Below are 46,413 nucleotides of genomic sequence, written 5' to 3'. Positions count from 1 at the left end.
TGCCTGTTCGTTCAGGTCTGCAAGATATGTCCACAATTCTCCGGTCAGTATCAATGTGTTCAATCTGGCTGGGTGGACTTCTCTCAAATATTCCCGGTGCATCCGTCCATACTTTCCGATGGGGCGGTGTTCTTCCGGCAGTTTCAAATCTGGGATGTAGTAATCTCCGACAAGGATATAATCAATTCCGTTTTCCGTTATTCTTGGTTTTAATTCGCTCATGTTCCTTACCTCCTGTGGAAGCAGGCTCGTCTGGTACTAACTCAATTACATCAGTAATCTCACAATTCAGCGTTTCGCAGATATGGGCTAATGTGTCCATACTGATGTGCTTTCCCTCTTTGCTCATGTTGGCAATCATATTTGTTGTCATACCGGCGGCAAGCCTTAAAGCTTCCTTGCGGGTCCCCGTCGATCAGAAGCACTTTCTTTCCGGCCTGTGCCAGACCTATTCCCAAGTTCGCACAGGTTGTTGTTTTGCCAACGCCGCCTTTCTGGTTGGCGATGGCGATGATTTGTGTGTTCATGACTTCACCTCATTTCTGATTGTTGCTGTTGTTTCTGGAAATAGAAAAAGCCGCCACTTCAAAATCATAAAGTGACGGCCCTTTCTAATGCCGGAATCTCTGAAACAAAAAAGCACCCAGCTATTTGTTACTGAGTGCCTGCATTAGAATCGTATTTAATTGTTCATATTTGGTCAGATTATGCCAAACCCTCCAGCGAAAAATCCAGTGTCTGAGAGTGCCAAAATCACCCTCAAAAATACCCCCGGAATTGCTCTCTGGTTGTCCTATTTTTTAACCACTAAGGCCGTTTTTTGACCCCATTTTTGCCAGTTGTCCTATATTTAACCACTAAAAATTGGGTGAAAAAGCTCTCGTTTGGTCAAATGAGGTCAAACTTTTGTCACCCGTTTAGGTATAAGAAAACCCCGGAAAGCCTTGATTTTCCGGGGTTTTTGAACCATTTTGATATAGTCTGAGCAGTCGATTATCGTTTACTGAACTGCGGAGCACGACGAGCTGCTTTGAGACCGTATTTCTTTCTTTCCTTCATACGAGGGTCTCTGGTAAGGAATCCAGCCTTCTTCAGAACGGGTCTGAAATCACCGTCTACCTGAAGCAGAGCTCTGGAAATACCGTGTCTGATCGCACCAGCCTGGCCGGTGTATCCGCCACCGCGAACGTTAACCAGAACGTCGAACTTCTCAGCAGTCTCAGTAGCTGCCAGAGGCTGACGAACGATAACCTTCAGAGTCTCCAGACCGAAGTACTCATCAATGCTTCTCTTATTGATTGTAATATTACCATTACCGGGTACTAAATATACTCTGGCGATGGATTTCTTTCTTCTACCGGTTCCGTAGTATCTTTCTGTTTTAGCCATGATTTATTTTCCTCCTCTCAGTCCTTTAGAATGTCAGTACTTCAGGCTTCTGAGCTTCATGCTTGTGCTCAGGTCCTGCATATACGTGAAGTTTGGTGAACATCTGTCTTCCTAAAGGTCCCTTGGGAAGCATGCCCTTAACTGCAAGCTCGATTACCTGCTCAGGCTTCTTTTCTAATTTTTCTCTCAGAGTAGCTTCTTTTAAGCCACCAACGTAATCGGAATGATGATAATATACCTTCTGGTCCATCTTCTTACCGGTTACTTTGATCTTCTCAGCATTGATAACGATAACGTTGTCACCGCAGTCGATGTGGGGAGTGAAGATAGGCTTATTCTTGCCTCTCAGCACTTTAGCAACCTCAGATGCCAGACGGCCTAAGGTCATGTCAGTAGCGTCTACTACATACCATTTTCTATCGATTGTAGCTGGACTAGCCATAAATGTTTTCATTATGTTCCCTCCATATTACTTTCGCCGATTCCTGATCGACTTTTTCAGTGTCCTGGTCTGATAGTAATCTGCAGATGTCCGGCTACATTTTACTTCTTCCCAAAACGGTTGAATACTTTATCTCAATGCTTCGTCGGGGCTTTGACTCAGCATATTGAAACACTGTCACAGTCATATATTATATGGCACCAATCAATTAGTGTCAAGATAATTTTAAAACTTTTTACAGTTCAGCCATAGAACGACCGCATCAACGATTAGATACTGCACCCAAAGCGCTTTTTTTGACATTCTATGAACCAGATGCCTATATATGAGCTAAGTTAGTGACGCAGTGACGGAAAACACAATAACCCGGCATTGCGGATGACGGTCACAGGAACTCGTATTTCATCAGCGTCAGTCCATGGGCCGGTGCGGTAGGTCCCGCTGCACTGCGGTCTTTTGCCTCGAGGATCGTGAAAATATCCATGGGGTCCCGCTTACCCTGTCCGATATCTAACAGGGTTCCGGCAATGATCCTCACCATATTATATAAGAAGCCATTACCACACACACGGATCACCAGATCATTTTCTCCCTGCTCTTCCACTTCCACGGAATAGATGGTACGCACGGTGGATTCTACCTGGGCACCGGTCTGGCAGAAGCTTTTGAAATCATGTTCTCCCTCCAGATAAGCCGCAGCTTCCTGCATCCGGCTCACATCCAGTTCATGATAGGTGAACAGCGAATACAGCCGTTTCACCGGCATGGGAAATTCTGCCCGGTAGATCCGGTACTCATAAGTCTTGCGGCTGTCGCATTTCCGGGGATGCCAGTCATTTTCCACCTGTTCGGACTTCTGGATACGGATATCCTCGGGAAGTCTCTGGTTCAATGCGTAGGAGATTTTCTCCGCAGGCATCCGGCTGGTCGTGTCAAACACAGCGATATTCCCCAGTGCATGCACCCCGGAATCTGTCCGGCTGGCACCGATGACCTCAACAGGCTCTCGCAGCAGATCGGTCAGACACCGGTTCAATTCGCTTTCGATGGTAATCCCGTTATTCTGGATCTGCCAACCATGGTAATTCGTTCCGTCGTAGGCCACGGTCAGGCGGACACGCTTTTTCTCTTTTTCCGGCTGCTTTGACAGCTGTTCCATTGTCATTTCCGCTTCCACTGCATTTCACCCGCTTTCTCTCCTGCCACCTGTCTTAGGTTCCCCGGCATTCTTTCCTGTATTTGACGATATACTATCTGTTATGGGCATTATTGTTTTGCAGTAAAAATTTACGGTAAAAAAGGTAACCTTCCTACCACAATGCTGATCACCATATATGCGACAATACAGCCGTAAGCAATGTAATCTCTCTTATGATAGATCAGCGGCTTCATCTTCGTCCTGCCCTCTCCGCCGCGATAGCATCTGGCCTCCATTGCCATGGCAAGGTCGTTGGCTCTGCGGAATGCAGAGATAAACAGCGGTACTAAAAGGGGCACCATTGCCTTGGCGCGTTTGAATAGATTGCCGCTCTCGAAATCCGCACCTCTTGCGATCTGCGCTTTCATGATCTTATCCGTTTCTTCTAATAATATAGGTATAAAACGAAGTGCAATGGACATCATCATGGCCACCTCATGTACGGGCACCTTGAATACTTTTAAGGGTCCCATCATTTTCTCCATACCATCCGTCAGGTTGTTCGGTGTTGTGGTCAGTGTCATCACGGAGGATCCGATAATCAGCAGTGTCAGCCGGACAGCCATGGAAATGGCCATTTTCAGTCCTTCCTGCGTAATGGTCAGCTTCCAGATCGTCACTAACGGTGTTCCCTGTGTCAGAAACAGATTGAATACCACCGTGATCATCATCAGCATGACGATAGTCTTCATTCCTTTTACCATGAACCTGAACGGTACCTTTGACAGCCGGATCACCATCCCCAGAAACAGGGCTGCGATCACGTATCCCGCGTAATTTTTAAAAAAGAACAGTGATATGATAAACAGGAGAGTACCTCCCAGCTTGACTCTGGGATCCATCCTGTGTATCACGGATTCTGTCTGATAATATTGTCCTAATGTAATATCTCTAAGCATATTGCTCCTCACCAGAGTTTCTGCCCGGCTCCTGTCGGGTCAGAACTCGTATCTTCTCTCTGCTCATGCTGCAATTTGAGCATTGCAGTTCAAATCATTACTTCTGATTGTTCTGTTTCCAGACTCTTGCAATTTCTTCCGCAGCCTCTTCGATCGTTGTGGCATCTACATCCACATCCGCTCCCCGTGCTTTCAGCTCATGCATGATGTAGGTGACCTGCGGTGCTGCCAGTCCTACTTCTTCCAATTCTCTGTAATGTTTGAACACTTCTCTCGGAGTATCGTCATACATGACGCTTCCCTTGTTCATCACAATAATGCGGTCTACGTATTCTGCGACATCCTCCATGCTGTGGGATACCAACAGAATGGTAAGTCCTGTCTCTGTCTGCAGCTTTTTGATCTGCTGTAAAATCTCGTCTCTTCCCTTGGGATCCAGCCCGGCAGTGGGCTCATCCAGGATCAGCACTTCCGGCTTCATTGCCAGCACTCCGGCGATCGCCACACGACGCTTCTGTCCACCGGACAGTTCAAAGGGTGATTGATAGAAAAGCTCATCCGGCAGTCCTACTTTTTTCAGAGCATCGTATGCACGAAGTTCCACTTCCTTTTTATCCAGTCCCAGATTCTTCGGTCCGAAACAAACATCGCTGAATACATCAATCTCAAACAGCTGATGCTCCGGATACTGGAACACCAGCCCTACCTTGCTGCGGAGCTTTTTCATATCATAATCCTTGTCGTAGATGTCTTCTCCGTTAAAATAGATATGTCCGTCGGTAGCACGGATCAATCCGTTCATATGCTGCATCAGCGTGGACTTACCGGAACCGGTATGCCCAATGATACCGATGAACTGTCCATCCGGTATCTTCAGGCAGACATCGTTCAGGGCATGAACTGCCAGCGGTGTATCTGCACCGTATACATAATTCACATGATCTAATATGATAGACATTTTTTCGATCCTTTCCCGGGTACTTTCATTCGCTGCCATCCCCGCCACTATTTCCTGTCGGTTTTTCCATAGCCCAGTGCACTGACCAGCTCTTCTCTTGTCAATATGCCATCCGGCAGCGGAATTCCGCGTTTCTGCAATTCATACGATAGCAGCGTTACCTGCGGCACATCCAGCCGTAGCTTTTTCAGCTGCTCCACCTGTGAAAAGATTTCCCGGGGGGTACCCTGCATGGCAATTTTCCCTTCATCCATGACAAATACCTTGTCCGCATGAATGATTTCTTCCATATAATGGGTGATCAGGATCAGCGTAACGCCTTCCACCTGATTCAATCCACGGACTGCACGGATGACTTCCTTACGTCCACTGGGATCCAGCATGGCAGTCGGCTCATCCAATACAATGCATTTGGGATGCATGGCCAGTACTCCGGCAATAGACACTCTCTGCTTCTGCCCACCGGACAGCTTATTCGGGGAATACTTTCGATATTCGTACATACCTACCGCACGTAAACTCTCTTCCACACGCTGCCAGATCTCCTCCGTGGGGATCCCCATGTTCTCCGGACCAAATCCCACATCTTCTTCCACTACCTGTCCTATGATCTGGTTATCCGGATTCTGAAACACCATGCCGGCTGTCTGACGGACCTTCCAGATGTTGTCCTCATCCTTCGTGTCCATGCCATCGACCCAGAGCGTTCCCTCTGTCGGATTTAAGATGGCGTTCATATGCTTTGCCAGAGTAGACTTGCCAGAACCGTTATGTCCGAGGATGGCTATGAACTGTCCCTGCTCTATATCAAGAGAAACATCATTCACTGCTTTGGTGATCCCTTCCACATTTCCCTCTTCATCCCGACGAATATATTCATATACCACATTATCTGCTTTAATGATCTTCATAAATAATCTCCATTCCATATTCGCTTAGTGCCGGAGAATCTGTTATCTTCTGCTTTTGCAAGATATCGCTCCTATTTTACTAGATTATGCACAGATTTACAACACTTAACAGGGAACTGACCTGACTTTTTCAAAATCTCTTGTATGCTTTTCCAAAAACCATTATAGTTATGCTAGTATCATTATGTATCAGAATATATTAGAAACAGAAACGAGGAAAATTTTTATGAATCCGATTGATCGCAATAAAATATGGAAAATGGTGGGAATCCTTGCTCTCATCACGGTGGTGGCCGGTGGTCTGCTACGGGTCTCCCAACATAACTCTTACACTTTGGGAGATTATGCGTCGGACAATCCCACACTGGCCTACCAGACAGCGGAGCCATCTCTTTCTCCCTCTCCTAGCCCGGCACCTGCCATCGACAGTTCTTCCACAGATTCGACAGAAATCCTGCAGGAAGAATCTTCCATGGCGGAAACTACCGTCCTTACCGGTGTTTTCCTGAATGGAGAGCTCATGTCGGACCAGCGGATCACCCTGTCGGAAGGCTTTTATTATGAACCGTTATCCGAAAAATTGCAGAGATACATAACGGGTGTTTCTTATCCAGTTACTGTGGATAACTCTGATAGTTCTTCGGAAACACTGTTGAAATCTGTCGAAATCGGCTATGACGATCTGCGCTATGTACATATAAGGCATTATGATTTTGAAGGAAATCCTGCAGAAGGGGAATTGATCTGTAACAAGGCGATCGCGCAGGACCTGACGGAGATCTTTTATGAACTGTATTGTAATGAATATCAACTGGAAAAAGTCTTATTGATCGATGAGTACAACGGAGACGACACCGCCTCCATGGAGGATAATAATACCTCCTGTTTCAATTATCGTCCGGTAGAAGGGACCTCATCCCTGTCAAAGCATGCCCTGGGATTAGCGATAGACATCAATCCCTTTTACAATCCTTATATTACATACAATAAGGATGGCAGCGAAAGGGTATCTCCTGCAAACGCTTCCGCCTATGCAGACAGAACTGCTTCCTTCCCCTACAAAATTGACGAAAACGATCTGTGCTATCAGTTATTTAAAGAGCATGGCTTCACCTGGGGAGGTCACTGGAACTCCTGCAAGGATTACCAGCACTTCCAGAAGGTGGTGGAGTAAGCCGCTTGTCAGCAATCATTTTCCTGTAATAATCGAGTAGACTGTCTCCTACTCGATTTGTATACTTCGAATACACAAAAAGCGCCTCCGGAAATAAACCAACTCATTTCCGAAAGCGCTATTTTTATGTCTGCTTATAAGTTATGGATTAAACTAATTCCAGAACAACAGTCATAGCTGCGTCACCCTTACGCTGACCGATCTTAACGATTCTGGTGTAACCACCCTTACGGGTAGCATACTTGGGAGCATACTCATCGAAGAGCTTTGCAACCAGGTCAACTTCCTTGGTGTTCTTTTTCTTGCCTGCTGCATCAGCGGGAACCTCAACTACAGGGTTCAGAACCTTCAGCATCTGACGACGTGCATGAGATCTGGTAGGCAGATCCTTCTTGATCTCCTTCTCAACTTCGTCGTATACAGTAACGGTAACACCGTTCTCGATCTTAACCAGCTTGCCATCCTTATCGCGATGGGATTCAGCCAGGACCTTACCGGTCTCCTTGTCAACGATCTGCTTTACACGCTTGCCGTCCTTGTCCTTGCGGGCAACCTTGGTGGTAACTTTAACAGTTTCGAAGTTATCCTTCTCTTTTACTGCAAGAGCGATCAGTCCATCAACGATCTTCTGTACTTCCTTAGCCTTAGCTTCGGTGGTAACGATCTTGCCGTTGTTGATCACTGCAGTTACCTGATTTCTTAATAATGCCTTTCTCTGTGCAGATGTTCTGCCGAGTTTTCTGTACTTTGCCATGATAATTTTCCTTTCTCCATTCATGGTACATCCGGCCATGCACTTTGGACTTACTTACCGAATGCGTTATTTTTTGCCATTTAGAGATAAACCGCATCCGAACACTTTGGGCTTACCGGATACGGAAATCTTACTTTTTATGTTCAGCTGAAATTAGTTCTCATCGCTGGGGTTCAGCTGTAATCCCAGCTCTTTCAGTTTAGCCAGAACTTCTTCCAAAGATTTACGTCCGAGGTTACGAACCTTCATCATATCTTCTGAAGTCTTATTGGTTAACTCTTCTACAGTATTGATACCTGCTCTCTTCAAGCAGTTGTAAGAACGAACGGAAAGCTCCAGCTCGTCAATACTCATCTCCAGAACCTTTTCCTTCTCGTCGTCTTCCTTCTCTACCATAACCTCAGCGGTCTTAGCATTTTCGGACAGGTCGATGAACAGGTTCAGATGCTCGCTGAGCACCTTAGCTGCCAGGCTGACTGCCTCATCAGGAGCCAGGGTTCCGTTGGTGTATACATCCAATGTAAGCTTGTCGAAATCAGTACTCTGACCTACACGGGTATTTTCTACCGTAACGTTAACTCTCTCTACAGGTGTATAGATAGAATCAATGGCAATTACGCCAATTGGTAAATCTTCGTGTTTGTTCTTGTCGGCACTTACGTAACCGCGGCCTCTTGTAATAGTTAACTCCATGTAAAGCTTGGTATCTTTACCGCTCAGAGTTGCGATTACAAGGTCGGGGTTCAGAATTTCAATATCCTGATCACACTGGATATCAGAAGCTCTTACAACACCTTCGCCTTCAAACTCGATATATGCAGTCTTAGCCTCATTGGTCTCGCTGTTGTTCTTGATCGCAAGGCTCTTGATGTTCATGATGATCTCAGATACATCTTCCTTTACGCCGGGAATAGAACTGAACTCATGAAGAACACCTTCAATTTTGATCTGGCTAACTGCAGCACCGGGCAGGGAAGACAGCATGATTCTTCTCAGGGAGTTACCCAGAGTAATACCATAGCCTCTTTCCAGGGGTTTTACTACGAATTTACCATACTTTTTGTCTTCTGAAATCTCGCTAACCTCAATATTAGGTCTTTCAAAATCAAACACTGCCAATACCCTCCTTTGCGAACTTTATATGTTGACATGTTCTTACGAACAATATCCCATGGAATAATATTCCACAGGAAATGTTCATTGGGGTTACATAAAACTTACTTGGAGTACAACTCGACGATAAGCATCTCGTCAACAGGAACATCGATCATCTCTCTGGTAGGCAGATTCTTGATGGTTCCCTTAAAGTTCTCAACATCAGCATCGATCCATTCGGGTACTAATCTTCCAGCAGTAACATCAAGGATATCCTTGTATCTCTGCATGGATTTAGCGCTCTCCTTGATCTCGATAACATCGCCAGCCTTGATCAGGTAAGAAGGAATGTTTACACACTTACCGTTTACAAGTACATGCTTGTGGTCAACGATCTGTCTTGCTTCTCTTCTGGTTCTTGCAAAGCCCATTCTGAACACTACGTTGTCCAGTCTGCTCTCTAACAGGGTCATCAGGTTCTCACCGGTCATGCCCTTCATTCTATCAGCCTTCTCATAGTAGTTACGGAAAGGCTTCTCCAGAACGCCATAGATGAACTTAGCCTTCTGCTTCTCTCTTAACTGAAGTCCGTACTCAGATACCTTTTTGCCTGCTCTTGCAGAGGTTCTGTTAGACTTCTTGTCATAGCCCAGGTAAGAAGGCTCAAGGCCAAGGGCTCTACATCTTTTCAGTACAGGTACGCGATTTACTGCCATTTTTTTATTTTCCCTTCTTTATACTTCGGAAGTGACTTCCGAGGGTTGTTTACAGTGCCGCATTGCGGCACTTTCATCCAACTTGTTCTAATGTTACTTCATTCACTGTTCCGTCTGATGACGAACTCTCACTAAACGCGACGACGCTTAGGAGGACGGCATCCATTGTGAGGTACAGGAGTTACATCACAAATGCTTAAGACATCCAGTCCACTTGCAGACAGAGCTCTGATTGCTGCTTCGCGTCCTGAACCAGGACCCTTTACAAATACGTCAACGGACTTTAATCCGTGAACAAGAGCAGCCTTTGTTGCTGTTTCAGCAGCCATCTGTGCAGCATATGGAGTAGATTTCTTTGAACCTCTAAAACCAAGACCACCGGCACTTGCCCAGCTAAGAGCATTACCTTCAGCATCAGTTAACGTTACGATTGTGTTGTTAAAAGAAGACTGAATATGTGCCTGTCCGCGTTCAACGTTTTTTCTTACACGCTTTTTTGTTACTTTCTTTGCAACTTTTTTAGCCATTTTAAACTAACCTACTTTCTCATTTCCTGGGGATGCTTACATTTGCTTCCCTCTCACAGTTACATTACGATCTTAATTACTTCTTCTTGTTTGCCACCGTGCGCTTAGGTCCCTTACGAGTTCTTGCGTTGGTCTTAGTCTTCTGACCACGAACAGGAAGTCCTTTACGATGACGAATACCACGATAGCAGCCGATTTCCTGAAGTCTCTTGATATTCAGAGCGATTTCTCTTCTCAGATCACCTTCTACCATAACGCCAAGCTTTTCGATAGCTTCACTGATCTTCTTTACCTCATCATCGGTAATATCTCTCACTCTGGTATCAGGATTTACACCTGCTTCTGCTAACAGCTTGTCAGCAGTAGGTCTGCCTATTCCATAGATATAGGTCAAACCGATCTCAATTCGTTTTTCTCTAGGTAAGTCTACACCTGCGATACGAGCCATTTACGTTTCCTCCATTTTCCTGCGTAATCTCTTACGCTTTGCGCAACATTTCTGCGCTCACAACTTTCGTTGTGTGTGCGTACGTTTTGGTCTGTTAATTGTACGCCCAATAGTTACTAATTGATTGGGGCTCTCACCCAATCGGACACGATCCGATCTTTCCACGACGAAGGCGTCTAATTCTTTTCACCGTGGTATCAACAAGTAATCTCCCGTAAGCTCTATCCAAATCTATTATGAAAATTGATGATTATCAATTCAGCCGCACATAATAACTGGACAAGAACTCACATACCTGATCAAATGACGATCAAGCGGTGATTATCCCTGTCTCTGTTTGTGCTTCGGATTCTCACAGATTACTCTGATGCGTCCTTTTCTCTTGATGATTTTGCACTTTTCGCAAATCGGTTTTACTGATGATCTAACTTTCATGTTAAACCCTCCTTTCAAAAAAGACCGTCTTACATTATAGCATGACGGTCTTTCCTTTGCAAGCGTATTATTGCACTTTTTTTAATATTTTTTGACTTTTTTGTTGTTTTTTTGCCTGCTTTACATTCAAAACGATAAAAGTGATAGCCGCAGCCGCTGCAACACTTAAAATTCGGAAGGTAAATCTCGCATGCAATGCTGAATGATGTTGTACTGCAATGATCCAGACGAAGGGAATTGCAGCTATGAGTACTACGGGAACCAGCTGTGCAAATATTTCCTTCCATTTGCCCGTGACGATTATCACCACAAGCATTCCTATCGCTATCGCTGCCAGCACTCCTGCAGCAATTCCAATATAGGCCGGATATTCCTGAAGATTCAGTCCGATGACATAGACCCCCCCGTTCATCCGGGGTCTGCCGCCAATAGCTTCGGTACGGCCGATAATGGACCAGATAGCATCCTTGATCGTACCGGTATGTAATGTCAGATCTGCAATGACCCATTTTGCTGCCCACATTCCGGCATAACCGATTGCCCAGCTTACACTGAAGCCGGTCAGTCTTTTGATATTATTCCACAGGCGATCACTTTCTAATAAGAAGTAACAGCACAGAGGAATTCCCAAAGTAACGATGGGATACGTCAGAAAATCAAAATAAGACGTCAGAATTCCCACGATCAGGAAGAATTCCGGATATTGTCCTTTTTCGTGCAGTCTGTCATGATGTAACAGCATGTATTCCACCGCCAGAAGCGTCAAAATCCAGCACACTGACATGGTCAGTGATACAAGAACCAGCACCGGCTTCATAAACAGGAAACTTCCCAGAGTCACGACTGCGACACCTGCATTTTGCTTTTGGATTGCCGTAACCAGCACCCAGATCATAAGCGCGATCTGCACCGCCAGCTCCAGCCATACCACGTGCTGCCAGGAAAATAACAGTAACAGCGGCTTTAAATATAAAAGATAGCCGTGCCAGTATCTCGCATAAATGTGGAGATACATGTTATTGACGTTCTCATGGGATTCACAGAAGGATTTGAGAGAATCCTCCGGTGTCCATACATCCTCTTCCAGATCATAGTGGTACATCCACATAGCGTGTTCGTAGGCATTTTTGTCCGGCAATCTCTCTATGGCATTCTGCACCATAATAGCATCGGTGTAGGTCTCTCTGTTTTTCCACAGGTACTGCGAAAATGCATCTTCCGGTATCTCGTCTCCGGTCTTCAGCATATCCCCGACACTTTTCTCCACATTCTTTCTCATAGGTCCTACCGGAAGCAAGAATACCAGTACTAACAGTATCGTTCCCACTACCGCACTGACCGCCAGAATGGCAGCAAAGTTACGTATTTTTTTAGCCATAGCTATTTTCTCTCCAGATGGTATTTACTTATCTCTCCAGATGATACGTCCCTTGCTCAGATCGTAGGGAGACAGTTCCAGTGTTACCTTATCTCCGGGAAGGATACGGATGAAGTTCTGACGAAGCTTACCACTGATGGTAGCCAGTACTCTGTGTCCATTTTCCAGTTCTACACGGAACATGGTATTGGGAAGCTTCTCCACAACGGTTCCTTCGATTTCGATTACATCACTTTTAGACATAAATTTCCTCCATAGCTTTCTACTCTTTACTACTTTTACTGCTTTATATTACTTATTACACAGATACGCTTCCAGGGTCTTACAGATTCGTCTGTTGATCTCGTCTTTCTCCCCCGGAAGGTTCTGTTGCATGCTTTGTATCAACGCATCCTCTGCCGAAGAATGTATGATCTGGATATGTTTTTTCTTTTTCTTCTTCGGATGTTCCACACCGCGCAGCCTTCCGTCGCACAGATAGACCCATTCTTCCTCTTCACCGACGATCATGTACAGTCTGTCCTTATCGTGTCCGGCCTTTGAAGTTGCAAATTCTCCTAACATATCAAAATCTTACCTTTCTTCTCCGGGTCTACCGTTATCCGTTCCTTAATACATGGTCAGGATCTCCGGCTCACCGTCTGTGATCAGGATGGTATTCTCATAATGTGCAGACAGGGATCCATCCTCGGTAACTACAGTCCAATCATCGTCCAGCCATGCCACATCCGGTCTTCCGATATTGATCATGGGCTCGATTGCCAGCGTCATACCGGCCTGAAGCTTCAGTCCACGTCTATGCTGTGCGAAGTTGGGAATCTGGGGATCCTCATGTAAGCTGGTACCAATGCCGTGACCTACCAGATCTCTTACGATTCCGTAGCCAAAAGGCCTGATATAGGCATCAATGGCATTGGAGATATCATACAGATGATTGCCTGCCTTTGCCATCTCTATTCCTGCAAAAAAGCTTCCTTTGGTCCTCTCCATCAGAAGTCTTGCCTCCTCACTTACCTGCCCTACCGGGAAAGTACGTGCCATATCGGAATGGTATCCTTTATAAATCAGTCCTGCATCCAGACTTACAATATCACCTTCGTGAAGAATATGATCCTTGTGAGGTATACCATGTACGACTTCATCATTCACGGATACACAGATAGATGCCGGATATCCGTTGTAATTTAAGAAGTTGGGAATGCAGCCATGGGCACGGATCAGTTTTTCTCCCAGGTTATTGATATCCAGAGTGGATACCCCGGGGTGTACTGCCTTCTCCATCTCGCTGAATACATCCGCCAGAATCTTACAAGATTCTCTCATCAACTCAATTTCACGCTGTGATTTGATAGTTACTGCCATTTTATTCACCTTTCTGTTCCGGACCTTACTGCTGCTGATCAGTGATCCGGACTTTTCCTAGCCAAGAATTGCTACGATATCTGCGAATACTTCCTTCATATCCTTGGTGCCGTCTACGGTCTTTAATACATTTTTCTTGGTATAGAATTCGATCAGGGGCTGGGTCTGGTCATGATAAACTTTCAGACGGTTCAGTACGGTCTCAGGCTTATCATCGTCACGCAGTACCAGTTCCTGTCCGCACTTGTCACAGATGCCTTCCTTCTTGGGAGGAATATGCTCAATGTGATAGGTTGCGCCGCAGGACAGGCATGCACGTCTGCCGGACATTCTCTTCACGATATTCTCATCGGGAACATTTACATCGATTGCAAAATCAATGGCATCTCCCAGCTCAGTCAGTGCCTTGTCCAGTACTTCTGCCTGAGGAATGGTTCTGGGGAATCCATCCAGTACATAACCGTTCTTGCAATCATCCTGTGCTACTCTGTCTAAGAGGATCTTAACAGTCAGTTCATCGGGAACCAGCTGTCCCTGATCCATGTATTTCTTTGCTTCCATACCAAGTTCGGTTCCGTTCTTGATATTTGCACGGAAAATATCGCCTGTGGATACATGAGGGATTCCGTACTTTTCAGCGATCATCTTTGCCTGGGTACCTTTACCTGCGCCGGGTGCGCCTAACATGATAATTTTCATCTTTGCTCCTATCTGCCTGTTGCTACAGGCTCTGCTCTTTCTATAGATAAGCTACAAATACAGTCCAACATTTACATTTTAACTTTTATGCGGCTTTTTTGCAATACATTTTCCTATAATACAATAATGCAAAAATAACCGGATGATTACAAACCATCCGGTTACTGTTATGCTACTAATCTTCCAGGAATCCCTTGTAGTTGCGAACGAGCATCTGAGATTCTACCTGCTTCATGGTCTCCAGTACTACGCTTACGATAATAATCAGGCTGGTACCGCCGAAGGATACACTTGCGCCGAACACACCATTAAAGAAATACGGGATCACAGATACAATGATCAGGCCAATCGCACCGATGAATACGATATAATTCAGAATCTTGTTCAGATAATCACTGGTAGGCTTACCAGGTCTGATACCGGGGATGAAACCACCCTGCTTCTTCATGTTATCGGCAATCATCAAAGGATTAAATGTAATGGATGTATAGAAGTATGCAAAAAATACAATCAATACAATGTACAGCAAAAGTCCCAGGGAATAAATCGGCTGACTGGGTTTGCACCAGTAACCGGAATTCAGACCTTTCAGGATCTCTGCCCATACGCCGGTTCCGTTATATCCGATAAAGGAACAGATAATAATGGGGAACTGCATAATGGACTGTGCAAAAATGATGGGAATAACGCCGGAAGTATTTACTTTCAACGGAATATTGGAAGTCTGTCCGCCGACCATCTTTCTGCCCTGCATTTTCTTGGCATACTGTACCGGAATCTTGCGCACACCATCATTTAAGATGATAACCAGTACCACCATGGCAATAATAATTGCGAAGATGATAACTACTGCAAGGATTGCGGTTGCCGGAGCTTTTCCGAATACGAACTGCTCAAACAGGTTGCTCAGGTCTTGAGGCAGTCGGGAAATGATGTTGATCACCAGTACGATGGAAATACCATTTCCGATACCTTTTTCTGTGATTCGTTCACCCACCCACATCAGGAAAGCACTACCAGCGGTAAGTGCTGTGATCGTGGTAATTACATTCAGAGCGTTGAACTCGATCAAGTAGCCCTGTCTGCCAAAACCGATTGCCATTGCTGTGGACTGGATCAGTGCAAGCGCTACGGTAACGTATCTGGTGATGGCAACCATTTTTTTACGGCCGTCTTCACCGTCACGCTGCATTTCTTCCAGCTTTGGAATAGCAATTGTAAGCAGCTGCATGATAATGGAAGATGTAATATAAGGGTTGATGTTCAATGCCAGAATAGACATGTTCAGGAAAGAACCGCCCGTAATGGCATCAAAGAAACTGAACGCACCGCCTGTCTGCTGGGCAAACCATTGAGAAAAGAACTTCGTGTCCACCCCGGGTACGGGAAGCTGTGATCCGATACGGATCACAACTAACATTCCCAGTGTAAAAAGAATCTTCTGTCTGATTTCTTTGATTTTAAATGCGTTTTTCAGTGTTGTAAGCATTACATCACCTCAGCAGTTCCACCAAGAGCCTCGATCTTTTCTTTTGCGGATGCGCTGAAAGCATCTACCTTTACATCAAGCTTTTTGGTAAGTTCTCCGTTTCCAAGGATCTTAACTCCATCTCTGGGGTTCTTAATGATTCCTGCTTCAACCAATGCGTTTACATCAACGGTAGCACCGTTGTCAAAGCACTCCAGAGCACTTACATTGATAGCAACGATTTCCTTAGTGTTTCTGTTAGTGAAACCTCTCTTAGGAATACGTCTGTATAAAGGCATCTGACCACCTTCGAAACCAGGTCTGGGAGCTCCGGAACGAGCCTTCTGTCCCTTATGACCCTTACCTGCGGTCTTGCCATTTCCTGAACCGTGTCCACGGCCTCTTCTAAAATTATCACTGTGTTTGGAACCTTCTGCAGGTCTTAAATTGGATAATTCCATTCCTAACACCTCCTTATCTGATTATGCTTCTTCTACCTTGATCAAATGATTCACCTGACGGATCTGTCCTCTTGTTGCATCATTATCAGGCAGTACTACGGACTTACCGATCTTACGCAGTCCCATAGACTCCACGATTGCTTTATTCTTCGGCACAGCGCCGATGGTGGACTTTACCAGAGTGATCTTTAACTTCTTGTCTGCCATACTCTACTCCTTTCTGTTGGCCCTGTCAACTTAACGGGAAGATCCGGCTTACGCCAGAACTTCCTCAACAGACTTTCCACGATTCTTTGCTACTTCTTCGGGAGCCTTGATCTGGCTTAAACCGGAGATTGTTGCAAGAACAACGTTCTGCTTATTGTTGGAGCCAAGAGACTTGGTACGGATATTCTTGATACCTGCAAGCTCACAAACGACACGAGCGGGACCACCAGCGATGATACCGGTACCGTCGGGAGCCTTCTTCAGTAAAACGTTAGCAGAACCGTACTTACCGATGAAATCATGGGTGATGGAATTGTTCTCATCCAGATTGATCTCTACGATGTGCTTAACAGCGTCTTCCTTACCCTTACGAATAGCTTCGGGAATTTCTACAGCCTTTCCCAGACCAGCGCCTACATGGCCGTTGCCGTCACCAACAACTACCAGTGCGGTGAATCTCATGTTACGACCACCCTTAACGGTCTTGGTTACACGCTTGATGGTAACAACTTTATCATTTAACTCTAACTGGCTTGCATCTATGATTGTGTGTTTCATGGTGTATTCCTCTTTCCTTTCCTAGAATTCCAGGCCAGCTTCTCTGGCTGCATCGGCTAAAGCTGCTACTTTACCCTGATAAATGAAACCGCCACGGTCGAAAACAACTTCTTTGATACCTTTTTCGATTGCTCTCTTTGCGATAACAGTTCCAAGATATGCTGCTGCATCAACGTTATTGGTCTTCTCCAGCTCTGCCTTGATCTCTTTCTCAAGAGTGGATGCAGATACTAAAGTGTTACCAACTGTATCGTCGATAATTTGAGCATACATATGATTATTGCTTCTGAACACTGCAAGACGAGGTCTTTCAGCAGTGCCGCTGAAGCGGTTACGAATTTTCATGTGCTTTTTTGCACGTACTAACTGTCTGGACTCTTTACTAACCATCTTCATACTCTCCTTATCTATTATTTCTTACCAGTCTTACCAACTTTACGTCTGATGGTCTCATCGGCATACTTGATACCCTTGCCCTTATAAGGCTCAGGTCTTCTCTTGTCGCGGATCTCAGCAGCGTACTGGCCAACTTTTTCTTTGTCGATACCCTTAACGATGATCACGTTCTGGCCTTCAACTACAGCTTCAATGCCTTCGGGATCGATCATCTCTACGGGATGAGAGTAACCAAGGTTCAGGGTCAGCTTCTTGCCGGACTTAGCAGCTCTGTAACCAACACCATTTACTTCCAGCTTCTTCTCGAAACCTTCGGTAACACCTACTACCATGTTGTGGATCAGAGTTCTTGTCAGGCCGTGAAGAGACTTCATCTTCTTCAGATCGTTGGGTCTGCTTACGAGAACTTCTGCACCTTCCACTTTAATTTCCATCTCAGAGGGTAATACTCTTACCAGAGTACCCTTGGGACCTTTCACAGTCACTTTGTTATTTTCTGCAACTTCTACAGTAACACCTGCAGGAATTGCGATTGGCATTCTACCTATTCTGGACATGCCCGTACCTCCTAATTTACTAACTTACAACAGTTGCTAAAATCTTTTCATCCCACGGAGAATTTTACGCTTGCGGAAAATTCTCTTAGAGACGAAACTTAGAATTTCTTTTCGTTTCCGGAGAATTCCGCAGGAATTCTCTTAGGGATGAAACATAGATTTTGTTAGTCAGCGTACTTTGCTGACTTAGAAAATCTTTTCATCCTTACCAAACGAATGCTAATACTTCGCCGCCAACCTGAAGCTCACGAGCCTTCTTGTCGGTGATAACACCCTGGTTGGTAGAGATAATAGCAATACCCAGACCGCCAAGAACCTTAGGCAGATCTTCCTTGCCAGCGTATACACGTAAGCCGGGCTTAGAGATTCTCTTGATGCCGGAGATGATCTTCTCGTTCTTGTCTGCGCCGTACTTCAGAGTGATGTGGATGGTCTTGAAACCACCGTCTTCAACGATGTCGTACTTCTTAATATATCCCTCGTCCAGCAGAATCTGTGCGATAGCCAGCTTCATCTTGGAAGAAGGTACGTCTACGGTGTCGTGTTTTGCAGTATTTGCATTACGGATTCTTGTAAGCATATCTGCGATAGGATCGCTCATTGTCATGATTTAGTTTCCTCCTTATTATTTGACTTGAATCATGCTAAGTACATACACTTTGTATATACCATCTATATTATAAGATAATTCTTATAACCAAAACTTTTAGAAATTCTTACTCGACGCCTTTCGACGCCTTAGAATTTCTTTTCGTCTCGGAGAATTCCGAAGGAATTACTTTTCATCCCGGAGAATTTTGCCATGCAAAATTCTCTTAGAGACGAAACATAGAAATTCTTAGGCGGCGTCTTTCGACGCCTTAGAATTTCTTTTCGTCTTTACCAAGATGCCTTCTTAACTCCGGGGATCTCGCCCTTGTATGCCAGTTCACGGAAGCAAACACGGCAAATTCCGTATTTTCTCAGTACAGAGTGGGGACGACCACAAATCTTGCAGCGGGTATAAGCCTGAGTAGAGAACTTAGGTTTGCGCTGCTGTTTAATCTTCATTGATGTCTTTGCCATCAGAATTTACCTCCTTGATTACTTTGCGAAAGGCATGTTGAACAGTCTCAGCAGCTCACGTGCCTCTTCGTCGGTCTTAGCAGTTGTTACGAAAATGATATCCATACCTCTGGTCTTGTCAATCTTATCGTACTCGATCTCAGGGAAGATGAACTGCTCTTTGATACCGAGTGCATAGTTACCTCTGCCGTCGAATGCGTTAGGGTTAACGCCTCTGAAGTCACGGACACGAGGAAGAGCGAGGTTAACCAGACGATCCAGGAACTCATACATCTTCTCACCACGCAGAGTGGTCTTACATCCGATGGGCATGCCCTCACGGATCTTGAAGTTTGCTACGGAATTCTTAGCCTTGGTCAGAACTGCCTTCTGTCCGGTGATAGCTTCCATATCAGCAACTGCATTCTCAAGGATCTTAGCGTTTTCTTTTGCTTCACCAACACCCATGTTGATAACGATCTTGTCGAGCTTGGGAACTTCCATTACATTAGCGTAACCGAACTTCTTGGTCATAGCATCGACGATCTCATTGTTATATAAATCTTTCAGTCTGCTCACTTATATTTCCTCCTTCCTATTGATTAGTCAATCACTTCGCCTGTTGACTTTGCGAAACGTACTTTCTTGCCGTCTTCAACCTTGAAGCCAACTCTTGTGGTCTTGCCTTTTACAACAAGCATAACGTTTGAAATATCAATAGGAGCTTCTTTCTCAACAATACCGCCATTGGGGTTTGCCTGAGAAGGCTTTGCATGCTTTGTGATCTTGTTAACGCCCTCAACCAGGACTTTATGATTCTTTACATCTACAGAGAGAACCTTGCCCTCTGTACCTAAGTCTTTACCAGCGATAACCTTAACGGTGTCGCCCTTCTTAATTTTCATTGTAGACATGTGGCAACCTCCTTATAATACTTCGGGAGCCAGGGAAACAATTTTCATGAACTGTTTCTCACGAAGCTCTCTTGCAACCGGCCCAAAGATACGGGTTCCTCTGGGAGTCTTGTCATCTTTGATGATAACTGCAGCGTTCTCATCAAACTTGATGTAAGAACCGTCTTTACGACGAGCGCCCTTTACGGAACGAACTACAACTGCCTTTACTACATCACCTTTTTTTACAACGCCACCTGGTGTTGCATCTTTAACGGAAGCAACAATCACGTCGCCGATCTGTGCATATCTTCTGGTAGAACCGCCCATAACACGAATGCAAAGTAACTCTTTTGCGCCGGTGTTATCAGCAACTTTCAGTCTACTTTCCTGCTGAACCATGTTATTCCTCCTTCACCGCTTCCGCGGTTTCTTACAAACTTAATATTCGCGTGCTAATTTATTTAGCTCTTTCTACGATCTCAACAAGTCTCCATCTCTTGTCCTTGGACAGGGGTCTTGTCTCCATAACTTTTACGATATCGCCAATGTTGCACTCGTTATTCTCGTCATGCGCCTTCAGCTTGTAGGTGTCCTTTACGATCTTTTTGTAAAGGGGATGCTTAACATGCTCTTCGATTGCAACTACAATAGTTTTATCCATCTTATTACTGATAACCTTACCAGTACGTGTTTTTCTCAAATTTCTTTCCACGGTTTGATCTCCTTTCTACGCACCCACGCGTTACGCTCTAGCCTTCTCGGTGATAACAGTCTGAATACGTGCAATGTTTCTTCTAACTTCTTTGATTCTTGCAGTATTATCTAACTGATTGGTTGCGTTCTGGAATCTCAAATTGAAAAGTTCTTTTTTAGCAGCTACCAGCTCCTGTGCCAGTTCTGCATCGGACTTTGTCTTCAATTCTTCTACAAATTTATTTGATTTCATTCTGTCACACCGCCTTCCACATCTGCCTTAGCAATGATCTTACACTTACAAGGGAGCTTGTGCATAGCAAGACGTAATGCTTCACGAGCGTCCTCTTCGGGAACACCAGCGATCTCGAACATTACACGTCCGGGCTTAACAACTGCTACCCAGCAATCTACAGCGCCTTTACCGGAACCCATACGAGTACCGAGAGGCTTTACAGTTACGGGCTTATCGGGGAAAATCTTAATCCATACTTTACCGGTACGCTTGGTATAACGGGTAAGCGCAATACGGGCTGCCTCAATCTGATTAGACTTGATCCAGCAGGGTTCTGTAGCAACCAGACCAAATTCGCCATACGCCAGGGTGTTACCTCTGGAAGCTTTTCCGGCCATGGATCCACGGAACTGTTTACGACGTTTTACTCTCTTCGGCATTAACATTATTTATCGCTCCCTTCCATCTGATTTCCTTTTGTAGGAAGTATCTCGCCTTTATAAATCCAAACTTTAACTCCAACTTTACCATAGGTGGTGTTTGCTTCAGCAAAACCATAATCGATATCTGCTCTCAGTGTCTGCAGAGGAATGGTTCCCTCGCTGTAGAACTCAGCACGAGCGATATCAGCACCGCCCAGACGACCAGAACAGCAGGTCTTGATACCCATAGCACCGGACTTCATGGTTCTGCCCATGCAGGACTTCATTGCACGTCTGAAGGATACACGGTTCTCCAGCTGCTGAGCGATGTTCTCAGCTACCAGCTGTGCATCTCTGTCAGGTCTCTTGATCTCTTTAATGTCAACCATAACCTTCTTATCGGTTAATTTGGCGAGCTCTTTCTTGGTTACTTCGATCTCAGCGCCGCCCTTACCGATTACAACACCGGGCTTAGCAGTATAGATGATAACCTTTACTCTGTCAGATGCTCTTTCGATCTCGATCTTGGAAACACCTGCACTGTATAATTTCTTCTTCAGGAACTTTCTGATGTTGTAGTCTTCTACCAGATAATCGGAAAACTCTGCATCAGCGTACCACTTGGAATCCCAATCTTTAATAACACCGACTCTCAGGCCGTGAGGATTAACTTTCTGTCCCATAAACTTTTAATAGCTCCTTTCCCTACTTCTTCTCATCAAGAACGATGGTAATGTGGCTCATTCTCTTTTCGATTCTATAAGCTCTACCCTGTGCTCTGGGCTTTACTCTCTTCATGGTAGGTCCTTTGTTTGCAAAGCACTCTGCAACATAAAGGTTCTCGGTATTCATACCGTTATTGTTCTCAGCGTTAGCGATTGCTGACTCAAGCAGCTTCTTGATCAGGCTGGAAGCATATCTGGGATTGTACTCCAGAATACCAAGTGCAGTCTGTACATCTTTGCCTCTGATGGCATCTAATACGAAACAAGCCTTCTGAACAGATACTCTTGCGTAAGACAGCTTAGCTGAAGGTCTTGTATCTTTCTGAGCGTTTCTTTCTCTCTTAATTTGGGATCTATGTCCTTTAGCCATAGATTTGGTCCTCCTTTCAAACTGAAACCGCGCAACGCACCCGTGTGTTTCCTAAGTGCTGCGCACAAAAATATCCCGTCTTCTTTCCTCTTTCGAGGGAAGACCCTCGGGAGAGCGCATAGCTCTCCCAGCCATCTATAAAAGATAGCATATTTTTAGCTCCAGGTCAATAATAAAATTATCTAACCTTGGATTTCTTCTCGTCCTTGCCGTGACCTCTGAAGGTTCTGGTTGCTACGAACTCACCGAGCTTGTGGCCAACCATATCCTCAGTAACGTATACGGGAACATGCTTTCTACCATCATGAACAGCAATCGTATGTCCTACGAAGGAAGGGAAAATTGTAGAACGACGGGACCAGGTCTTAATAACCTGCTTCTGTCCTGATGCATTTAAAGCGTCGACTTTCTTTAACAGGCTTGCGTCTGCAAAAGGTCCTTTTTTCAGTGATCTAGCCATGATCTTTCCTCCTTAACTATTTGATTGCTCTGCCGTCACGTCTTCTTACGATCAGCTTGTTGGAAGCCTTCTTAGATTTACGTGTCTTCAGACCAAGAGCAGGTTTACCCCAAGGTGTGCTGGGGCCGGGACGACCGATACCGGTCTTACCTTCACCACCACCATGAGGATGGTCGTTGGGGTTCATGACGGAACCACGTACGGTGGGACGGATGCCCATGTGACGCTTACGTCCGGCTTTACCGATCTTAACCAGGCTATGATCAACGTTACCTACAACACCAACAGTTGCACGGCAAACCAGAGGAACCATTCTCATCTCACCGGAGGGAAGACGAAGAGTAGCGTACTTACCTTCTTTTGCCATCAGCTGTGCGCTGTTACCGGCGGAACGAACCAGCTGGCCGCCCTTACCGGGATATAACTCAATGTTGTGTACCTGAGTACCTACAGGGATCTCGGACAGAGGTAAGCAGTTACCTACTCTGACCTCGGCCTCTGCACCGTTCATAACCTTCATTCCGTCGGTCAGACCTTCGGGAGCGAGGATATAGGACTTGGTACCGTCTTCGTAGCAGATCAGCGCGATGTTTGCCGTTCTGTTAGGATCGTACTCGATACCGATTACGGTAGCAGGGATGCCATCCTTGTATCTCTTGAAATCAATTACTCTGTATTTTCTTCTGGAACCGCCGCCGCGATGTCTCACAGTGATCTTACCCTGATTGTTACGGCCGGAGTTCTTCTTCAGGGAAACACACAGGCTCTTCTCGGGAGAGGTCTTAGTGATCTCAGAGAAGTCAGAACCAGTCATGTTTCTTCTGGAAGGTGTATAGGGGTTGTATGTCTTAATTCCCATTACTGTATCTCCTTTACGATGATTTTTTGCGCGAGCACTTAAGTGCCGCATACTTGAATCTTAAGCAGTAGCTTTATTCTTACAGACCTGCGAAGATCTCGATCTCTTTGCTATCTGCAGTTAACTGAACAATTGCCTTCTTGGTCTTGGCAGTCTTGCCGGTAACCATTCCACGTCTCTTGTTCTTGCCATCCATATTGATGGTGTTAACACTCTTAACCTTGGTACCTTCGAACATCTTCTCAACAGCCTCTTTGATCTGAGACTTGTTAGCTTCGGTGTGAACAAGGAAGGTGTACTTCTTCTCGCCCATGCCGGCCATGCTCTTCTCGGTAATAACGGGTTTGAGGATTACATCATAGTATTTAATATCAGCCATTATGCGTATACCTCCTCAATCTTTGCAACAGCATCCTTGGTCAGGACAACTGTCTTAGCCTTCATTACGTCGTAAACGTTGATGGTATTTACCAGGGTGGTATCTACATCAGCTACGTTTCTAGCAGACATAACTACGTTAGTATCGTTATCAGCGATCACTACCAGTCCCTTTTCTACCTTTAAGTTATTCATAACATTGGTGAAGTTCTTGGTCTTGATCTCATCGAATTTCAGCTCATCAACTACGATCAGGCTGCTTCCCTGAACCTTGCTGGTCAGTGCAGACTTCAGAGCTGCTCTCTTCTCTTTCCTGTTAAGCTTGAAAGAGTAATCTCTGGGAACGGGAGCGAATACTACGCCGCCGCCTGCCCACTGGGGAGATCTGGTTGAACCCTGTCTTGCATGACCGGTTCCCTTCTGTCTCCAGGGTTTTCTTCCGCCACCGGATACCTCAGAACGGGTCTTTGCTTTCTGAGTTCCCTGACGATTATTTGCAAGTTGCTGTACAACTGCCATGTGTACCAGGTGCTCGTTCACTTCCACACCAAACACTGCATCGTTTAATTCGATTGTACCAACTTCTTTGCCTTCCATATTGTAAACAGATACGTTTGCCATCTGATTGGTCCTCCTTTCGTCCTAAACTATGCCTCAACCTTAACGGTCTCTTTGATGGTTACTAAAGCTTTCTTAGGTCCGGGTACTGCACCCTTTACCAGAAGCAGATTCTTCTCAGCATCTACTCTTACGACCTCAAGATTCTGAACAGTTACCTTTACACAACCCATATGTCCAGGCATTCCCTTGCCCTTGAATACACGGCTAGGGGAGGAACATGCACCATTGGAACCCTGATGACGATGGAACTTGGAACCATGAGCCATAGGTCCTCTGTGCTGTCCAAATCTCTTGATTGCGCCCTGGAAGCCCTTACCTTTGGAGATTGCGGAAGCGTCTACCTTATCGCCTGCAGCGAAGATGTCAGCTTTGATCTCTGCACCAAGGGTGTACTCCTCAGCGTTCTCAAACTTGAACTCTCTTACATATCTCTTGGAGCTTACGCCAGCCTTCTTGAAGTGGCCCTGCTCTGCTTTGTTAACACCATGTCTGTGTACGATCTGCTTTTTGCCGCTGGCATCCTTGTTAACAACCTTATCCTTCTTGTCAACGAAGCCTACCTGTACAGCACTGTAGCCATCATTCTCCACGGTCTTTACCTGAGTAACCACGCAGGGACCAGCCTGAAGCACGGTTACGGGAACGAGCACGCCATCTTCATTGAAGATCTGAGTCATTCCAACTTTTGTTGTCAAAATTGCTTTCTTCATTTTTACCTCCTGTGTTCTACATAGCGGACCAAAGTGCTTCTTGCGAAACACTTAGAAATACGCTTCGCGCATTTCCCTGGCGATTGTTCATCGCACTGTGTTCTTACGTCTAAGTAGAGGTTTTTGTTGTTTTGGCTTTACTTTGAAAAACTTACTTATTAGTTGTTCTTCATCTTGATGTCGATGTAAACACCGGCAGGCATTTCCAGTCTCTGAAGAGCATCAACAGTCTTCTGAGTGGGAGCCATGATGTCGATCAGTCTCTTGTGAGTTCTCTGCTCGAACTGTTCTCTGGAGTCCTTGTACTTGTGTACTGCTCTCAGAATGGTAACAACTTCCTTCTTGGTAGGAAGAGGTACGGGACCGCTCACCTGAGCTCCGGTCTTCTTAACAGTTTCGATGATTTTTTTGGCAGATGCATCAACAAGCTGATGTTCATAAGCTTTCAATGTAATTCTCATTACCTGATTTGCCATAAAAAAAGTCGCCTCCTTTTCGCACTTTTGTAAGTTAATACTTACTTTTTGTACGGACAAGCGGTGACTGTACACTTTCCCGTGTGTGTCTGCGACCTTTGTGCAACGCTTTCTTCTCTCCGGTCATAAACTTACACGTTGTTACTGCTCAAGGCAGATGTTAATTGGTACAGTGACTTGCCGTCAGTTTTCTAACTTGACATTCGCTCCACGGAAAACCCGATCTCCATTACTGGGAACCGGCAACCTCACGTTTCACAGCTATCATGCCACAGCAAGGATTAGTATACATTGAATTTACGGGCATTGCAAGACTTTTTTTCAAAAAATTGTATTTTTTTAGATACAATTCTTTTTTCTGTTTTGCACAGGTTCGCCACTGTATTTTTGTGAGTTTCTTCTTATATAATATAGCCCAGTATAATATTGCCCAATATTTTTTATGGCAAATGAAACCGTTCCCCCTTGGATGCTCTCAGTTGCCGTCGGGCTTATCCTGACAAAATCTCTTGCTGCGCCCCGCTGGTCCGATATCGTCGGGGCTTATCCTGGCAAAATCTCTTGCTGCGCCCCGCTGTTCTGATATCGCCGGGGCTTATCCTGGCAAAATCTCTTGCTGCGCCCCGCTGTTCTGATATCGCCGGGGCTTATCCTGGCAAAATCTCTTTCTGCGCCCCGCTGGTCCGAGATCCCCGGGGCTTATTCTGACAAAATCTCTTTCTAAGCCCCGCTAGTCCGAGATCCCCGGGGCTTATTTTGACAGAATCTCTTTCTGCGCCCCGCTGGTCCGAGATCCCCGGGGCTTATTCTGACAAAATCTCTTTCTAAGCCCCGCTAGTCCGAGATCCCCGGGGCTTATTCTGACAAAATCTCTTTCTAAGCCCCGCTAGTCCGAGATCCCCGGGGCTTATCCTGGCAAAATCTCTTTCTAAGCCCCGCTGGTCCGAGATCCCCGGGGCTTATCCTGGCAAAATCTCTTGCTGCGCCCCGCTGGTCCGATATCCCCGGGGCCTATTCTGACAAAATCTCTTTCTGCGCCCCGATGTCCCAGTATCGACGAGGCTTATTCTGGCAAAATCCTTATCTACGCCCCGATATCCCGGTATCGACGGGGCTTATTACGGCAAAATCCTTATCTGTGCCCCGATGTACAAAGGTGGAGGGTATAATCGACCTGATTTTGTCTCACATACCCGCTTTCGCAAGTTCTGCTGGGTACAGATAGCTTGTTTTTGCCTCCCATACCCTCGCCAACACAAATACATAAAAATACTGACAGGCAGATGTCTTCGCTGTCCATCAGTATTTTTGTCTGTCAATATTTATTTCATCAACGGTCTGTTACAGCCGGTTCGCTTTCACATCCTCGAACTCCTGCAGCATTTCCTCGGAAGGAGTCTTGGTAGTGAGGCTGACTGCGATGATAGCGATAAGTCCCAGCCCGAAGCCTACTACCAGGGAATACAATCCGGTAGCTTTGCCCAGAGTCTGTCCGCCCACGAGAGGGATGTAATCCCAGATGATAACGGCAAGTGCACCGGTGACAATTCCGGCTACCGCTCCTGGGAAGTTGGTTCTCTTCCAATATAAGGACATCACTACCAGCGGACCAAAGGCGGCACCTAAACCTGCCCACGCGTTGGATACCAGTCCCATGACGGTGTTGTTCGGATTCCATGCGATGATGTAAGCCAGCACAGCTACCACCAGTACAGTGACACGGCTGACATTCATGACCGTCTTGTCATCCGCATCCTTCTTGAGCAGTCCCTTGAAGATATCTTCCGCCACACTGGAGGCACTGACTAACAGCTGGGAATCCGCCGTGGACATGATCGCTGCCAGGATACCACAGAGGAACAATCCTGCAATGAACGGAGCCCGCATCTCCACGGTAAATACCTTCTTGATCATCTCAATAAATACCTTCTCATTATTGCCATTCACCAGCTCCGGCAGATAAGCTCTGCCCAGGATACCGATAAATACTGCAAATCCCAGGGATAATGCTACCCAGCTGATGGCAGTAGCCTTGGACTTGGTCATTTCCTTCTCATCCCGGACTGCCATAAATCGTACCAGGATGTGGGGCATTCCGAAATATCCCAGTCCCCAGCCGAGACCGGAGATCACGCTGATGATATTGTTGCTGCCGTCACCGTTCTTCATCAGGTTCAGGAAGTTGGCACTGTCAGCACCGCTGGCTTCCAGACCGGCTGACAATGTAGTGCCGCCGGTTGTCAGAAAATGATAAGCGAACAGCGGTACTGCCAGAATACCGACTAGCATCAGCATACCCTGGATAAAGTCTGTCACACATACCGCGGTAAATCCGCCGAGGAAGGTATAGACCAAAACTACCAGCGCACCGATGGTCAGTGCCACATGATAATCAATACCGAACACGGACTCAAACAGCTGACCTCCGGCAGAAAGCGCAGACGCGCAATATACCAGGAAAAATACTACAATAGTAATAGAAGAAACAGTCATCAATACCTTCTTCTCATCATGGAAGCGGTTCTCAAAATAAGTCGGCAGCGTAACGGAATTGTTGGCGCGGATCGTATATCTGCGCAGCTTCGTGGCGATGAACAGCCAGTTCAGCGTCGTGCCGATGAAAAGTCCGATGGCGATCCAGCCGTCACCTCCGACACCGGTTAAGTAAATAGCTCCCGGCAGTCCCATCAGCAGCCATCCGCTCATATCCGATGCCTGCGCAGACAGTGCAGCGACGAAGCCGTTCAGCTTTCTGCCTCCTAAAAAGTAATCTTCGGAATTATTGTTTCCCTTTGCGTAGAACGCCCCGATAGCAATCATCATGAGTAAGTACAGCACGAATGCCACAATTACCCAGCCTAACGTATTTCCTGTCATAATAGCCTCCTCAAATTTTTCTTCTTGTACATTTTCTTAATTGTATACAGTGATACGATTTATTATATACAAGAAATGGCTTATCGTCAACAGATTAGTTTGCTATCGCTGTAATGTGCGAAAGCCTGATTTGAATGTTATTTTGTCATGTTGACAGGCTGAGAATAGTTTGCTATTCTCTATCTATAAGTAAATTTTCTATTTCAAATCTTATTTAATTTCAGTATTTTGGTGAATCACCATAGTTTTCATTATTAAAAATGAATGGCATTAAAATGTCTAAAATATGAAAGGGGAATTGATGAAAACATATATAGCATATTTTGATGAAACAGGGGATGACGGAGTAACAATAAATTCATCAGACCATTTTATTTTAACAAGTTTGTATATGCCTGCAGAGAGCTGGCAGCAAAATTTTGAAAAAATGCGTATTTTGAGAAGAGAATTGAAAGATAAATATGGCTTTCATGTATCAGAAGAGATGCATACAAAACATTTTTTGACGGATAAAAATCCATATCGTGAGTATCATTGGTCAAAAGAAACAAAACAAGATATAATAAAAGCATTTACGTTAACAATTGCAAAGATGGATTTAAAGATTGTAAATGTGATTATTGATAAGAAAAAATTTAAAGATAATAACTATCACGTTCTTGAAAATGCATTGAAATATAATATACAACGTATCGAGAATGACAGCGATGGGCAATGGAATTATTTAGTGATTACGGATGAGGGCAGAATAGCACCTATGAGAAAGACAGCCAGAGCTATACGTGCATTTAATCCGATCCAATCCAAATATTTGCCTGGGTTTGTCAATCATCCGATCAGCAATATGATCGAGGATATTATGGAAAAAAATTCATCAGAATCCTATTTTATTCAAATATGTGATTTCGTTTCATTTTTTGTACATTTATATTTCAAAATCGAAATTCGGAAAGAAGAGTTACCCAAACGAGTGGGAACTGTAATTGACAAACTCTTTGTAAAACGGGTTATGGTGACGTTAAAGGAAGCGGAAAAATTAAATTTGAAAGCAAATGAGACAAATATGTATGGATTAGTAATATATCCAAAATAAAACACCACCTACATCGCATTCGCGAGTTCAGTGGTTCATTTATATTATAATAAAAGGTAAGTATAGTGTCAATAATAAATGAAAAATAAGATTGCAAGACAAAAAGCCTCGCTACAGGTATCATCTCTGTAGCGAGGTTTCTATATTATTTACGTTATTCTTAGTTCTTCTTTCTTCTCGCCAGCATTCCTGCGAGTCCGGTCAGGGATATCGCAAAGAGCATCAGCCAGATACCGAGAGGATCTCCGGTAGCCGGAACCTTGTCCAGTTCCTGCGCAGTAGCAGCAGCGGTGGGAGCTGCGGCAGCTGAGTTGTCCGTACTGTCATTATTATCGTTATTGCCGGTGTTATTGCTGCCGGTATTATTGCTGCCGGAGGTGTTCCTTGCTACCGTAAAGCTGGTGCCTGCGGCGCCGTCTGTCCATACGATCTCAAAGGTGTGACTGCCCTCGGACAGAGTCTTCAGGTAATCTGCATGTAATTCGATGATCGTGGAGCCCTCACTCACGGTATAGTTCTTGGAATCAATGATATTCCCATCTACCTTTACATTCTGGAACTTGGAATATTCACCGTTTCCTCTGATTTTGAGACTTCTTCCGTCCGTATTCTGGTTCCAGGAGCCGTTCGCGCCTTCAATGATCTGATACTGTACCGTCAATACTACGGTATCGGTGGTAACTGAACCGGCCGCATTGCTGAGAACACACCGGTACTTAAATCCGTTGCAGTCTCTATCCGTTACTCCTATGGTGTAGGTTGCACCGGTAGCTCCGGTGATGTCTACAAATCCCTTGCCGTCATTTCTGTCAATCTGCCACTGATAGGTTACGTCCGTACCGGTTGCAGTAACTTCAAACGTTGCTGTGTCTCCTACTGTCACAGATACACTCTTGGGCTGTGCAGTGACTGCCGGAGCATCCACATGGTAAAGTTCGATTTCACCGGTCAGAATCTCATAATTGGTATCCGCAGGGGTGAAGCGCCACTTGTAAGTCTTGTTCATATCGACTGCCGTGTCATTGGGAAGTACACCTGCATCATCTATCCACTCCAGTGTACCGTCTGCCGGATGAATGGTGCTGCCTGCCAACGTCAGTCCTGCGTCTGCCAGGGTCTTACCGCCTGTGGTAATCTTATGGTACTTCGGTTCACCGCTTGTAGCAGCCTGGGTAATCATAATGACAAAAGGTGCACTGGTGATCTCACTGTAATCGACATCACCTGCCTTGGTTGCTGTGATAACAACGCTTCCGACCTTAACCGGAGTCAGAACGCCATTCTCATCAATCGTCGCATCGCCTGTGCTTCTTACTTCATCCACTTTGTAAGTAATCTCGCCTGTTCCGGAGCCGCCGACCGTGCTCAGTTGCAGCTTCTGTCCATAGACCACAGTGTTGTCACCGGTGATGCGCAATGTCTCCTGAGGTTCCTTTGCCGTCAGGGTCAGTACCAGATCCTTGGTAAAGTTTTTATAATTTGGATTGGAAATCGTTACCGTCCAACAGATGGTGTCATTTTCCGCACCGGCTGTCAGCCTGTAGGTGATCTTTCCGGCTGTATTAATCATAGCCGGTTCCACCTTTGCAGATCCCGAAGTTTGTGCCTCGGAAATGCTGTATGTCCATGTCTCCCCGGCAGGAAGTCCTGTGTAATCGGGTGTGAAGGTCTTCTGCTTCCGGTCGGAGAATTTCTGCTTTAAGTTCTCCTCCTGCAATACACCGCCCTTAGCCTGCGTAATCGCTACCTTTGCGGTGGTCATGTTGGAAACAAGCTTATAGTTGTCTGCCGCTTTTCCCTGCAGGGTCACCGTAACGGTAACTTTTTTGTCTGTGCCGACATTCGCATTAACCATCTTGCCGGTCGCGGTATAATCGGAACTTGTCAGCGTTGCAACAAGTGTGTTTGTGCTGTCTTTGAAGGTCACTTCTAAAATGGTCACGGAGGTATTATTCCGCTCGTAGCTGCGGTCTTGCGTGCGCGCGGTTGCAATGCTGATAGGCTTTGCAGTAATAGTTGCCCTGGTCTTATATGTTCCGCCGGTCAGTTCATAGTGAGAGGCAAACTCACCAAGAAGTTTTACCGTTACCTCTGCATCCTGTTTCCCGGCGTTTTCACTTTGGAAAGCACCGGTCACCGTGTAGTCCATACCCGCTACCAGACTATCTATTCTCACGTCTGCCTCGTTGGCAAAAACTACCCCTGTGACGTCAGCATTCACGCTTCCATCGTATTCCTTGTTGGCAACGGTAGCCTGTACAATATGAACACGTGCCTTATTCACCGTCAGTGTGTAACTTGCCGTGCCTAACTTATAGTTCTTCGTCTCGGCGGCTGTCGCGGTAATGGTTGTCTCGCCCACTCCGACAACGGTAACCTCACCTTTTTCATTCACAGTTGCAACGGAATTGTCGTTGCTTTGGTAAGTCACCACGCCGTTGCCCATATTGGTAAGCTTATTGTTGGCAGGCTGCGTTCCATAGGAGGTCGTCACAGTGGACTTTTCAAAGCTCAGCTTCGGATCCGCCTTCTCAATGGCAAATTTCTTAACAACATCTGCAAATCCATAATTCCCCTTTGCCTTAACGGTTACGAAACCGGCATTCGTACCGGCGTTTACGTTATCACCGTAAATAATGGTGTAGTCCGTACCCTTCGTCAGCGGTCTGCCATCGATGGTTACGGTAACATCCGGTGTAATCCGTTCGCCGGTATAAGTATAAGTTGTGTTACCGCTCAGTTCCACAGTCGGTTCGGTAATAATGGGAGTAATCCTAAACGCCCAGTTTTCATCCGTCAGGTCACTTGCTGCGTTAAAATTCGAGCCGTACGCCACACTGATTTTAACCTTGTATTCACCCGCATTCATGGGCTGCACTTCCGTCTCGCCCTGATAGTATTTCACCATAACATCGCCCATGCCGGTGATGTTCGTCGCAGTCTTGATGTCTGCAGTCTTTGCCATGCCGTCATATGTCAAGCTGCCCGGTGCGGTAAAGACAAAATTTTTCGCTGCGGGATCTGCCTTTTGAATCTCATAAGTCACACTGGCTGTCACACCACCCACTGTGATGCTTGCGGTATAAGCACCGACATTGGTGGGATAGGAACCGTCAGGGAGTGTAGCACCCTGTCCGTTTCCAACCGTGTAGCTGATTGTGGGATCCTTCTCACCGGTGAGCAGTTTGTTCTCAAGTATTGCCTTTTTGTTGCTGCCATCGTAGATCAGAGTATTCTCCTCAGGTGCCTTGATGGTCACGCTGCCGCCGTCAATGTTGGGACAGTTCGTTGTATTAACGCAGGTGGCGGTAATCGACTTGCCGTCTGCGCCCAGCGTGTATTGCCAACTGTGCTGGTGGGCGCTAAGGTACAGATTACCCTGCGCATCCTTTATAACCATATAGCCCCTATCTGTATTGTCCGGCTTGAAAATCTTAGTATAGTCCACCAAGCCGGTTGCTCCGGTAGCAATCTGAACCGGAACTTCTGCCGTGGGGCTATTGGTGATAGACACACCAATACTTGCGGCATCCGTCAGGCTTGAATCAATGTTGATAAATGATTTCGAGTTTTCATCATATTCGAACAGGAGAACATTCATGTCGGTGTTGCCGGTAATCTTTGCCGTGCCGCCGACCGTCATTGTAACATTCGCAGGAATATCTGCTCCTACTTTATTGCCGGTGATGGTACCGCCATACATATTAAACACATCAGTACCGGAAATCCCATCCACACCATTCCTATTTCCGGTGATGGTGCCGCCATACATGGTGAATGTAGCAGTGTCAGTGCTAGAGTGAGCATTGAGTTGCACACCATCAGACTTCTTATCGGTTGAGGTGATGGTACCGCTCTCGTGGTCGCACAGGGTCAGATTGCCATTCTTGGGAATAACAAACGTCGAAGCATCCTGTGCCGAATTGGTGATGCTCTTTCCGTTCAGGCAGAGATTTACGTTGCCTGAGATTTTGATCGTACCGGCAAACGTAATATCGTTCAGTAAGTAGTAGTTGCCCGCAGGAAGTTTGTATTCCATCCCTTCTGTGCCATTGCTACTGCTTACTTTCGTTCCGCCGCGCATCAGCGCCTGTGTATCTGCATTATAGGTCAGGGGAGTCCACAACACATCGTCATGCTTAGTCTTGTGACTGCAGTCTGCACTGCCACAGATTGCATGCTCATGCAGCTCGCCACTTACCACATACAGACTGTTGTCGATGTTCTGCACGCTGTATGTGTTGCTGCTATTATTGTCGATGGTGAATTTGCCCGCAATTTCATCCGTCAGGGTAATACCCGTGGCTGCCTCGGCGAACTTCATAAAATCTCCCTCCGCAGGCAGCTTTTCCAGCGTCACACCAATGTTTGCACCATCCGTCAAACTTATGCCGCTGCCCCTAGTCGAGCCGACGGTGATAGTCTTGCCGCCAGGCAAATAAACATTGCCATTGGTGTTGCCGGTAATGTTCACATCCCCGTTGACTTCCATGGCTTCAACACTCTCAGCTACATACACACCACTACCGTTGTTCTTCGCCGTGTTACCGGTGACACTGCCACCACTCCATTCGACGCTATGATCACCTTTCACGGCAACACCGCCGCCGTTGGCATCGGCTTCGTTACTGGTGATGCTGCCACCACACATCTCAAAGGCGCAATCCATGTCAACGCCGCCACCGTTGGCGGCTGCCTTGTTGCCGGTAATCGTTCCACCTAACATCAAGAGTCTGCCAACGACATACCCCCCGTTCACTTTATAATTACTTACACGTCCAGCCACGCCACCGCCATTGTTTGCGCTGTTGTCTGTGATGCTGCCGCCGTACATGTAGAAGAAACTGCCGTCCAAATACACACCGCCACCGTGGTCATCAGTGTTGTTGCCGGTGATGTTTCCACTATACAGGCTAAGGTCACTGAAGGGTTTTAAATATACGCCACGCCCTTTCATACCGTCAACATGGGTAATCTCTCCTGTGTTGTTACCGCTGCCGTTACAGTCACAAAGTGTAAGTGAATCCGTATCTTTTCCTTCACCTACGGTAATGGTGTCAAAATTGCCGTTAGCTGTGATGCTGTAACCATTCAAACAAAGTGAGATGTAGCCTGTCGGATTCCAGCTCGTATTATTCAGAGCAATATTAGTCGTTAAATAGTAATACTGTCTGTGTGAGCTACTACTTCCACCCTTGATGTTGCGCAGATCCTCTTCCGTCCTGATCGCAGTCCACAGCACATTTTTGTGATTCTTACTCTCAGTGCAGTTCGCCGTGCCACAGAGACCATGCACATGTAATTCGCCGATTGAAAAGTTGACAGCGTTGTCTAACGCATACTTGTAATAGCCGGTATCGCTGTTGAAAGCATTCAGGTCATCCGCGGTCAGTGTGTAATCATCGCTTGTACCCTTGGCGATGGCAACTCGCACACCCTCGGCGAGCTGCTGTCCCATGGTCACGCCAATCTTGGCGGAGCTGCTCAACCCGTTCGCACCGATGAGAATGGTCTTGCCGCTGGGCAAATAGACATTGTTATCGTTTCCATTACCCGCGTTGTCGGTGATTTGTGCCGTACTGGACACAGTAAACTTGCCGTAATAGGGCTCAGAAATATATACACCACCGCCGTTTTTGCTAGCGACGTTGTTTGAAATCCTACCACCGGACATGGTAAACCTCATATTTCCATATGCACTCTTCAGCCATATACCACCACCGTTACCAGTAACGGCTGTGTTTCTAACGATATTACCACCAGATATATTGAATTTTACTGACTTACTAATTGTAGATTCATAGTATATACCACCACCGCTAGACGGTGCATGGTTGCTGTCAATACTACCACCGGATATAACGAAGTTGGTGCTATCTTTTGCATACACACCGCCGCCGTTACCGTTTATGGTTACTTTGTTATCAGAGATACTGCCCTTATACATGTAAAAATTACCACCATCTACGTATACACCGGCACCACTACCTTTGGCAATCTGGTTTTTGGTAATTTCGCCGTTATACAGTATCAAGGTACCCAAGGACATTATACCTCGTCCTATATTATCCTGTGCATGGGTAATCTTGCCGACCACTTTCTGACAGTCGGTGATAATCAGCTTCGTTCCTTTCGCAACCTGAATGGCATCAACTTCTGCTGCACAGGTGATTGTTTTTCCATTTAAACAGAGTGCTACATCATAAGTGCAGATCCATGTATCATTCAATTTAACATTGTCTGTCAGATAATAATAGCCCCCACTCTTGATGTCAGTCAGATTGGAAACGCCTATCCAGGTCTGATTTCCATGATTCTCGCTGTCACCACAGGTTGCGCCACAAACGGGATGCCGATGCGGTTCGGTCGCCGACAATTTCACCTCGCCACCCACAAGAACTGGATAGAGGTTCTCTTTATCACTGCAAATATGATCCAAATCTTCTTCGGTCAGGTGACCGCCACCCCCAGCCTCCACAGCTACCGCGGCAACCGTTACGAGGTTGCTCTCGGTGGGTGTATCCTGGGTGGATACGCCGATTTTTCCGGCGAATGTGGATAATTTACTAATCCGAATTGCATTGCCGGTAGCCAGATAGACATTGTTCTGAACATCTTGACACAAGTTGTCACAGACCCGAGGAGCACCGCCGGCAATTTTAAAAGTACTATTTTCTACATAGACGCCGCCACCATTCTCGGTTGCCGTGTTATTGCTAATCTGCGCATTGCCGCTCATGGTAACCTGACCGTTTTTACGTACATACACAGCACCTCCTTGGGTGGCTGTATTGCCGCTGATTTTCGCATTATCGGACATATATAAGCAGTTACCGACTTCTCCGTCAGTGCTGGCAAATATATACACTCCGCCACCTGATGTCGTCCATTTGGTGGGAGCAATGTTGTTACTAATCTGTGCATTGCCGGACATGTTCATGACGCTTTTGTCCGACAACAGTACACCGCCAGCAGAAGCAGAGACCATGTTGTCGCTGATTACACCACCATACATGTTAAATGTGCTACCGAGCGCAGCGACGCCACCACCCCAACTTGCAGCATTGCCTCTGATTGCACCGCCATACATATTAAATGTGCTATTATGCACATACACACCGGCTCCATTATAACTGCCTTGGAGCTTATTACCACAAATAGTTCCACCGTACATGGTAAAAGTGGCGTTATTATCCACTTTCACACCTAAATCCGACCTTCCCACGCTGTGAGTGATAACTCCACCTGTAACGGAGATGCGGTTCTCCGTATTTTCCTCGCACGGCACCCATCGAGTGAACAGACCTTCCTTGCTTGTGGTGAAATAGTGCATACTCTCACTACTATTGCAGTCACAGAGAGTAAATTGTCCCTTATCTATCTCAATGACAACAAAATCCCCGTTTGCCGCAATGCTGTGACCATTCAGACAAAGCACCACGTTATTGTTCGGTTTCCATGTTTCCATTGTCACGATATCCTGAGTCAGGTAGTAATATCCTTCCGTTGCAGCTTGCAGTGCTGCTTCACTGTCTATGGACTTCCACTCTGTCACAATGCTATGCTTATACTTATCTGTGCATGTCGCGCCGCAGATGGGATGGTCAACATGCTGACCTTCCGCCACCGTCATCGGAACCGTCATCGGTGTATTCAACGCTTCAGAAATAGCATGAAGTCGTGTCATATCCAGTTCTGCGATCTGCTCCTTGGTCAGTGACTCCATAGCCTCGTCGATGGCTTCCAGCTGCGCACCGACACTTTCTGCATTTTCCACCGTCACTTCGTCCGGCAGAGCATCGATGAGTGCCTGTACCTTCTGCACTGCTGCCTTCTTCTCATCGTCTGCCGAGGTATCCTGCGTGCCGGCATCACTATCGCTGACACTTTCCACTGAGGGTTCCACAGTATCGGGGGCTTCGCCCGCAGTGGAATCTTCCGTACCGGGAGTTGCCGCAGTGGTGCTCTTATCAGCCGGAGTCTCTTCCCCCGGTGCCGCAGCTGCTTCTGCTTCCTCTTGCTCTGCCGCAGAGTCTGTTTCCTGCTGTTCTTCCTGTTCTGCCACCGCATCAGCCTCCTGTGCGAATGCTGTCATGGGCAGTGTTGAGAAGCAGAGAATAAATGCCAGTAACATGCTCAATACTCGTTTTTTCATAGCGTTTTACCTCTTTCCGATGGGCATAGTGATACCCATTATCTTAAAGATAACGTACCACACTTTCTCTCAGCGGAACCAGGGGCTGCATGAATCGACCCAAATATGTCATGAATCGACCGAAGAGGACTTTAAATGGCTCAATGCGGTTCAATAGCAAGTATTCCTTGAAAAAGTCTTTCCGGTATTATATTCTATTATTATGTCCTATAAAAATCAGTTACAAAGTATACACACAGAAAGGTTTCTATATGTGGATTGCAGATCATTGGAAAGATTATGAAGTGCTGGATACGTCCAGCGGAGAAAAGTTAGAGCGTTGGGGAGATTATATTCTCGTCCGTCCGGATCCCCAGGTCATCTGGAAGACACCCCACGATCATAAGGGTTGGAAGCAGAAAAACGGTCATTACCACAGAAGTGCCAAGGGCGGCGGAGAATGGGAGTTCTTCCATCTGCCGGATGAATGGGCGATTCATTACACCCTGCCTTTTCAGAAGGAAGCCTCCGGTAAGGCTGATCCTCTGACCTTCCATCTGAAGCCCTTCAGCTTCAAGCATACCGGTCTGTTCCCGGAGCAGGCGGTGAACTGGGACTGGTTCTCCGGTCTGATCCATGAGGCAGGCCACCCCGTGAAAGTACTGAACCTCTTCGCTTACACCGGCGGTGCTACTGTATCCGCTGCGGCTGCGGGAGCTGCTGTGACCCATGTGGATGCGTCCAAGGGTATGGTCGGCTGGGCGAAGGAGAACGCTGCTGCCAGCGGGCTTGCCGATGCTCCTATCCGCTGGCTGGTGGACGACTGCATGAAGTTCGTAGAGCGTGAGATCCGCCGTGGCAACAAATACGACGGCATCATCATGGATCCCCCTTCCTACGGCAGAGGTCCTAAGGGCGAGATCTGGAAAATAGAAGATAATATCTGGGATTTCGTAGGACTGACCGCACAGCTTTTATCCGATGATGCGCTGTTCTTCCTGATCAATTCGTACACTACAGGATTGCAGCCCGCCGTGCTGTCCTATATGATGAATTCCACCCTGACGAAAAAGTTCGGCGGTCATGTGGAAGCCGAAGAGATCGGCCTCCCTGTCACCGAGAGTGGGCTGGTACTGCCTTGCGGCGCTTCCGGGCGCTGGCAGCGTGACTAAATTATACGCATAACAAGCAATCGCAAAAAGGAGCCCCCTCGTGAGGCTCCTTTCTTCTATAGCACATATTTTCTTAACACCGGGATCTTGCGCAGCACCCATGCGGTTGCCGTTGCCAGTGCCAGCACTACCAGGCAGAATGCAGCCAGCAGCAAAATCAATACCGCTTGTCCCGCGGCTACAGACTGCACACCGCATTGTTCCAACACCGTAAAGGGTGTGATCTTCACGAATTTATACAACAGGTTCACATACACCGGATGTACCAGGTATACGGCGAAGCTCAAGGCTCCCGCCTCCTGCCAGGGGATCCGGTGTATTCTGTCCTTCTCCCGGGCAGCCAAAGCCGCGCCATCTCCTCCCCCATTCCATCCTGCAGCGAACAGAAGCACTGCAAGCAGTACTGTAAACGGATAATTGTATGCCATCTGAATGGAGAATCCCACAAGTGTTCTGCTCAGGATCATTCCCAGAACCAGAACCGCTACTGCAGCTGTCAGCCATACGTTCCTTCCCTTGTCCACACCTACTTCTCTCACCGCGAAGAAATATCCACACAGATAATACAGGAAATACACACCGCCATCCGGCAATACCGGAATACTGTTGACGTCCAGTACCTTATTCAGAAACGGTGCCACACTGCTTCCCAAGAAGATCACTGCCATCATTGCTACAACAGCCCACACCGGTAGCACACGTAGCACTTTTTTCAGAAGCGGCGTGATCAGATATAAAAACAAGATCAGATACAGATACCACATATGGGACCAGGTATGTCCCATCAGAGTCATCTTCAGTGCCTCCGGGATCATCCTGATCCGGAAGGTCCGCTCCGCCACTACCAGCTCGGAAGCTGCATACGGAACGCCGAATAGGAGGATCGCCAGTGCAATCCTCCTGCAATATTTTTTAATCATGACCGGATAAGTCAATGTACGTTCCGGATTCAGGAACAAATATCCCGAGATCAATAAAAATATAGGAACACACCAGGTCACCAGATCCATAACTGACAGCAATAATGACCGGTATTCCGGCATTATCGACGCATCTGTCACATCTGTCGCACCTGTCAGTACATGCATCAGCACCACTGCACAGGTTGCCAGTACCCGGAGCACGTCCAGGAACTGCTTCCTGGGTCCGGATAAGCCGTTTGTCATGTCTCTCCCATCTCCTCCATCAGGCGCATGCCTGCAGTATCTGTCACAGGAAGGGAGAATACGATGCTTTGTGCCTTACTCTCCAGTCCTGCTTTTTCCATTATAGCACGCATGATGGAATTTTTCTGCTCACTTTTTACCACAATGAACAACATTTCTTTTTCCGGCACCAGTGTCACGCCCAGAAACTGCTGTGCATTCTCTGTTCCGGTGCCCTTGGCATGGATGACTGTGCCGCCCGCCGCATGTACTTCTCTCGCTGCATCCATGACCAGCTCCGTATATCCATGATTGGCTATCACTACCAGAAGCTCATTCTTCGTCTCTTTCAATGTGGACTCCTCTCCTTTTACGAATTCCTGCCCGCAGGTCAGGTAATTCAATGCTTTCTTGCCGCCGACACTGCTCACGGGAATGATAAATGCGATTCCCATTCCCGGGAGATCGATCTGCATTTTCTTACGCAGAGCAGCCTTGATCTGCCGCCAGGCAGCATCTGTGACGAGATGAAACAATACGCTCTTCTCCATGCCGTCCAGTCCAAAATAATCTAAGATCTCATTCGCCGCGGTTCCCATGCCGACGGTAACACTGCCGACCTGTGCGCCTTTTTCTTTATAGCATTCCACGAATTTCCTCGTCAGCTGACGATTGGTGATGGTGACCATCATATATAATTCACTCATGGGCACACCTCCTACAGTTCAATGATGGCATTCTCATCCAAAGCACCAAATGCATCCGCCGCACCGGCAAATACGCCTGCACCGCTCTTCTGCTGCTTTAACTGATATACCATTCCCAATATCTGGATCGTGATCAGCGGTGTCATGGCTACCATTGCTACCACACCGAAAGCATCTGCGACTAAATTGCCGCCCACCGCCACACAGGCACCCTGTGCTAACGGCAGTAAAAAGGTAGCTGTCATGGGACCGCTCGCCACACCGCCGGAGTCGAAGGCGATCGCTGTGAATATCTTCGGTACAAAAAAGGATAGTCCGATCGCCACACCGTAGCCCGGGATCAAAAACCATAGAATCGGGATCCCCGTCAGCACGCGGATCATCGCCAGTGCTACGGATAAGGATACGCCCACGGACAGAGAAATCCCCATGGATCTGGCAGAGATAGCGCCGTCCGTCAGCTCCTCTACCTGATGATTCAGTACATAGACCGCGGGCTCCGCTTTTACGATAAAGTAACCGATCAGTACTCCCACCGGCACCAGTACCCACCTGTAGGATCTGGCTGCCATGACCTGACCAAGGTAATTACCGGCAGGCATAAAGCCCACATTTGCGCCGGTCAGGAACAGTACCAGACCGATATAAGTATACACCAGGCCGATCAGGATCTTCGCCAGTGTCTTCCCCGACAGCCGCAGGGCAAATATCTGGAACAGACCGAAAAACAATACAATAGGAAGTAATGAGAGTGCGATCTCTTTCATATAATCCGGAATCCCATGGGCAAAAAGCTGCGCCAGTTCCACGGAATCAGCGATCTCCGGGATTGCCACCGGCTGGTAATCCGCATTGGTCGGCTTATAGATCAGCCCCAACACCATGACCGCCAGGATCGGGCCGATGGAGCACAGTGCTACCAGACCGAAGCTGTCGTCTGCCGCATGATGGTCATTACGGATGGACGCAATACCGACACCAAGTGCCATGATAAAAGGAACGGTCATGGGTCCCGTGGTCACGCCTCCGGAATCAAACGCCACTGCCCGAAAGTTCTCCGGTACGAGAAATGCAAGAACGAACACTGCTATGTAGAAAAAAGTTAACAACGGCGGCAGTGCCACACCGATCAGCATACGCAGAAGGGCAATGACCAGGAAGATTCCCACGCCCACTGCCACTGCCAGGATCAGCGTCATGTTTGGAACCGAAGGCACCTGTGTCGCCAGCACCTGCAAGTCAGGCTCGGAAATGGTGATCACCACTCCCAACAGAAAAGATAACACTACGATCAGCAGAATATTTTTACTCTGGGTCATTCTGGCACCCACTTTTTCTCCCATGGGGGTCATGGACATCTCCGCACCCAGGGTGAAAAACATCATACCGGCCATGACCATCACCGCTCCCACCAGAAAGCACAGCAGGATACTGGAGGTAATTGGAGCTATGGCAAAGCTTAATACGATCACGATCCCTACTACCGGCAGGACCGCCTTCAAGGATTCTGCAAATTTTTGCCGGATCTTTGGATTCAATAACTTCAATATTGGTCTTTCCTTTCTTTAGGTTTTCTTTATCTTAACATGAAGCAAAGACCCGATCCTACCGTTTTTCGTGAATTTATAAAATTTTCACGGGTTCTTAACGCAATCTTTATGCAGATAGCTCCCGGTCCTGCCCAGACTGCTTTTTCACAAATTTATAGGCCCAGACATCCACCACGATCACAAACAGGAAAAAGAAAACGAAGATCCAGTCCGCATCCAGAGACAATGCGGAATCATAGATACCGTGTTCGATCATCGGCATGAACACGCTGAGCTTCAGGTAGCGTTTCCTGCGTTTTTTATCGCCTGCAAGTTCTGCCTCCTTCGCCACACCGAAGAAATATCCCATGATCACGCCATCGATGGCATGGGAAGGCACGGACAACAGGGCTCTGGTCACTGCCGTCCCAAAGTCACCGCCCAGACAATACAGAACATTTTCAATGGCTGCAAATCCCAATGCCGAAGTCACGCAGTACACGATGGCATCGAATTTATAATTGAATGCTGGATGCTTCCATGCCGCCCATTTGGCCGCCTTCATCTTGCAAAGTTCCTCGATCAGTGCCACCCCGATAAAATTATCCAGGATCACGTAGCACAGCGTATCTGCATCCACAAATACCAGAAATACTTCATCCAGAATGATTTCCAGTATCATGGCCGGGATCACGGACAACACGCCGAACAGGAATATTTTCCACAATAATCCCCTCGGCTCCTTCTCCACCTTATCCTGTCTGTAGATCCATACCACCAGTGCGATGGCCGGCAATAGTGCCAATCCTGTCAGAAACATAACCTACTCCTCTCCTGTCCACATAGACGGTCCGCCCTTTCAGGACCGCCGCCATACTACATTTTAATCTAATGTTTTTCCTGATGTCAACCTAACGAAAGTATATGTTCCTATTTTTTGTGTCTTAGCTTTTCCGGAGGCTACCTGCCTGCCTTTTGCCACAGCTTTAGGGGAAAATATTCCGGTTTTCATATATCCTTAACTACTTCTTTACACCTTGCATTGCAAAGTAATGGTACTATAGTTATAATAAATTTACAAAATAACTAACAATATTTCATGGAGGATCACACCGTGTTCCGATCATTTTCCGAAAAAAAATCACCGCGGAAAAGCTTCCGCTTAAAACCACCCTTTACCAGGCACGCCATCAGTATCCTGATCTGTGCTGCCTGCATGCTGTGCGCTACACTTGCCTCTTTTTTATATCAGCATATTGTCCCGGACAACCATGCCAATGTAGCACTGTTCTACATTCTGGCACTGGTGATCATCGCCAGATGGACGGTGGGCTACGGCTACGGCATTGCCTGCACCCTTTTTTCCGTAATAGCGATCAATTATCTGTTTACCTATCCGTATTATAAGCTTAATTTCACTCTGACCGGCTACCCTATCACCTTCCTGCTGATGAGTGGGATCACTCTGATCCTGTGTACCATGACCTCTCATATGACCATCCAGTCCGAGATGATCGCAGAGCGGGAAAAGCGGCTGGCAGAAGCCGAAATGGAAAAGATGCGTGCGAATCTTCTGCGCGCCATCTCCCACGATCTGCGCACGCCGCTCACCGGCATCATCGGCAACAGCTCCCTGTTTCTGGAAAGTCAGAACGATCTAAGCTCCACCGAACAGCGTACGATCATGACCAATATCTACGAGGATTCCAACTGGCTGTTGAATATGGTGGAAAATCTGCTGTCCGTCACCCGTATCCAGGGAGACAGCTTAAGCATCAATACCACAGAGGAGCCGGTGGAGGAAGTGGTGGGAGAAGCTTTGGAGAAGCTGAAAAAACGCTATCCCGATGCCGCCATCCGGGTCAGGATCCCCGAGGAATTTCTGATGATACCCATGGATGCGGTGCTGATCGAGCAGGTCACCATCAATCTGCTGGAAAATGCCATCGTTCATTCCGGAAGTATCCTGCCCATTGATTTCATCGTGGAGGATCATCCGGAGCATGTCTCTTTTATTGTGAGAGACTACGGAAAAGGACTGTCGGAAGAAAAATTACAGAATCTGTTCGAGACGGGTACCTACAACAATTCCCGGAGCTCGGATTCCCGCAAAGGCATGGGTATCGGTCTGTCCATCTGCAAGACCATCATCACCGCCCATCACGGAACGCTGAGTGGCAGGAATCATGCGGATGGCGCGGAATTCTGTTTCACACTTCCCAAGGCGGAAGCTCTCGCTTCGGAAAAATAAGTGTACTCTCAGCCACATACGATAGAACTGTTGAAAATACCGGAAAGGATATGGATCTCAGATATGAATAAGATCAAAGTTCTCTTAATCGAAGACGATAGAAGTATCAGTAATTTCATCACCGCTACCATGGACCGGGAAGGCTACAAGATCATGCATGCCTTAAACGGCAGAGAGGGACTTAGTCTCAGCACTTCTTTCTGCCCCAACGTGATCCTGCTAGACTTAGGGCTGCCGGACATGGACGGATTGGATGTGTTGCAAAAGCTGCGCTCCTGGAGCGATGTTCCCGTGATCATCATATCTGCCCGCACCAAGGAGCAGGAAAAGGTCTCCGCTCTGGATCTGGGTGCGGACGATTATATCACAAAACCCTTCGGCACCGGCGAGCTCATGGCAAGGATCCGCACTTCTCTGCGGCACAGCCACGCCCAGGCTCCCGGCCATGTGTATAAGGCACTGGATCTGGAGATTGATTTCGAAAAACGACTGATCCGCCTGCGGGGCGAAGAGATACATCTGACCCAGATCGAATACCAGCTGCTTACACTTTTAGCGGAAAATTCCGGCAGAGTCCTGACCTACAGCTATATCATGAATGCCATCTGGGGTCCCTATATGGACAATAATAATCAGATCCTCCGTGTCAACATGGCGAACATCCGCAGAAAGCTGGAACAGAATCCCGCGCAGCCCCAGTATGTCTTCACTGAGATTGGTGTGGGCTATCGGATGCGTGAGAACGAGAACGGTGGGACTGTATAAACAGAAATACAATTCCCGACACTGCCTCCAGCAATATGAGTACCGTCCCTCTGTCCAGTGCCTTCCAGACGCTGTCCAGGGTATCCATCCGGCCCAGAATGTCTATGTAAAAGAAATCCAGATAGATGACCGCCGGTGAGATCACACATCCCGGATGCAGTACCGTCCGCTCCATGAGCAGACGGTACATTTCCACTGCCAGAAATATTACATTCAGGGCATAGCCCGCACAAAGCTGATTGTTCAAAAACGGTCCCAGGGAGCTGAGTTCCATACCAAGGGGAACACTTCCTGCCCGGACCATTCCGAAGCTTAAATACATGATTCCAACACTCCACAATAGCATCGCAAGGGATGCTATTCCAAGTCCTCTGCTTAATTGACTGGAGGGAATCATTTTCACATCCTCTTCCTTTCCGAAATACCAGTATACAAGCCCCAGCATCGTCAGCGTCCCCGCCATGGAGATCCCGGCCACCTGGCAGGCAATATCTCTTCCCCCAAACAACCCTCTTCCGGAAAATAAACAGATCCCGATGACACAGTTATAGATCAAAAGCCCCAGCACGATCAGATACAGGATCCTCTTTTCACGTTTCCGCTGCTCCTGGAGCTTTGCCAGTCTCACGACTTCCGTCACAGCCTCCTCCCGGTCTCCCGCCCGCTCTCCGGTCACGATGTCCTGAATCGGCAGTTCCAACAGATGGGACAGGGACTCTAATACGCCGATATCCGGAAAACTTTCTCCCGTTTCCCTTAATTAAAGATATTGTTGGGTAAAAAAGAAAGGTCAGTCGATTTTGCCGATGAAGCGGTAGT

At 46.8% G+C, this 46,413-nt stretch carries 52 protein-coding genes and 2 pseudogenes; 5 read left to right on the top strand and 49 right to left on the bottom strand.

What is annotated here, in order from left to right; translation table 11 throughout:
• From DW835_RS09420 to DW835_RS09380, 9 genes and pseudogenes are all read right to left on the bottom strand, one after another.
• A partial coding sequence (locus DW835_RS09420; RefSeq protein WP_118731058.1) for a TnpV protein occupies positions 1 to 222 on the bottom strand: 222 nt, incomplete at its 3' end.
• Positions 182 to 403: pseudogene (locus tag DW835_RS09415) on the bottom strand (helix-turn-helix transcriptional regulator); the annotation flags it as partial. The gene DW835_RS09420 and the pseudogene DW835_RS09415, both read right to left, overlap by 41 nt.
• A pseudogene (locus DW835_RS09410) lies at positions 393 to 527 on the bottom strand (ParA family protein); the annotation flags it as partial. The pseudogenes DW835_RS09415 and DW835_RS09410, both read right to left, overlap by 11 nt.
• A 466-nt stretch (positions 528 to 993) precedes the next feature.
• Positions 994 to 1,389 (bottom strand): 30S ribosomal protein S9, encoded by a 396-nt coding sequence (rpsI, locus tag DW835_RS09405; RefSeq protein ID WP_022154279.1) that lies wholly within the window; start codon positions 1,387 to 1,389, stop codon positions 994 to 996.
• Between the two features lie 25 nt (positions 1,390 to 1,414).
• A complete protein-coding gene (rplM, locus tag DW835_RS09400) occupies positions 1,415 to 1,843 on the bottom strand; it encodes a 50S ribosomal protein L13 (RefSeq protein ID WP_022154280.1) in 429 nt (142 codons plus the stop codon).
• Positions 1,844 to 2,216: 373 nt separating this feature from the next.
• Entirely contained in the window at positions 2,217 to 2,996 is a 780-nt protein-coding gene (gene truA / locus DW835_RS09395) for a tRNA pseudouridine(38-40) synthase TruA (protein ID WP_243037114.1), read from the bottom strand.
• Positions 2,997 to 3,118: 122 nt separating this feature from the next.
• Positions 3,119 to 3,928: an energy-coupling factor transporter transmembrane component T gene (locus tag DW835_RS09390; protein ID WP_118731016.1), complete on the bottom strand. Its 810-nt coding sequence runs from the start codon at positions 3,926 to 3,928 to the stop codon at positions 3,119 to 3,121.
• 97 nt (positions 3,929 to 4,025) lie between these two features.
• Positions 4,026 to 4,886: an energy-coupling factor transporter ATPase gene (locus DW835_RS09385; protein ID WP_118731056.1), complete on the bottom strand. Its 861-nt coding sequence runs from the start codon at positions 4,884 to 4,886 to the stop codon at positions 4,026 to 4,028.
• 47 nt (positions 4,887 to 4,933) lie between these two features.
• On the bottom strand, positions 4,934 to 5,797 hold the full coding sequence (locus tag DW835_RS09380) for an energy-coupling factor transporter ATPase (protein ID WP_117465478.1): 864 nt from the start codon (positions 5,795 to 5,797) through the stop codon (positions 4,934 to 4,936).
• A 226-nt stretch (positions 5,798 to 6,023) separates the two neighbouring features.
• On the opposite strand from DW835_RS09380, the gene DW835_RS09375 reads away from it, so the two are divergent.
• The gene (locus tag DW835_RS09375; RefSeq protein ID WP_243037113.1) at positions 6,024 to 6,971 is read left to right on the top strand and encodes a M15 family metallopeptidase; all 948 of its coding nucleotides are present in this window, start codon (positions 6,024 to 6,026) and stop codon (positions 6,969 to 6,971) included.
• Positions 6,972 to 7,119: 148 nt separating this feature from the next.
• Here the strand turns inward: DW835_RS09375 and DW835_RS09370 are convergent, their stop codons facing one another.
• The 34 genes from DW835_RS09370 to putP form a co-directional block, all read right to left on the bottom strand.
• Entirely contained in the window at positions 7,120 to 7,725 is a 606-nt protein-coding gene (locus tag DW835_RS09370; protein ID WP_022154286.1) for a L17 family ribosomal protein, read from the bottom strand.
• Between the two features lie 153 nt (positions 7,726 to 7,878).
• Entirely contained in the window at positions 7,879 to 8,838 is a 960-nt protein-coding gene (locus tag DW835_RS09365; RefSeq protein ID WP_022154287.1) for a DNA-directed RNA polymerase subunit alpha, read from the bottom strand.
• A 104-nt stretch (positions 8,839 to 8,942) separates the two neighbouring features.
• Positions 8,943 to 9,536 (bottom strand): 30S ribosomal protein S4, encoded by a 594-nt coding sequence (gene rpsD, locus DW835_RS09360; RefSeq protein WP_022154288.1) that lies wholly within the window; start codon positions 9,534 to 9,536, stop codon positions 8,943 to 8,945.
• Positions 9,537 to 9,667: 131 nt separating this feature from the next.
• Positions 9,668 to 10,063 (bottom strand): 30S ribosomal protein S11, encoded by a 396-nt coding sequence (rpsK, locus tag DW835_RS09355; RefSeq protein WP_022154289.1) that lies wholly within the window; start codon positions 10,061 to 10,063, stop codon positions 9,668 to 9,670.
• Between the two features lie 76 nt (positions 10,064 to 10,139).
• A complete protein-coding gene (gene rpsM / locus DW835_RS09350; protein WP_022154290.1) occupies positions 10,140 to 10,511 on the bottom strand; it encodes a 30S ribosomal protein S13 in 372 nt (123 codons plus the stop codon).
• 321 nt (positions 10,512 to 10,832) lie between these two features.
• On the bottom strand, positions 10,833 to 10,946 hold the full coding sequence (gene rpmJ, locus DW835_RS09345) for a 50S ribosomal protein L36 (protein ID WP_031271335.1): 114 nt from the start codon (positions 10,944 to 10,946) through the stop codon (positions 10,833 to 10,835).
• A 67-nt stretch (positions 10,947 to 11,013) separates the two neighbouring features.
• Positions 11,014 to 12,324 carry a hypothetical protein gene (locus DW835_RS09340; protein WP_118731015.1) on the bottom strand — a complete coding sequence of 437 codons (1,311 nt, stop codon included), beginning with the start codon at positions 12,322 to 12,324 and terminating at the stop codon, positions 11,014 to 11,016.
• Positions 12,325 to 12,348: 24 nt separating this feature from the next.
• On the bottom strand, positions 12,349 to 12,567 hold the full coding sequence (infA, locus tag DW835_RS09335; protein WP_022154292.1) for a translation initiation factor IF-1: 219 nt from the start codon (positions 12,565 to 12,567) through the stop codon (positions 12,349 to 12,351).
• Positions 12,568 to 12,615: 48 nt separating this feature from the next.
• Entirely contained in the window at positions 12,616 to 12,888 is a 273-nt protein-coding gene (locus DW835_RS09330) for a hypothetical protein (RefSeq protein ID WP_022312014.1), read from the bottom strand.
• A 45-nt stretch (positions 12,889 to 12,933) separates the two neighbouring features.
• Positions 12,934 to 13,686: a type I methionyl aminopeptidase gene (gene map, locus DW835_RS09325; protein WP_022312015.1), complete on the bottom strand. Its 753-nt coding sequence runs from the start codon at positions 13,684 to 13,686 to the stop codon at positions 12,934 to 12,936.
• Between the two features lie 57 nt (positions 13,687 to 13,743).
• A complete protein-coding gene (locus tag DW835_RS09320) occupies positions 13,744 to 14,385 on the bottom strand; it encodes an adenylate kinase (RefSeq protein WP_022312016.1) in 642 nt (213 codons plus the stop codon).
• Between the two features lie 175 nt (positions 14,386 to 14,560).
• Positions 14,561 to 15,874, bottom strand: a complete 1,314-nt coding sequence (gene secY, locus DW835_RS09315; RefSeq protein WP_117465475.1) for a preprotein translocase subunit SecY — start codon at positions 15,872 to 15,874, stop codon at positions 14,561 to 14,563.
• Entirely contained in the window at positions 15,874 to 16,314 is a 441-nt protein-coding gene (gene rplO / locus DW835_RS09310) for a 50S ribosomal protein L15 (RefSeq protein ID WP_022154298.1), read from the bottom strand. Before rplO ends, secY begins: the two co-directional genes overlap by 1 nt.
• A gap of 21 nt (positions 16,315 to 16,335) precedes the next feature.
• A complete protein-coding gene (gene rpmD / locus DW835_RS09305; protein WP_022154299.1) occupies positions 16,336 to 16,521 on the bottom strand; it encodes a 50S ribosomal protein L30 in 186 nt (61 codons plus the stop codon).
• A gap of 48 nt (positions 16,522 to 16,569) precedes the next feature.
• Positions 16,570 to 17,079 carry a 30S ribosomal protein S5 gene (gene rpsE / locus DW835_RS09300; protein ID WP_022154300.1) on the bottom strand — a complete coding sequence of 170 codons (510 nt, stop codon included), beginning with the start codon at positions 17,077 to 17,079 and terminating at the stop codon, positions 16,570 to 16,572.
• A 21-nt stretch (positions 17,080 to 17,100) separates the two neighbouring features.
• Positions 17,101 to 17,469, bottom strand: a complete 369-nt coding sequence (gene rplR, locus DW835_RS09295) for a 50S ribosomal protein L18 (protein WP_022154301.1) — start codon at positions 17,467 to 17,469, stop codon at positions 17,101 to 17,103.
• A 20-nt stretch (positions 17,470 to 17,489) separates the two neighbouring features.
• The gene (gene rplF / locus DW835_RS09290) at positions 17,490 to 18,032 is read right to left on the bottom strand and encodes a 50S ribosomal protein L6 (RefSeq protein WP_118503467.1); all 543 of its coding nucleotides are present in this window, start codon (positions 18,030 to 18,032) and stop codon (positions 17,490 to 17,492) included.
• 205 nt (positions 18,033 to 18,237) lie between these two features.
• Positions 18,238 to 18,639: a 30S ribosomal protein S8 gene (rpsH, locus tag DW835_RS09285; protein WP_022154303.1), complete on the bottom strand. Its 402-nt coding sequence runs from the start codon at positions 18,637 to 18,639 to the stop codon at positions 18,238 to 18,240.
• 272 nt (positions 18,640 to 18,911) lie between these two features.
• Positions 18,912 to 19,097, bottom strand: a complete 186-nt coding sequence (locus tag DW835_RS09280) for a type Z 30S ribosomal protein S14 (RefSeq protein ID WP_022154304.1) — start codon at positions 19,095 to 19,097, stop codon at positions 18,912 to 18,914.
• Between the two features lie 18 nt (positions 19,098 to 19,115).
• Complete coding sequence (gene rplE / locus DW835_RS09275) at positions 19,116 to 19,655, bottom strand: 50S ribosomal protein L5 (protein ID WP_022313402.1); 540 nt, start codon at positions 19,653 to 19,655, stop codon at positions 19,116 to 19,118.
• 23 nt (positions 19,656 to 19,678) lie between these two features.
• On the bottom strand, positions 19,679 to 19,990 hold the full coding sequence (rplX, locus tag DW835_RS09270) for a 50S ribosomal protein L24 (protein ID WP_022154306.1): 312 nt from the start codon (positions 19,988 to 19,990) through the stop codon (positions 19,679 to 19,681).
• A gap of 12 nt (positions 19,991 to 20,002) precedes the next feature.
• Positions 20,003 to 20,371, bottom strand: coding sequence for a 50S ribosomal protein L14 (gene rplN / locus DW835_RS09265; RefSeq protein ID WP_022154307.1), 369 nt, complete (start codon positions 20,369 to 20,371; stop codon positions 20,003 to 20,005).
• A 58-nt stretch (positions 20,372 to 20,429) separates the two neighbouring features.
• Positions 20,430 to 20,684 (bottom strand): 30S ribosomal protein S17, encoded by a 255-nt coding sequence (gene rpsQ / locus DW835_RS09260; RefSeq protein WP_022313401.1) that lies wholly within the window; start codon positions 20,682 to 20,684, stop codon positions 20,430 to 20,432.
• Between the two features lie 30 nt (positions 20,685 to 20,714).
• A complete protein-coding gene (rpmC, locus tag DW835_RS09255; protein ID WP_022154309.1) occupies positions 20,715 to 20,918 on the bottom strand; it encodes a 50S ribosomal protein L29 in 204 nt (67 codons plus the stop codon).
• Complete coding sequence (gene rplP, locus DW835_RS09250) at positions 20,915 to 21,346, bottom strand: 50S ribosomal protein L16 (RefSeq protein ID WP_022154310.1); 432 nt, start codon at positions 21,344 to 21,346, stop codon at positions 20,915 to 20,917. Before rplP ends, rpmC begins: the two co-directional genes overlap by 4 nt.
• Complete coding sequence (gene rpsC, locus DW835_RS09245; RefSeq protein ID WP_118537781.1) at positions 21,346 to 22,005, bottom strand: 30S ribosomal protein S3; 660 nt, start codon at positions 22,003 to 22,005, stop codon at positions 21,346 to 21,348. The genes rplP and rpsC overlap by 1 nt, the downstream gene beginning before the upstream one ends.
• A 22-nt stretch (positions 22,006 to 22,027) precedes the next feature.
• The gene (rplV, locus tag DW835_RS09240; RefSeq protein ID WP_117465472.1) at positions 22,028 to 22,417 is read right to left on the bottom strand and encodes a 50S ribosomal protein L22; all 390 of its coding nucleotides are present in this window, start codon (positions 22,415 to 22,417) and stop codon (positions 22,028 to 22,030) included.
• Between the two features lie 178 nt (positions 22,418 to 22,595).
• A complete protein-coding gene (gene rpsS, locus DW835_RS09235) occupies positions 22,596 to 22,877 on the bottom strand; it encodes a 30S ribosomal protein S19 (protein WP_117465471.1) in 282 nt (93 codons plus the stop codon).
• Positions 22,878 to 22,893: 16 nt separating this feature from the next.
• Positions 22,894 to 23,736 carry a 50S ribosomal protein L2 gene (gene rplB, locus DW835_RS09230; protein ID WP_022154314.1) on the bottom strand — a complete coding sequence of 281 codons (843 nt, stop codon included), beginning with the start codon at positions 23,734 to 23,736 and terminating at the stop codon, positions 22,894 to 22,896.
• A 79-nt stretch (positions 23,737 to 23,815) separates the two neighbouring features.
• Positions 23,816 to 24,115 (bottom strand): 50S ribosomal protein L23, encoded by a 300-nt coding sequence (gene rplW / locus DW835_RS09225; protein WP_022154315.1) that lies wholly within the window; start codon positions 24,113 to 24,115, stop codon positions 23,816 to 23,818.
• On the bottom strand, positions 24,115 to 24,735 hold the full coding sequence (gene rplD / locus DW835_RS09220) for a 50S ribosomal protein L4 (protein ID WP_118731014.1): 621 nt from the start codon (positions 24,733 to 24,735) through the stop codon (positions 24,115 to 24,117). The genes rplW and rplD overlap by 1 nt, the downstream gene beginning before the upstream one ends.
• A gap of 26 nt (positions 24,736 to 24,761) precedes the next feature.
• The gene (rplC, locus tag DW835_RS09215; RefSeq protein WP_022154515.1) at positions 24,762 to 25,445 is read right to left on the bottom strand and encodes a 50S ribosomal protein L3; all 684 of its coding nucleotides are present in this window, start codon (positions 25,443 to 25,445) and stop codon (positions 24,762 to 24,764) included.
• Positions 25,446 to 25,603: 158 nt separating this feature from the next.
• Positions 25,604 to 25,921 (bottom strand): 30S ribosomal protein S10, encoded by a 318-nt coding sequence (gene rpsJ / locus DW835_RS09210; RefSeq protein ID WP_117465468.1) that lies wholly within the window; start codon positions 25,919 to 25,921, stop codon positions 25,604 to 25,606.
• Positions 25,922 to 27,262: 1,341 nt separating this feature from the next.
• Entirely contained in the window at positions 27,263 to 28,798 is a 1,536-nt protein-coding gene (gene putP / locus DW835_RS09205) for a sodium/proline symporter PutP (protein ID WP_118668920.1), read from the bottom strand.
• A 286-nt stretch (positions 28,799 to 29,084) separates the two neighbouring features.
• Here putP and DW835_RS09200 point away from each other — a divergent pair, with 286 nt between their 5' ends.
• Positions 29,085 to 29,891 carry a DUF3800 domain-containing protein gene (locus DW835_RS09200; RefSeq protein WP_118537784.1) on the top strand — a complete coding sequence of 269 codons (807 nt, stop codon included), beginning with the start codon at positions 29,085 to 29,087 and terminating at the stop codon, positions 29,889 to 29,891.
• A 160-nt stretch (positions 29,892 to 30,051) separates the two neighbouring features.
• On the opposite strand, the gene DW835_RS09195 is transcribed toward DW835_RS09200, so the two are convergent.
• Positions 30,052 to 38,046 (bottom strand): YDG domain-containing protein, encoded by a 7,995-nt coding sequence (locus DW835_RS09195; RefSeq protein WP_118668922.1) that lies wholly within the window; start codon positions 38,044 to 38,046, stop codon positions 30,052 to 30,054.
• Between the two features lie 251 nt (positions 38,047 to 38,297).
• Between DW835_RS09195 and DW835_RS09190 the strand changes: the two genes are divergently transcribed.
• Positions 38,298 to 39,197 carry a class I SAM-dependent methyltransferase gene (locus DW835_RS09190; protein WP_118537817.1) on the top strand — a complete coding sequence of 300 codons (900 nt, stop codon included), beginning with the start codon at positions 38,298 to 38,300 and terminating at the stop codon, positions 39,195 to 39,197.
• A gap of 56 nt (positions 39,198 to 39,253) precedes the next feature.
• Here DW835_RS09190 and DW835_RS09185 read toward each other — a convergent pair whose 3' ends face one another.
• The 4 genes from DW835_RS09185 to DW835_RS09170 form a co-directional block, all read right to left on the bottom strand.
• A complete protein-coding gene (locus DW835_RS09185; RefSeq protein WP_118731013.1) occupies positions 39,254 to 40,363 on the bottom strand; it encodes an acyltransferase in 1,110 nt (369 codons plus the stop codon).
• Positions 40,360 to 41,049, bottom strand: coding sequence for a P-II family nitrogen regulator (locus tag DW835_RS09180; RefSeq protein WP_118503451.1), 690 nt, complete (start codon positions 41,047 to 41,049; stop codon positions 40,360 to 40,362). Before DW835_RS09180 ends, DW835_RS09185 begins: the two co-directional genes overlap by 4 nt.
• An 11-nt stretch (positions 41,050 to 41,060) precedes the next feature.
• Positions 41,061 to 42,596, bottom strand: coding sequence for a DUF1538 domain-containing protein (locus DW835_RS09175; RefSeq protein ID WP_118731012.1), 1,536 nt, complete (start codon positions 42,594 to 42,596; stop codon positions 41,061 to 41,063).
• Between the two features lie 109 nt (positions 42,597 to 42,705).
• Positions 42,706 to 43,398: a PrsW family glutamic-type intramembrane protease gene (locus DW835_RS09170; protein WP_118537788.1), complete on the bottom strand. Its 693-nt coding sequence runs from the start codon at positions 43,396 to 43,398 to the stop codon at positions 42,706 to 42,708.
• 294 nt (positions 43,399 to 43,692) lie between these two features.
• On the opposite strand from DW835_RS09170, the gene DW835_RS09165 reads away from it, so the two are divergent.
• Complete coding sequence (locus DW835_RS09165) at positions 43,693 to 44,829, top strand: DUF4118 domain-containing protein (protein WP_243037111.1); 1,137 nt, start codon at positions 43,693 to 43,695, stop codon at positions 44,827 to 44,829.
• A 63-nt stretch (positions 44,830 to 44,892) separates the two neighbouring features.
• On the top strand, positions 44,893 to 45,594 hold the full coding sequence (locus DW835_RS09160) for a response regulator (protein WP_118537790.1): 702 nt from the start codon (positions 44,893 to 44,895) through the stop codon (positions 45,592 to 45,594).
• Here the strand turns inward: DW835_RS09160 and DW835_RS09155 are convergent.
• The gene (locus DW835_RS09155) at positions 45,536 to 46,294 is read right to left on the bottom strand and encodes a hypothetical protein (RefSeq protein ID WP_118731010.1); all 759 of its coding nucleotides are present in this window, start codon (positions 46,292 to 46,294) and stop codon (positions 45,536 to 45,538) included. The genes DW835_RS09160 and DW835_RS09155 overlap by 59 nt on opposite strands.
• Positions 46,295 to 46,413 lie beyond the last annotated feature (119 nt).

Origin of the sequence: Clostridium sp. AM34-9AC, from assembly GCF_003480225.1 — a bacterium.
GTDB lineage: Bacteria > Bacillota > Clostridia > Lachnospirales > Lachnospiraceae > Acetatifactor > Acetatifactor acetigignens.
The sequence above is the reverse complement of the archived record's forward strand: the minus strand, read 5'-3'. Positions and strand labels throughout refer to the sequence as shown.

Bases quoted from the DNA above. Each gene is read 5' to 3' on its own strand.
- rpsI (WP_022154279.1), bottom strand. From the start codon at position 1,389: ATGGCTAAAACAGAAAGATACTACGGAACCGGTAGAAGAAAGAAATCC.
- rplM (WP_022154280.1), bottom strand. From the start codon at position 1,843: ATGAAAACATTTATGGCTAGTCCAGCTACAATCGATAGAAAATGGTAT.
- truA (WP_243037114.1), bottom strand. From the start codon at position 2,996: ATGACAATGGAACAGCTGTCAAAGCAGCCGGAAAAAGAGAAAAAGCGT.
- DW835_RS09390 (WP_118731016.1), bottom strand. From the start codon at position 3,928: ATGCTTAGAGATATTACATTAGGACAATATTATCAGACAGAATCCGTG.
- DW835_RS09385 (WP_118731056.1), bottom strand. From the start codon at position 4,886: ATGTCTATCATATTAGATCATGTGAATTATGTATACGGTGCAGATACA.
- DW835_RS09380 (WP_117465478.1), bottom strand. From the start codon at position 5,797: ATGAAGATCATTAAAGCAGATAATGTGGTATATGAATATATTCGTCGG.
- DW835_RS09375 (WP_243037113.1), top strand. From the start codon at position 6,024: ATGAATCCGATTGATCGCAATAAAATATGGAAAATGGTGGGAATCCTT.
- DW835_RS09370 (WP_022154286.1), bottom strand. From the start codon at position 7,725: ATGGCAAAGTACAGAAAACTCGGCAGAACATCTGCACAGAGAAAGGCA.
- rpsD (WP_022154288.1), bottom strand. From the start codon at position 9,536: ATGGCAGTAAATCGCGTACCTGTACTGAAAAGATGTAGAGCCCTTGGC.
- rpsK (WP_022154289.1), bottom strand. From the start codon at position 10,063: ATGGCTAAAAAAGTTGCAAAGAAAGTAACAAAAAAGCGTGTAAGAAAA.
- rpsM (WP_022154290.1), bottom strand. From the start codon at position 10,511: ATGGCTCGTATCGCAGGTGTAGACTTACCTAGAGAAAAACGAATTGAG.
- rpmJ (WP_031271335.1), bottom strand. From the start codon at position 10,946: ATGAAAGTTAGATCATCAGTAAAACCGATTTGCGAAAAGTGCAAAATC.
- DW835_RS09340 (WP_118731015.1), bottom strand. From the start codon at position 12,324: ATGGCTAAAAAAATACGTAACTTTGCTGCCATTCTGGCGGTCAGTGCG.
- infA (WP_022154292.1), bottom strand. From the start codon at position 12,567: ATGTCTAAAAGTGATGTAATCGAAATCGAAGGAACCGTTGTGGAGAAG.
- DW835_RS09330 (WP_022312014.1), bottom strand. From the start codon at position 12,888: ATGTTAGGAGAATTTGCAACTTCAAAGGCCGGACACGATAAGGACAGA.
- map (WP_022312015.1), bottom strand. From the start codon at position 13,686: ATGGCAGTAACTATCAAATCACAGCGTGAAATTGAGTTGATGAGAGAA.
- DW835_RS09320 (WP_022312016.1), bottom strand. From the start codon at position 14,385: ATGAAAATTATCATGTTAGGCGCACCCGGCGCAGGTAAAGGTACCCAG.
- secY (WP_117465475.1), bottom strand. From the start codon at position 15,874: ATGCTTACAACACTGAAAAACGCATTTAAAATCAAAGAAATCAGACAG.
- rplO (WP_022154298.1), bottom strand. From the start codon at position 16,314: ATGGAATTATCCAATTTAAGACCTGCAGAAGGTTCCAAACACAGTGAT.
- rpmD (WP_022154299.1), bottom strand. From the start codon at position 16,521: ATGGCAGACAAGAAGTTAAAGATCACTCTGGTAAAGTCCACCATCGGC.
- rpsE (WP_022154300.1), bottom strand. From the start codon at position 17,079: ATGAAACACACAATCATAGATGCAAGCCAGTTAGAGTTAAATGATAAA.
- rplR (WP_022154301.1), bottom strand. From the start codon at position 17,469: ATGGTTAGTAAAGAGTCCAGACAGTTAGTACGTGCAAAAAAGCACATG.
- rplF (WP_118503467.1), bottom strand. From the start codon at position 18,032: ATGTCCAGAATAGGTAGAATGCCAATCGCAATTCCTGCAGGTGTTACT.
- rpsH (WP_022154303.1), bottom strand. From the start codon at position 18,639: ATGACAATGAGCGATCCTATCGCAGATATGCTTACAAGAATCCGTAAT.
- DW835_RS09280 (WP_022154304.1), bottom strand. From the start codon at position 19,097: ATGGCAAAGACATCAATGAAGATTAAACAGCAGCGCAAACCTAAGTTC.
- rplX (WP_022154306.1), bottom strand. From the start codon at position 19,990: ATGTCTACAATGAAAATTAAGAAGGGCGACACCGTTAAGGTTATCGCT.
- rplN (WP_022154307.1), bottom strand. From the start codon at position 20,371: ATGGTTCAGCAGGAAAGTAGACTGAAAGTTGCTGATAACACCGGCGCA.
- rpmC (WP_022154309.1), bottom strand. From the start codon at position 20,918: ATGAAATCAAATAAATTTGTAGAAGAATTGAAGACAAAGTCCGATGCA.
- rplP (WP_022154310.1), bottom strand. From the start codon at position 21,346: ATGTTAATGCCGAAGAGAGTAAAACGTCGTAAACAGTTCCGTGGATCC.
- rpsC (WP_118537781.1), bottom strand. From the start codon at position 22,005: ATGGGACAGAAAGTTAATCCTCACGGCCTGAGAGTCGGTGTTATTAAA.
- rplV (WP_117465472.1), bottom strand. From the start codon at position 22,417: ATGGCTAAAGGACATAGATCCCAAATTAAGAGAGAAAGAAACGCTCAG.
- rpsS (WP_117465471.1), bottom strand. From the start codon at position 22,877: ATGGCTAGATCACTGAAAAAAGGACCTTTTGCAGACGCAAGCCTGTTA.
- rplB (WP_022154314.1), bottom strand. From the start codon at position 23,736: ATGGGAATTAAGACATACAACCCCTATACACCTTCCAGAAGAAACATG.
- rplW (WP_022154315.1), bottom strand. From the start codon at position 24,115: ATGGCTGATATTAAATACTATGATGTAATCCTCAAACCCGTTATTACC.
- rplD (WP_118731014.1), bottom strand. From the start codon at position 24,735: ATGGCAAACGTATCTGTTTACAATATGGAAGGCAAAGAAGTTGGTACA.
- rplC (WP_022154515.1), bottom strand. From the start codon at position 25,445: ATGAAGAAAGCAATTTTGACAACAAAAGTTGGAATGACTCAGATCTTC.
- rpsJ (WP_117465468.1), bottom strand. From the start codon at position 25,921: ATGGCAAATCAGGTAATGAGAATTACATTGAAAGCTTATGAACATCAG.
- putP (WP_118668920.1), bottom strand. From the start codon at position 28,798: ATGACAGGAAATACGTTAGGCTGGGTAATTGTGGCATTCGTGCTGTAC.
- DW835_RS09200 (WP_118537784.1), top strand. From the start codon at position 29,085: ATGAAAGGGGAATTGATGAAAACATATATAGCATATTTTGATGAAACA.
- DW835_RS09195 (WP_118668922.1), bottom strand. From the start codon at position 38,046: ATGAAAAAACGAGTATTGAGCATGTTACTGGCATTTATTCTCTGCTTC.
- DW835_RS09190 (WP_118537817.1), top strand. From the start codon at position 38,298: ATGTGGATTGCAGATCATTGGAAAGATTATGAAGTGCTGGATACGTCC.
- DW835_RS09185 (WP_118731013.1), bottom strand. From the start codon at position 40,363: ATGACAAACGGCTTATCCGGACCCAGGAAGCAGTTCCTGGACGTGCTC.
- DW835_RS09180 (WP_118503451.1), bottom strand. From the start codon at position 41,049: ATGAGTGAATTATATATGATGGTCACCATCACCAATCGTCAGCTGACG.
- DW835_RS09170 (WP_118537788.1), bottom strand. From the start codon at position 43,398: ATGTTTCTGACAGGATTGGCACTATTGCCGGCCATCGCACTGGTGGTA.
- DW835_RS09160 (WP_118537790.1), top strand. From the start codon at position 44,893: ATGAATAAGATCAAAGTTCTCTTAATCGAAGACGATAGAAGTATCAGT.